Raw genomic sequence first — 56,388 nt, forward strand, 5'->3', positions numbered from 1 at the left:
AATCGCCGGTGCCGATGCTGAGGTAGGTGTCGAAGGTCGGGCTCCGCATCACGACCCGATACGCCGCCGCTTCGGTGGTCTGAACCGCATAGCAGTCAAAGAAGCTGTCATCTTCTAGCCTGGGGTCCGACGCGCTCAACTCTCCATGCCTTGTTTGGCCGATGACGAGGCTGGACCCCGCCGCCGCACCGGCGCGTCGGGTGGCCTGCGGAGAGAACCTGGTTGCAGGCACGGGCGCCGGGGTCGGCGACGCACGTTCGCTCAAAGCGATGACGGCTCCGCCTGCGGCCACCGGCCCGGTACCTTGGCTCGGACCGCCCGTGGTTCCGTCTGGGCGGACATGCGGCACGAACCCTGTCGCCTCCGGCTCCCAAGCCCCCGGCTCCCAGGCCGCTGTCTCGCCAGGGCCGAGGAGGCCAGACACCGTCAGCGCCAAACCCGCTAGTCCGCGTCGATCAACCATACGTTTTCCCCGCTCGCGTTGACGAGAGAAAGGCAAATGGCGCCGGCGGTCAAGGCGACGAATCCTGATGGCTCGCCGCTTCGGCGCTCCGTGATCGGCGCGGGTTAACGTGTTCACCCCTCGTCCGCCAACACAGGTCCATTTCGTCACGTCGTTCGATGACCAATGTCCGCTTCCGACCGAGGCCGTGGAAAAACGCGTTTTGAGATCGAGGGTCAGCGCGACGACGTGTTCGGCATCGAACGAGACAGAGGGCTGACCGCAGGAATGAGGCGCTGATTGAGCGGCGCGATCAGGCCCGGATGGCCTGCATCAGGGGGATGACCCCGAAGATCTTGATCATCCGCTTGATGTTGTAGGCCAGGACGTGAAGGCTCATCTCGGTTCGGACCTTTTCGAGGGTCCTGGTCAGGAAGTGAGTGGCTCCCATCCAGGCCTTGAGGGTGCCGAAGGGATGCTCGACGGTCTGTCGTCGGATTTTCATGGCGTCTGGCATGTGGTCGAGCCGCGCCTGCATCTTTTCAAGCACGGCCTCATGCTCCCAGCGCTTGATCCGTCGCAGCCTGGTCGGGGTGCATTGGGGTCTGAGCGCGCAGGTGTGGCAGGCGCTCAGGTGGCGATAGAAGTCGAAGTCCTCGGCGTGATCGGCGCGGCGGTTGGCCTTGGTCAGCCCGGCCCCGGCGGGGCAGGTGTAGTGGTCGCGCTCGGCGTCGTAGAGGAAGTCTTGCCGGGTGAAGAAACCGCGCTTTGTCCCGCTCGACGTCAGGGGGCGGGCACATGAGGCGCGATGCCTGTCCCTTCGCAAGACAGGACCTGATCGCCGCTGAAGTAGCCCCGGTCGGCCAGGGCGGTCAGCGCGTCCAGGCCGGTGGCCTGCCGGGCCTTGAGGGCCATGGGCGCCAGCTGGGTGCGATCATGACCCTGATTGGTCACCTCGTGGGCCACGATCAGGTGATGCTCGGCGTCCACCGCCGTCTGGACATTGTAGCCCACTACGCCGGTCCCTCGCCCGCTGGTGGCCATGGAGCGGGCGTCGGGATCGGTCAATGAGACCTGCTGGTCCGGCGCGTCCTGAACGGTCTGCTCCATCTCCCGCAGAGCCTGCATCTGCCGGCGCAGCCCGGCGATCTTGTCCTTGATGCGGGCGGTCCTGGCCTCGGCCACATCGCTCTCCTCGCGGTCGGCGCGGTCCAGTGCGGCCAGGTAGCGCACGATATTGGCGTCGACCTGCTCGATGCGCCTGGCCACCTTGGCCACGGTGAAGTTCTTGTCGCGGGTGTTGACCGCTTTAAACTTGCTGCCGTCGATGGCGATGACGGCGCGGGTGAACAGGTTCAGCTGACGGCATAACCCCACGAACTGCGCGCACACCGCCCGGATGGCCGGGCCGTTGTCGCGGCGGAAGTTGGCGATCGTCTTGAAGTCAGGCGCCAAGCGTCCCGTCAGCCACATCAGCTCGATATTGCGCTGGGCTTCGCGCTCGAGGCGGCGGCTGGACTGAACGCGATTGAGATAGCCGTAGAGATAGATCTTCAGCAGGCTCGAGGGGTGATACGCGGGTCGGCCGGTCGCCGCCGGCTTCACGCCGTCAAAGCCGAGCGCGCCCAGATCAAGCTCGTCGATGAACACCTCGACCACCCGAACCGGGTTGTCCTCGGTCACGTAGTCGTCCAGCGACTCCGGCAACAACAGCGACTGCCGCCGGTCTTCACCCTCGACGAAACGCCCCATGACCGGCCCTCCATTGACCAGCCGATTCTACCCAGAGAACGGCGTTTTTACACAGCCTGGACCCGAAACGGACTCTCGCGATAAGGGGTCGCCACCGTTTTGATGCGCCAGGCCGCGCCTCCAAGGCGGTCAGGTTTGTTGGGGGGCGAACGGCCTCTCGGACTTGGACGCTTTCGGGGCTGAGCGGTTCATCACACTTCGCACTGCGCCGGTTGCGAGGACCACGGCAGCGGTTAGACCGATGTCCGGGGCCAGCCGCCAAATGCCCAGGAGCGACAAGCCGGTGAAGTGTTGCAGAGCAAACACCGACAGCACGCCGGCAGCGATCCATGGCGCAGCGGCCAAGGCCATAGACGCCGTGCCGACGGATAGAGCGCGGTCGCGTTTGACCCAGCGTCTTGTCGTAAAGAATAGCGCCATCAGCGACCACGCGACGACCAACAGGAGCGCCATTCGCGCCCAGGGTTCGAGCGGTGTCGCGGGAGGCTGAGACGGCTGCCCTCGAACGTGTGCGATGAGCGCCTGACCAAGGTCGTCCACCGGGTCATCAACATTATGGCCGCCGAGATTAGTCAGAATGACGAAGGCGCGGTCGCGTGATGGCAACATAACCATGGTGGCGCGATAGCTACCGGTCGAGCCGCTATGCCACCAGATGCGCTCGCCCTGATCCATCGCCGTGCGCCAGCCTTGATGATACGCAACCGGGTCGTTGTCATTGAGGTTCAGGGAGGGCCACCCCTCGTCCTTGCCTGAACGGGTCTGCGCCAGAATGGCCGTCATGAACTTGCCGACGTCGGGGGCACTGGCCCGGATGAACCCCGCTGGTGCGAGATGACCAGGAACGGGCTCCTCGGCCCACGGCGTCACCAGCCCAAAGAACAGGCGGTGCCCGCATCGATCGGGCACTATGGCTGCGGTGGAAGACATGGCGAGTGGGTCGAAGACCTCACGGGCGACAACAGCCTCGAAAGCCGCTCCGGATCGCGACTCAATTTCTTGGCCCAAGACGACATAGTTGAGGTTGGAATAGGCGTAAGCGCCCGGACTTCCGACGGGCTGGAGGTTGCTGAAACCCGCGGTGTCCGGCGAGGGGATCGAGAACCCCTGTCTGCGGCTGAAACCGCTTGTCTGGTTCAGCAGTTGTCGCGCCGTAGTCGCAGCGGAGCCGCCGGACGACGGTTCCAACGTTCGCAAGGGTGCATCCAGGGTCAGACGGCCCTGCGAAGCAAGGCGGGTCGCCACGGCGGCGGTCACTGATTTGCTGAGGGATCCGATTAGGAAGGGCCGGTCGCTCGTGATCGGCGTGCCTCCAGGGCATACGCCGAAGGTGGCGACCTCGATGGGCCCAGAGCTGCTGACCAGTGCGACTACGCCGCCCGGGATGTGAGCGCTTTTGAAGGCGGCAGTCACCAGTGGACCAATGGGCTCGGCGCTGGCGGAAGTCGCAAACAAGCAAATAGAAGAGGCCAGCAGACCTCGGACGATCATTCGCACAAAAATCCCCCGCACATCGACCCCCGTGTTGGGAGGGACGATGACGTGGCGACAAAAAGCACACAAGATCGGAGGGGCGACAGCACGTTTTCATAAGCCGACTGTGGCCGGAACCGGCTAATCTCAAGATCTGATCGTGCCGGTGGCGTGATGTCCGCTCACCACCGATACTGTTGAAAAAGTCCGAGAGCCTGCCGTGATCGGCCTTTTTGGCCCGATCTGGCACCGCTGCGAAAAACTAAGCGATTGATTTCGTTGGCGCGAAATTTCGTGACCAGCACGCGGTTTGCGCGGTTTCCGCGGTCGCCCGACTTTTTCAACAGTATCCACCCCGAACCGACATCGGTCAGGTCTGCTCTCCGGAGGACGCGGAAAACGTCGGATTGCGGATCAGGCAGCTTGGCTTCGACCGATCCTTACACCCGGGTCACCCGGGCGAGGATCGTCAGGAGCCGTCATTTACCGGCAGCACTGCAAGCCGCTATGGTCCGGCCGACGAAATTGTTTGACTTCGTTTTTTTTCTGACTGCGCTGGCAACCCGTCGGCCTTGGGAGACTACACTAATGAAGACCAATCTTTTCGTGGCGGCTTCGGCCGTCGCTCTCATGTTCGGCACCAGCGCCATGGCGCAGGCCACGATGACCGTAACCAACGACGGCGAAGTGGCCATTGTTGGCCTGGCCATCTCAGGCGAGTCTTCCGATGATTTCGGTGACAACCTGCTCGACGAAGAAATCGCTCCGGGCGACGGCGTCGAAGTGACCTTTGAGGTCGGCGACGACTGCGTTCAGGACGTCCAGGCCACCTACGAGGATGGCGACACCGAAGAAGTCATGGGCGTTGACCTCTGCGAAGGCGGCGACTTCGACATCGAGGACGAAGACTAAAGCGAAGACGGCGACGAGGAACAGGAGCCAAATTCCTGCTCACGCCTGATGGTTCGGCGGCTCCTGGGAGGGAGCCGCCGTTTTCGTCGGTGGCTCAACTTCGGTCGACTGTGGTCGCCATAGGTCGATGCGACCAAAACTATCTATTGCGATTGCTCGCAGATGACCGCTTGCCACCCTCAACAGACCCTTGGAGTGTCCGGTTTGCGACGGTAACGGCAATGTTTGGTTTTGGCGCATTCGCGTCTCACAAGGCGTATTGTGGATAGCGGGGGGCCTCTGTCGTGGGAGGTGGCCATGGGCCAGCCCGATCTCTTTCGCATGCCTCGAAAACCCTGGAACGCTGGCCGCATGACTGGAGCGAAAGCTCCTCTCAAGCCGAAGCATATCTGGGCGATCCGCCAACACTTGAAGTCGCTCGGGTCAGTCCGGGATTTGGCGATGTTCAACACGGCGCTGGACGCAAAACTCAGGGGCTGCGACCTCGTCAAGCTGCGGCTCGCCGATGTCGCCCACGGCGGCGTTGTTCGTCAGCGCTCGACCATCGTTCAGCAGAAGACCGGGCGACCCGTTCCGTTCGAAATCACAGAGTCGGCGAGAGAAGCGCTGACGCAATGGCTCGACCTCCGTGGCCGACGGCCGGATGATTGGTTGTTCCCGAGCCGCAGCAATGCCGGCAGGCACATCGGAACGCGTCAGTACGCACGCATCGTCGACGGCTGGGTTCGCATGATCGACCTCAACCCGAGTGCCTACGGCACACACAGTCTGAGACGAACCAAGGTGGCGTTGATCTACAAGAAGACAGGAAACCTCCGCGCCTGCCAGCTGCTCCTGGGTCACGGCAAGCTGGAAAGCACGGTCAGATACCTCGGTATCGAGGTCGACGACGCGCTCGAGATTTCCGAGCAGATCGATCTTTAGGCCACGGTGGGTCCGTCAGAAAGCGGACCCACCAAAGGTCTCCTTCGGGTGGGGAGCGGACCTTACCTCCTAGCCCGCAGTCGTTTGCGCCTCTGGCCGATTTAGGAGGCTGAGAGCCGCCGCAACGATCTGTGCGGGGAGGAAGGGCTTCGCGAGCAAAACGCTTTCGGGGACGCCCTTGGCGCGCCAGTCATCCATACTGTCCCCGGTGATATAAATGACCTGTATCTCCGGATGTAGTTCGCGCGCCCGGGCGGCCACTGCCCATCCTTCGGGATCAGCGCCTAACCTTATGTCGGTCACGAGTAGCTGATGTACCGCCTCCGACTCCAAGACAGACACCGCTTCAATTCCCGTATGGGTCACAGTAACTTGGAAGCCAATGTCAGCGAGCGCCGTCTCGATGGATAAGGCAATCAGAACCTCGTCCTCAGCGACAAGGGCGGAGACAAATTGCTCACTCAATGGACGACCCCCACCCGACCTCGAACTTTGTCCGGTAGCGCACCTAAATCGCTAAAGGCGTTATGGTTCCGGTTTCCTTGCACGCCAAACGACCCCGACCGTCGCTAAGGGTCGAGCCGACTTCGGAGGGGCGGCGAGTGGTACCTAGCGCACCCCCCAACGGCTTCGCTTGACGTAAGGTCAGCATTTTATACAATCGGGACTCTAGCCGCTCGGAGCTCGGGTCATGACCTACTTCTGCTTCATCGAGTCCGTCATCCTGTCGGTTCCTCACATGGAACCGCTCATGGCTGACGATCTGGACGCCGCCAAGACAGAGGCTGAGAGCCTGCTCGCCCAGCACACCAGCGGCTACGCCGCCCATGTCTTCGAGGACGAGGAGCGCGTGGCGACGATCAGGTCAGAAGGCAGGTCTAGGTCGGTTTATACTGCACGTCAGGTTTCGGCGACCTAGTCACCGTGCGCACCATCCCGGTACGGGCCTTCGAAACGTCCGCTTTGGGTCGGACCACGACATTGGCATCGGGCCCGAAACCGGACCTTGAACCCCAAGGGCCGACAGCAGACCTTCCGAACCGCCGTTAGGGGTGGAAACGCGACATTGTGCCAGGCTTCGTCAGAGCTTTGAACACGCTCCCGCTGAATAATCTTCCAGACCGTTCGGAACAAAAACAGGCCAGAATAGTTTGTGAATAGAGATTTCGAATAAACCGTTGATTTTTCTGTCTTGTTAATATTCGAAATCTCAGGGTCTTTGTTGGTGGTAGCTCGAGGTCCGTTCGCTAATTCGGACGAAATTTCCGGGAATTGTCCCGACCAGATCGATCATTCAAGCCTTTCCTACGTGCGTGCTCTCCGCTGCGTGAGAGCCGTTGCGCTCTGACACCGCGGCGGCACTTCGAGGTAGCTATGTTGAGATCGAGCCTGATAGCGGCTGCGCTGCTGGCCGTCAGCCAGAACGCTGCTGCCCAGGAGCCGCCCGGCGCGGGTACCCAGCTGCAGCAGATCCCGCCCGTCGCACTCCCCGGCCGAATGGCTCCGGATATTCGCATCGAGCGTCCGGAAGTCGCGTCGGATGCGGCGGCCGATGGGGTTCAAATCCGGGTCAATGCGCTGCGGATCACGGGTGCGACCCTGTTCTCCGAATCGGAGCTTGTCGCGACCACCGGCTTCGTGCCGGAAAGTGAATTGACCCTCTCCGAGCTGCGCAATGCCGCGGCGGCGATCACACGCTTCTACAACAGCCGTGGCTACCTTTTGGCCCAGGCCTATCTGCCGGCGCAGGACGTCCTTGAGGGGAGCGTGACCATCGCCGTGATCGAAGGCCGTTTTGGCGCGATCGAACTGCGTAACCAGACCCGACTGTCTGACGGCGTGGCCCGCCGGATCCTCGACGGTCTCGACCCGGCCGATCCGGTCGCCATCGCTCCGCTCGAGCGGAGGCTGCTGCTGCTTTCCGATATCCCGGGCGTCATTGTTCATTCGACCCTGTCTCCGAGTGCCGAGGTCGGCGCCTCGGACCTGAGCGTCGACCTCACGCCGGGGCCGCTGATCTCGGGCAGCCTCGAGGCCGACAACGCCGGCAACCGCTACACCGGCGCCTACCGGTTCGGCGGCTCCATCAACCTCAACAATCCGACCGGTCTGGGCGATCTGCTCAGCCTGCGTCTTCTAACCTCCACCGAGGGGCTCGCCTACGGCCGGGTCGCCTACCAGGCGCCGATCGGCCCCGTCACGCTCGGGGTCGCCTATACGCACCTGCAGTATGATCTGGGGCGCGAGTTCTCGGTCCTGGACGCCGGCGGCTCGGCCGACATCGTCAGCGTCTACGCCAGCTACCCGGTGATCCGCTCGCGCAACGCCAACCTCCATGTCTTCGCCAGTGCGGACGCCAAATTCCTCACCGATGAAATCGGCCTGGTCTCCCAGGTGTCCGACAAGGATATCCGTTCGCTGACCGCGGGCCTGCGTGGCGACTCCCACGATTCATTCGGCGGTGGCGGCTGGAACACCGGGTCTGTCTCGTTGACAAGCGGCGACCTCGACATCGAAAGCCCGCTTGAGCGCGCCGCCGATGCGATGAGCGCGCGCTCGCAGGGCGGGTTCGGCAAACTCCAGTACGCCGTCTCCCGACTGCAGTCCGTCAGCGGCCCGCTGTCGGTCTATGGCGCGCTGCGCGGACAGGTCGCCACCGCCAACCTCGACAGCTCCGAGAAAATGGAGCTTGGCGGCGCCTATGCAGTCCGCGCCTATCCCGAAGGCGAGGCTTATGGCGACGAGGGTTATGTCGCGACACTTGAGGCGCGCCTCGCGCTGGACCAGTGGACGGCGTCGCTGCCGGGACGGTTCCAGTTGATCGGCTTTGTCGATGCGGGCGAGATCGACTTCGCCCACGACCCCTGGTTCGCCGGCGCCAATCGCGCCCGACGTAGTGGCGCCGGCGTTGGACTGGTCTGGTCCGCCGCGGACGACCTCATTGTCAGGGTGACCTACGCCCACCGGCTTGGCGACCAGATCGCGACCTTGGGACCCGACGACGGCGGACGCGTCTGGTTCCAGATCGTCAAGCTGTTCTGATGCCCGCCCCGACCCACTCTTCCTCCACGCCCCTCCCGGCAAGGACGTTCTGATGACCAGACTCCATCAACCGAGCGCGAGCGACACGTGCGAGGCGGCGGCGCGCGGCCGGCCCGCTCGCAGGCGCGGCCTGTCAGCCTCAACATCCCTCGTCGGCTTCGCCGCCGCTGGACTGGCGGCGGCGCTTTCCTTCGGGTCGGCGGCCGAGGCTCAGACCCTTCCCACCGGCGGGACGGTCACGGGTGGTGGCGCGACCATTACAGCCGGGCCTGGCAACGTCACCATCAACCAGGCGACCCAGAACACGTCGATCAACTGGCAGATCTTCTCGATCGGTCGCGGCGGCAGCGTCGTCTTCGTGCAGCCCAATAGCCGGTCCGTCGCGCTCAACCGGGTCCTCGGACCTGACGCCTCGGCGATCTTCGGCAGCCTGACGTCCAACGGCCAGGTGTTCCTGATCAATCCCAACGGCGTCCTGTTCGGTCAGGGATCGCAGGTCAACGTCGGCGGGCTCGTGGCCTCCACCCTGAATATGACCGACGCGGACTTCATGGCCGGTGACTACAGGTTCTCGGGCTCCAGCGGCGGCTCCGTGGTGAACCAGGGCAGGGTCATCGCGGACGGGGGCTATGTCGCCCTGCTGGGGGCCAACGTCAGCAACGAGGGCCTGATCCAGGCCAACCTCGGCACCATCGCCCTTGTCTCGGGCGAAGCAGTAACCCTCGACGTGGCCGGCGACGGCCTGCTGAATGTGGTCGTCGACAGGGGCGCGGCCAACGCCCTGGTCCAGAACGGCGGCATGTTGCAGGCCGACGGCGGACGGGTACTGATGACCGCCCAGGGCGCGGGCGAGCTGCTCAGGACCGCGGTCAACAACACCGGCGTGATCCAGGCCCGCTCGATCGGCAATCGCCGAGGCACGATCGTCCTGCTGGGCGACATGCCGAGCGGCACGGTCAGTGTGCGCGGCGTCCTCGACGCCAGCGCGCCCGACGGGGGCGACGGCGGGTTCATCGACACTTCCGCCGGGACCGTGAACATCGCGTCCGGAGCTCGCATCACCACCGAAGCGCCACGGGGCATCACCGGCACCTGGCTGATCGATCCGGCGGACTTCACCATCGGCGCCGGCGGCAATATCTCCGGAGCGACCCTGTCCGCCCAGTTGGTGACCACCAATGTCGTGATCAGCACCATGACCGGGCCGGGCGCCAATCTCCCGGGCAATGGCGACATTCACGTCAATGACGCCATCAGCTGGACCGCGTCGTCCAGCCCGACGACCCTGACGCTCAACGCCAACCGCGACATCAACATCAACGCCGCGATCACCGCCACCAACGGCAATCTCGTGGCCTGTTGCGGTCGCGACATAAACGTCAATGCGCCGATCACCACGACGAACGGCAGCGTCCTGCTCAACGCCGGCCAGAATGTGAACGTCTTCCACGCCATCACCACGACGGACGGCAACATCGCCCTGTGCGCCGGGCACGACATTCGCATCGACGCGGCCGTCACCCTGACGCGGGGCAGCACCATTCCGGCCCAGAGCCTGGGCCTGCCCGTCGGCCTGACCCTCATCTCGGGCGCGGACGGCACGGGCCCCGGCGTCGCCGGCGGCACTATCATTTTCAGCCCGCTTGCGCCGCGCGTCACCGTCACCAACGCCCCGGCAACGATCAACTACAATCCCGTCTCCTATGCCCAGCCGGCCGACTACTCGAACCGTTTCACCCTGACCGAGGGCGCGACGCTGACCCAGCGCATGCTGTTGTTTCCCGATGGCAGCCGGGTCTTTGACGGGACGACGGAAACGACGCTCTCGGGTCTCAGGACCACGACGCTTTCGGGCCTGCCCGCCGGCGTGACCTTGGTCCGTGGCCCAGGCGCCCGCGCCACCTTCGATTCCGCGATCGTCGGCTCCGACGTTGGGATCACCTACAGTGGCTACACGCTCGCGGGCGCCAACGCCGACCAGTACGCCCTGGCCGGGTTCTGTTGCGGGGCCCCGACCTTCCGAACGCGCGGGACGATCACCCCTGCACCTACGCCCCCGCCTCCTCCTCCGCCGCCACCGCCACCGCCACCACCTCCTCCGCCGCCGCCACCGCCGCCACCGCCGCCGCCACCGCCGCCACCGCCGCCGCCACCGCCGCCACCGCCGCCGCCGCCACCGCCGCCGCCACCGCCGCCACCGCCGCCACCGCCGCCGCCGCCACCTCCGGTCACCCCGCCCGTGGTCAGCCGACCCCTGCTGCCATTTCCGACGGTGACCTATCCGACCGTGACGCCGACGCCGGATCTGGCGCTGGTGGTGGTCGATCGCGGCGTGCGGATGCCGGTCTATGAAGCGACCCCCGTGTCTCCGCCGGTCGTGGCCGAGACTCCGCTTCGGGTCGCCCCGGTCCCGGTCCCCGCGCCGCCGGTCCCGGTCTATCCCCGCAAACAGGATCGCCATTGATCATGGGGCTTCCGACGCGCGCGCCTGGGACGGCCATCGCCGTCACGACGCCCCACTGGCGGGAATCCGCTCCCCGGTTTCCGTGGACCAGGCGCGGCTTCGCGGCGGCGGGGCTGGCGCTCGGGCTCGGTTTCTCCCCGGCCTGCCTCGCCGCCGAGCGCGCCTATGCCACGGACGAGCCTGCCGCCGCTTCGTCCGCCGCCAGCCAGGTCAAGACCTGGGTCCTGGAGACGGCTGACAATCAGGGCCTGCCCTTCATGATCGTCGACAAGGTCAATGCGCAGGTCTTCGCGTTCGACCGCGAAGGGGTTCTGCTCGGGACCGCCCCGGTCCTGCTTGGCCTGTCGCCCGGCGACGTCTCGCCCCCCGGAATCGGCGACAGCCCTCTGTCCGGCATCGCCCCCGAGGATCGCATCACGCCGGCCGGCCGCTTCATCGCGTCGATGGGCGAGAATCTAGGCGGCAAGGGTATTCTATGGATCGATTATGACACCGCGCTTTCGCTGCATCCGGTGATCACGGCCCGGGCGTCCGACCGGCGTTTTCAACGCCTGGCCAGCGCCACCGCGCTCGACAACCGGATCTCGTACGGCTGCATCAACGTGCCGGTGACATTCTTTGAAAACGTCGTGGAGCCCGCTTTCGACGGCACCGTCGGGGTCGTCTACATCCTGCCGGAGACGCGATCGATCGAACACGTGTTCTTCACGGCGGCGACGGCGGCGGCGGACGCGAAATAGCGCCGTCGAGGCATCCCCGCGGCTTGGCGAAACGTGATCCTGTCGCTTGAAGTGGAGACAAGTTGCCGTTGGACTGCCAGTACCCCCAAGCCGCTTGGACGCGACGCCGGCGGAGCCAGAGGAAAACCAGCAGATGGCTCCATGTGACCGTGAGCGGCAAGAAACGTTGAACATCGAGCAGATCTGACGACGGCGGAATGCTTCAAGGCAGAGCTTGACCAGAAAGGAGACCTTCCCAACCGCCGCTTTGGGTCGACATGCGTCTTTGACATCAGGCCGAAAAACGGACGTTCGCCAACGCAGTCAACGTGACGGAGAAGACCGCGAAGCCCCCTCCAGCAGCCAGTGCGATTTAGCCGTCGTCACGACTTCGGGGTATTGGCCTTCCGCGCCGGTTTTGCCGCGACCTCAGCTTTCTTCGGCTGACGCCCGCCTACTCCCAAGCCCATCGACTTGGCCAACGCCGAGCGTTGCGCCGCATATTCGGGGCTCACCATGGGGAAGTCCTTCGGCAAGGAAAAATGCTCCCGATAGCTTTCCGGGGTGAAGCCTTGGAGCGAGAGATGTCGCTTCATCGACTTGAACTTCCGTCCGTCGATCAGGCTGACGACGCCATCCGGTTGGATGAGTTTCCGGATCGCGGCAGGCGTCAGTCGCGCCGGAGCGTCCGCTTCCTCTGGCTCTGGATCACCACCCAGGCAGTTGAGCGATCCATGCACCATGGTGACCAACCCGGGGAGTTCATCAGGGGTCACCCGGTTGTTGGCCACGAAGTTAGCTACGATGCCCGTGGTCATGGCCAGAAGCGCGGATTGATCGGTGTCGGCCATGCGTGCCTCCGGTTGGAAAGAATAGTCTTGATACGCCTGAATTCGTCCTGGCGACAAACGCTCAACCACCGCTCAGAACGGCGGGCCCATTGGGTGTCTGAGATGGTCGAGGGCCGACTGCGGCACCACGCCGATACGCCACCTTCAAGCCCTACCGCCGCCGTCGTTCGCAGGTATAGCGCAGGTCGGATTTATGGACGCGCCCACCGGAAGGCGCCGCAGCTCAGGAGAGTTGGAAACACCCCCTTCGGCCAGACTGGGAAGGGGGTGGGTCGGCCGACTTTCGAAGCCGCCGGCAGCCCTTCAAACCCATGCCAGCACTGGATTTGACCGGTCGGCTTGACTAGATTTCGTAATGCGGGGGTCAGGTGTTCGAGTCACCTAAGCGGCACCATTCTCTCGCTGTATCGCCGTTCGCCCAGTAGGGTTCGGCGCGAACAGCGGGGGGCTTGATCATGCGGTTTCACATCATCCTGACGGCGGCGCTCACGCTCGCCGTTCCGGTCTCGGCGCAGGAACACCCGCCCCATGCCCGGACCTGGACCTATGGCGGGCCGACCGGTCCCGAGCGCTGGTCCGAACTGGAGCCGGCCAACGCCGCATGCGCCGCGGGACAACAGGAAAGCCCCATTGATCTGAACGGGGCGATCACAGCCGATCTGGGCGTGCTGGACATCGACTGGTCGCCCATGCCCGCCGCCGCTCGCGATACCGGTCACGCGATCCAGCTGGACGCCCCCGAAGGGTCGACCATGGCGGTGGGCGGACAGACCTATCGCCTGTTACAATTCCATGTGCACCAGCCGGCGGAGCACCTGCTGGACGGTCGGCGCTTCCCGCTGGAGATCCATTTCGTGCACGCCGGACCGGACGGCGTTCTCGGTGTGCTGGGCGTCTTCGCCGGGGTCGGCGCGACCAGCGCCCCGCTTCAGGCCGTCATCGACAGCCTGGGCGCCCCGACGGCCGGACCCGCGCTGGACCCGAACGGCTTGCTGCCCACCGGCCGCGACTTCTTCCGATATGAAGGCTCCCTCACCACCCCGCCGTGCAGCGAGACGGTGGATTGGGTCGTTCTGAGCGACTCCATCACCGCGTCGCAAGACCAGATCGATGCTTTCGAGCGACTGCATCCTGGCAATACCCGCCCGGTCCAGCCGCTGTACCGCCGCTTCCTGCTGCGTTCCGGACACTGAACGGCGCGACCGCCAGCCGTCCTCACTTGCTCATATAAGCATATCTTTATATGTCTCCGGCCAACCCCGCCCGCACAGGGCTGCTCGGAGCGATCCCCTTTGTCCCGTTCTTCCTTCCTCTTCACCTCGGAAAGCGTTTCCGAGGGCCACCCCGACAAGGTCGCCGACCGTATCTCGGACACGGTTGTGGACCTGTTCCTGTCCAAGGACCCCTATGCCCGCGTGGCGTGCGAGACCCTGACGACGACGAACCTGGTGGTGCTGGCCGGCGAGATCCGGGGCCAGGGAATCATGGACACCGACGGGAACTGGGCCCCCGGCGTCGAGGCCGAGATCGAGGCCGCCGTCCGCGCCGCCGTCAAGGACATCGGCTATGAGCAGGACGGCTTCCACTGGGACAGGTTCGAGTTCATCAACCGCCTGCACGGCCAGTCGGCCGACATCGCCGTCGGCGTCGACGCCGCCGGCAACAAGGACGAGGGCGCGGGCGACCAGGGCATCATGTTCGGCTACGCCTCGAACGAGACGCCCGAGCTGATGCCGGCCACCCTGCAGTACAGCCACAACATCCTGAAGCGCCTGGCCGAGGTCCGCCATGGCGGCGACACCCGCCTGGAGCCCGACGCCAAGTCGCAGGTCACCATCCAGTACGTGGACGGCAAGCCCGTCCGCGCCACCTCCATCGTCCTGTCGACCCAGCACGCCGCCGGCCTGTCGTCGGAACAGGTGGCCGAAATCGTAAAGCCCTACATCCTCGAAGTGCTGCCGGAAGGCTTCACCGACGAGAACACCGTCTGGCACATCAATCCGACCGGCATCTTCGAGATCGGCGGACCGGACGGCGACGCCGGCGTGACCGGCCGCAAGATCATCGTCGACACCTACGGCGGCGCGGCGCCCCACGGCGGCGGCGCCTTCTCCGGCAAGGACCCGACCAAGGTCGACCGTTCGGCCGCCTACGCCTGCCGCTACCTGGCGAAGAACGTCGTGGCCGCGGGCCTCGCCGACCGCTGCACCATCCAGATCTCCTACGCCATCGGCGTGGCAAAGCCCCAGTCGATCCACGTGGACCTGCACGGCACCGGCAAGGGTTCGGTCACCGAGGCCGTGCTGGAGGACAAGATCCTGGGTCTGATCGGCGGCGCCACACCGCGCGCGATCCGCGAGCACCTGGGCCTGAACAAGCCGATCTACGCCCGCACCTCCGCCTACGGCCACTTCGGCCGCACGCCGGACGCGGACGGTGGCTTCAGCTGGGAAAAGACCGACCTGGTCGACCAGTTGACGGCCCTGGCCTGAGTTCAAACCCCGCTTGACGTTTTCCGGTTGAAGGGTCTCAATGGCCTTTCAACCGGAGGATTTCCTGTGAAGCCTTTTCTCGTTGCCGCCGGCTTCGCCCTGATGGCCGCGCCCCTGTCGCCGGCCATGGCACAGGACGGCCAGACCTCGGCGGCCGCGAACCAGATCGCAGCGACCCAGAGTCTAAACGACTGGCGGTCCGGTTTTGATCGGCGTCGGATGGGCGTCGGAACCTATCTGGACCTCGTTCAGACGAACTATCTGGAAAGCCGCAATCCGCGTCGCGTCCGACGGGCCGAGACGGCGGCGGCCCTGGTCAATGCGGGCGACTGCCGCGGCGCCAAGGCCGTCGCCGCGGGCGACAACGATCGTCGCCTCCTGGCCCGACTGGACGATGTGTGCGGTCGGGGCGACATCCTGGCCGCCGTGGACTGATGCGGGGCGAGACGATGGTTCCCGGTCTGGCCGCTGTCCTGCTCGCCGCCTCGACTCTTTCCTCGGGGTCGGCCGACATCCTCCAGTCCGCGCCGATGGTGGCGCGTGGAGCGCTCGATGCGCAGCAGGCCTATGCCGAACGCCTGCAGCGGATGGCGCTGGACGGACCGACCGAGCGCGAAGCCGCCGGCGACCCCGATCAGAACCCCCGCCGGGCCCGCCGGGCCCAGGCCGCCGCCGCCATGATTAACGCCGGCGACTGCGCGGGCGCGCTGGCTCTGGCCGAACGTGACCGGGACCGCCGGCTCGCCGCGCGGATCTCCCTGGTTTGCGGCGAAGTCACGGTCTCGACGCCCGCCGACGCGCCAGAGGCTCACAACTGACGACCACGACGTTCTCGCCGAACATTCGGAGGCTCGACGTGAAACTGCTGATGCTCACGGTTCTCGCCGCATTCCCGACAGCGGCCCTGGCGCAGGTCCCGGCGATCGCCCCGCCATATCATCCAGCGACCGACAACCCGCAGGTCAGCCAAGCCTTCGCCCGAACCGCCGCCTTGAATAGCGCGGCGATGGCGGGTGAGGCGTTCAACAGTGACTTCAACATCGCCTATCTGGACCGCCAGATGGCGTATTGGCGCGAAACCCATAACCCGCGCCGCATTCGAAGGGCCGAAGCAGCGGCGGAGCTGATCAACAACGGCGACTTCGACGGCGCCAAGGCACTGGCCGTACCGGACCGGGATGAGCGTTTGACCGCCCGGATCAAACAGGTCTGCACCCTGATCAACGTCTCCGACCCCGTCGCTGCCGCTTCGGGCAGCTAGGCCGCCCCAACAACAATGACTGTTTCTGACCCGCGCTGTCTGAACCGTTGACGCGGCCCCGCCCTTGCAAGCATGTCGCATCAGGCTCGGCGATGTGCGCCCGGTCGGGGGAACGACTATGAAAACCATCATGATCGGCGCCATGAGCGCCCTCGCTCTGCTGTGCGGCGCCGCTCCGGCCTCGGCCGCTCCGGTCCAGGACGGCGACTACTACACCTTCACCCTGGTCAACGGCACGCCCTGGACCATCCTGACCTTCCAGACCGGCGAGCCGAACGGCACCTACAGCCAGGACTGGATGCCGCAGCGCGTCCTGGAAGCCGGCGACGACGTGGCTATGCGCTTCTACGATTCCGAAGACGCCTGCGAATACTACGTCAAGATCGTCTTCGAGGACGGCGACGCCTGGCAGCAGAAGCTGGACTTCTGCGAGCTGGAGTACGTCGTGGTCAACCAGGACGGGACCATCGAAGGCATCGAATAGGCCTCAGCGCCTTTCAACGGTCGTCGTCGCGGGCTACAGGCGCGCGATGACGTCCGATCCTTCCGCCCGCTCGCCTGACGCCCCGCTCCGTTCCTTCGGACGGATCAAGTCGCGGGCGATCAAGCCGCGCCAGGCGGCTCTGTTCGATACATTGATGCCCGCGGTGAAGCTCCCGGATCCGGCGGCGGGACCGATCGACGTTTCCGCACTGATGCCGGGCGCCGAAGAGGTGTGGCTTGAGATCGGGTTTGGCGGTGGCGAGCACCTCGCCGTCCAGGCCGCGCGCAACCCGTCCGCCCTGATGATCGGCTGCGAGCCCTTCCTCAACGGTGTCGCCTCGGCGCTGCGGCATATCGAGGAAGGGGACCTCAAGAACGTTCGCCTGCACGCCGATGACGCGCGAGCCGTGGTCCAGGCCTTGCCGGACAGATCGCTGGACCGGATCATGATCCTGTTCCCCGATCCCTGGCACAAGGCGCGCCACAACAAGCGCCGTCTGATCCAGCCGGCCTTCGCCGCCGAACTCGCGCGCAAGCTCAAGCCCGGCGGTCGCCTGCGCTTCGTCACGGACTGGAAGGACTACGCCGGCTGGGCGCTTGAGCGGTTCCTGGCCACGCCAGGCCTGGTCTGGCTGGCCGGCGAAACGGCGGACTGGAAGGTCGCGCCGGAAGATCACGTCGTGACCCGCTACGAGGAAAAACGCCTCGGCGACACCGACCCTCTGTTCCTGGAATTCGAGCGGGTCTGACCCGCCCGGCCGCGCACCGACCGCGCTCAAGCAGCGAGGCGGAGCCTGTCCACCGGCCGATCAATGATCGGACCGGGGGGCGCGGCGAGCGGTAGCGCCCTAAATCATGCCTGCCTGAAGCCCAACACATCCTGCATGTCGTAGAGTCCCGGCCCGCGCGTCCGCACCCAGGCGGCGGCGGCGACCGCGCCCTTGGCGAACAGGGACCGGTCGATGGCCGAGTGGCTCAGGGTCAGGACCTCGTCATCCGAGGCGAACAGCACCGTGTGTTCCCCGACGAGGCCGCCGGCGCGGATCGAGGAGAAGCCGATGGTCCCGGTCTTCCGTTCCTCGGAGATGCCGTCGTAGGGCGCGCTGCGCAACTCCGACAGGTCATGACCGCGACCGCGCGCGGCAGCCTCGCCCAGCATCAGGGCGGTGCCGGACGGGGCATCGATCTTCTTCCTGTGATGGGCCTCGGTGATCTCGATGTCCCAGTCGCGGGCGTCCAGCCGCAAGGCCGCATGCTCGACCAGGCCGATCAGGATGTTGACGCCGAGCGAGAAGTTGCCGCTGCGCACGATGGCGAACTTTTCAGCCGCAGCCTGCAGGGCCGCGTCCTGCTCGGGAGTGAAGCCGGTCGAGCCGATGACGAGGGCTGGACCGCCGCGCTCGGCGCAGGTCTGGGCCAGGGCGACCGAGGCCTCGGCGGTCGAGAAGTCGATGACCACGTCGCAAAGACTCAGGTCCGGCGTCTCGCCCCAGTCGAAACGGACCGAAACCATGACGTCCTCGCGCGCGTCCAGGGCCTGGGACACGGCCCGACCCATCCGGCCGCGCGCGCCGGAAATCCCGACGTGAAACAGTTCGCTCAAGACGAGGCCCCTCCGGCGCAATTCACTGGGCGTTCTCGCGCGCCGACCTGGCGTCTTCTTCCGAGCCGAGGATGTCGGCCCAGAACCGCTTGGCCTTGCCGGCGAAGGTCGAGTTTCGCGGATTCTGGCTGTCGCCGAACGAAGCGGCCAGTTCCTGCATCAGTTCTTTCTGACGCGCGGTCAGGTCGGTCGGCGTCTCGACGAACAGCTCGACCACCAGGTCGCCGCGCTGGCGGCCGTTCAGATGGGGCATGCCCTTGCCGCGGATGCGGACCGTCTTGCCGGTCTGGGCACCGGCGGGGACGCTGACCGGGGCCTTGCACTGGCCGTCGCAGGCCTCGGACACCAGGCAGGGGGCATCGATCTCGCCGCCCAGGGCCGCGACCGTCATCGACACCGGCACGGTGCACAGCAGATCCAGGTTGTCGCGCTCGAACAGATCGTGCGGCGCTACCGACAGGAAGACATAGAGGTCGCCGCGCGGGCCGCCGCGCGTCCCGGCATCACCCTCGCCCGACAGGCGGATGCGCGAGCCGTCATCCACGCCGGCCGGAACCTTCAGCGACAGTTTGCGTGTCTTCCGCACCTGGCCGTGGCCGTGGCAGGTCCCGCAGGTGTCGGCCGCCGACAGGCGCTGGCCCTGGCCGCCGCAGGAGGGGCAGGTGCGTTCGACCTGGAAAAAGCCGTTGGCCTGACGCACGCGTCCCGCACCCTGGCAGGTCGAGCAGGTCGTCGGCTTGGCGCCGTTCCTGGCGCCCGAACCCTCGCAGGTCTCGCACGCCGCGGTCGTCGGCACGGAGATTTCCACCTCGGCGCCCTGATAGGCCTGCTCCAGGGTGATCTCGAGGTCGTAGCGCAGGTCCGACCCGCGACGCGGGCCGTTCGACTGGCGCCGCCCGCCACCGCCGAAGACGTCGCCGAACGCGTCGCCGAAGACCTGGGAAAAGATGTCGTTGACGTCGTGGAAGCCCTGCTGGCCCCCGCCGCCTCCGCCGTTCACGCCCGCATGGCCGAACCGGTCATAGGCGGCGCGCTTCTGGTCGTCCGACAGGACCGTATAGGCCTCGGAGACTTCCTTGAACCTGGCCATGGACTCTTCGGAACCGCCGTTGCGGTCCGGGTGGTGCTCCATCGCCAGCTTGCGATAGGCAGACTTCAGGCCGGCGGCGTCGATGGTCCGCTCGACCGACAGCACCTCATAATAATCACGCGCCATGCGCAGACGTCCTCAAACCAACCCCTGACAATCCGATCACGTCTCTTTTCAGAGCGTGCAAGCGGAATGGCGGCCCACGCAAGACATGGGCGCCGGGTGCGGTGATGCAAGTTTCATGAAAGCCACGGTCCTCCCCTGGATCGCAGGGGAGGACCACGACGCTTAGGCGCTTTTCTTCTCTTCGTCGTCGCCCGAGACTTCCTCGAACTCCGCGTCGACAACGCCGTCGTCGGCGGGCGCGTCGTCACCGGACTGACCGGCGCTCTGGGCGTACATCGCCTCGCCCAGCTTCATCGAAGCCTGAACGAGCGTGTTCGTCTTGGTCCGGATATCTTCCGAATCGGCGCCGTCGCGAGCCGTCTTCAGTTCCGCCAGACCGGTCTCGATCGCCGCCTTTTCGTCGGCGCCGACCTTGTCGCCGTGTTCGGTCATGGCCTTCTCGGTCGAGTTGATCAGGCTGTCGGCGGCGTTCTGGGCCTCGACCAGGTCCTTGCGGATCTTGTCGGTGGCGGCGTTGGCCTCGGCTTCCTTGACCATCTTGTCGATGTCAGCGTCCGACAGGCCGCCGTTCGCCTGGATCCGGATCGACTGTTCCTTGTTGGTCGCCTTGTCCTTGGCCGAGACGTTGACGATGCCGTTGGCGTCGATGTCGAAGGCGACCTCAATCTGCGGCATGCCGCGCGGCGAGGGCGGAATGCCCATGAGGTCAAACTGACCCAGCATCTTGTTGTCCTGGGCCATCGGACGCTCGCCCTGGAAGACCCGGATGGTCACGGCCGACTGGTTGTCGTCGGCGGTGGAGAACACCTGCGACTTCTTGGTCGGGATGGTCGTGTTGCGCTCGATCAGCGGGGTGAAGACGCCGCCCAGGGTCTCGATGCCCAGGGTCAGCGGGGTCACGTCCAGCAGCAGCACATCCTTGACGTCGCCTTGCAGAACGCCGGCCTGAACGGCGGCGCCCAGGGCCACGACCTCGTCAGGGTTCACACCCTTGTGCGGCTCCTTGCCGAAGAAGGCCTTCACGGCCTCCTGCACCTTGGGCATGCGGGTCATGCCGCCGACCAGAACCACTTCGTCGATGTCCGAGGCCTTGAGGCCCGCGTCCTTCAGTGCCTTGGCGCAGGGCTCGATCGTGCGCTGGATCAGGTCGTCGACCAGGGCTTCCAGCTTGGCGCGCGACAGCTTGATGTTCAGGTGCAGCGGGCCCGAGGCGTTCATGGTGATGAACGGCAGGTTGACCTCGTACTGGGTCACCGAGCTGAGTTCCTTCTTGGCCTTCTCGGCTTCCTCGCGAAGGCGCTGCAGGGCCAGCTTGTCCTGGCGCAGGTCGACGCCCTGTTCCTTCTTGAACTCGTCGGCCAGGTAGTCGGCCAGACGGACGTCGAAGTCCTCGCCGCCCAGGAAGGTGTCGCCGTTGGTCGACTTCACCTCGAAGACGCCGTCGCCGATCTCCAGGATCGAGACGTCGAAGGTGCCGCCGCCGAGGTCATAGACGGCGATCTTCTGGCCGTCGTTCTTGTCCAGGCCATAGGCCAGGGCCGCTGCGGTCGGTTCGTTGATGATGCGCAGGACTTCGAGACCGGCGATCTTGCCGGCGTCCTTGGTCGCCTGACGCTGCGAGTCGTTGAAGTAGGCAGGAACCGTGATGACTGCCTGGGTGACCTTCTCGCCCAGATAGGCCTCGGCGGCCTCCTTCATCTTGATCAGGGTGAAGGCCGAGATCTGCTGCGGCGAGTAGTCCTTGCCGTTGGCGCGCACCCAGGCGTCGCCGGTCGGACCCTTGACGATCTCATAGGGCACCATGGCCTTGTCCTTGGCCACGACGGGGTCGTCGAAACTGCGGCCGATCAGGCGCTTGATGGCGAAGAAGGTGTTGGCGGGGTTGGTCACCGCCTGACGACGGGCGGGCTGGCCGACCAGGGTCTCGCCGCCGTCCTGGATCGCGACCACTGACGGGGTGGTGCGGTTGCCTTCGGCGTTTTCGATCACCTTGGGGTTCTTGCCGTCCATGACGGCCACGCACGAATTGGTGGTGCCGAGGTCGATACCGATAATCTTGGCCATGAGCCTGTCTTTTCTCCGTCTGGCGGGCGATGCGGCGGCCTTATCAGAAAGCGCCGCGCGTGACCGCCCCCGTTTTGTTTGCGCCGCCTCTCGGGGGCGAGAGCGCGGCAGGTTGTGTGTTTTTCCGTGAAACCCCACGGATTGCGGGGTCTCTCGGGCTGGTCGGGATATGGGAAAGTCGTCATGCCCCGCAAGGGCTTGTTTCAGGACGAGGCCCGAATCAGGCGGAGTCAGGGGTCATCAGGTGCGTTCAGGCTCCCGTTCGGGCACTGTTGGGCCTGATTGCGGGTCACGGGCCCGCCAGTTTCAGGTCCCGATGATGCGCTCCCCGCCTCGCAAGCCTCGCCGGTTCACACCAGCCCTGATCCTGGGCCTGACACTGCTTGGACTGTCGGGCGCCCAGGCGACGGCGGAATCGGCGTCGAAGCGGGTCGCGACGGTCCATGCGGTCGCTCCGGCGCGTCCATCGCAGGACGCCTACAATCGCGATGTCCGCATCCATAACCAGACCGGCTGGTCGATGACCTATCTCTACGCCTCGTCGGGCGGGGACTGGGGCGACGACCTGCTGGGTTCCGGCACCCTGTCGCCGGGCGAGAGCGTGGTGGTGACCATCGACGACGGCTCCGGCGCCTGCCGCTACTCGCTGCGCGCAGAGTTCGACAACGGCCAGAGCCTGCAACGCAGCGGTATCAACGCCTGCCAGGTCGCGGACTATTACTTCACGCGCTAGACGAGGGCGATGGAGCCCTTCCCCGACCTCCCCGGATTTCACTACTGGCCCGGCCGATTGCACGAGGCCGCGCAGGCCTCCCTGCTGGCCGAAATCGACACCGCCATGGCCATCGCGCCCCCCTATCGACCGGTGACCCCGGGCGGAAAGCCGTTCTCGGTCAGGATGAGCAATCTTGGCGCGCTCGGCTGGGTCTCGGACCGTGCCGGCTACCGCTACCAGCCGACCCATCCCGCGACCGGCGCGCCCTGGCCGCCGATTCCGCCCGTCCTTCTGAACCTGTGGGCCGACCTGACCGGCTGGCCCGGGCCGCCCGACGCCTGCCTGATCAACCTCTACCGCGAGGACGCCCGCATGGGGCTGCATCAGGACAGGGACGAGGCCGACCTCGACGCCCCGGTCCTGTCGGTGTCGCTGGGGGACACCGCCGTCTTCCGCATTGGCCCCGCGGGCAAGGGGCCGACCCGGTCGTTGAAACTGGCCTCCGGCGACGTCTGCGCCCTGACCGGCCCCGCTCGACTGGCGCGCCACGGGATCGATCGGCTGCTGGCGGGCTCGTCGCGGCTGATGCCCGGCGGCGGGCGGATCAACCTGACCCTTCGCCGGGCGGCGTAAGGTCACAGGGCGGTGACTCGACGGAACCGCGCGGTCTCGTCACAGTCGGCGACCAAAATCCCGGAGGAAGCGCCCATGACCGTCCTGATCCGCCCCGAAGGCCAGACCGCCGACGATTTCCGGTTCTCGCGCCGATCCCTCGGCGGGCTGACGGCGGGGGCCATGTTCACCGGCTATGCGGTCGCCGCCCTGGCCCAGGAAGCCCAGCCGATCACGACCGACTCCGAGGGCCTGGCGACCGGGATGGTCTCCTATCCCTCCGCAGACGGCTTCGACCTGCCGGCCTATGTCGCCCGCCCCGAAGGCGACAGCCCCTTCCCCGTTGTGATCGTGGTGTCGGAGATCTTCGGCCTGCACGCCTATATCCAGGACGTCTGCCGCCGCCTGGCCAAGGCCGGTTACGTCGCCATCGCCCCGGCCTTCTTCGTCCGCGTCGAGGACCCGGCCCCGCTCGCCGATATGCAGCGCATCCAGGCCATCGTCGGCGCCGCCGGCTACGAACAGGTCATGGGCGACATCAACGCCACCCTCGAATGGGCCTCGGGCCAGCTATGGGCGAATGTCGACAAGGTCGGGATCACCGGCTTCTGCTGGGGCGGCAAGGTCGTCTGGCAGGCCGCGGCCCGCTTCGCCGCCATCGACGCCGGCGTCGCCTGGTACGGCCGTCTGGCCCCCTCGCCAACGGCCACGCCGGAACAGGTCGCCGCGGGCCAGCCCTTCCCGGTCGATCTGGCCGACAACCTGAAGGGCGTCGTCATCGGCAACTACGGCGGCCAGGACCAGGGCATCCCCAACGACACCGTCGCCGCCATGCAGGCGGCGCTGGAGGCCGCGGGCGCGACCGAGAGCGGCATCAAACTCTATCCCGACGCCCCGCACGGCTTCCACGCCGACTACCGGGCCTCCTATCGCGCGACCGAGGCCGCCGACGGTTGGGCCCGACTGCTGGCCTTGTTCGAGGCGAAGCTGAAGTAGAACTCCTCCCCCATCGGGGGAGGGGGACCGCGGAGCGGTGGAGGGGGCCGGCCGCAGACGCCGCGTCTGAACCGAGCCCCCTCCGTCTCTACGCTTCGCTTCGAGCCACCTCCCCCATCGGGGGAGGACCGGGATTACGCCTTGCCGTCGAACGTCCCGCCGTTCGCGTCCGGCGCCGAGCCATAGGGGTTGCCGCCTTGCGGACCTGAGCCCTTGGCCGCGACGACGACCATGGCCGGACGCACGGTGCGGCCGAACAGTTCGTAGCCGGCCTGCATGGTCACGAGGATGCTGCCGCCCGGAACCTCGGCCGAGGGCTGTTCCATCATGGCCTGGTGCAGGTGCGGGTCGAAAGCCTCGCCCGGCCCCGGCGCGACGCGCTTCAGCCCGTTGGTCTCGAAGGCCTGCAGCAGGGACTTCTGCGTCAGCTCCAGACCGGTCACCAGACCGGCCTCGCCGGCGTCGGCGTCCTTGGGCGCAGCCATCAGGGCGCGCTCCAGATTGTCGGCCACGCCCAGCAGGTCCTTGGCGAAGCGCTGGATCGCGAAGGCCCGGGCGTCATTCATCTGGGTCTCGGTGCGGCGTTTGACGTTGTCCGCCTCAGCCGCCGCCCGCATGGCGCGGTCCTTCCACTGGTCGCGCTCGGCGATCATGGCGTCCAGCGGGCGCAGATCGTCCGCCGGGCCAGAGTCCAGACCTGCCTCGGCGTTGGCCAGGGCTTCGTCCAGCTCGGCATCGTAGTTCGGGTCTTGGGTATCGGTCACGTGTCTTGTCCGTCCAGGATGCGCCCCAGAACCCGCGCGGTGTAGTCCACCAACGGGATGATGCGGGCATAGTTCAGTCTTGCGGGTCCGATCACGCCGATGGCGCCCAGAACCCGTTGTCGGCCCGTCATATAGGGCGCCGCGACGACGGCGGAACCCGAAAGCGAAAACAGTCGCGTTTCCGCCCCGATAAAAATCCGCACCCCCTGCGCGGCATCGACTCCGTCGAGCAGGCCGATCAGCTGTTCCTTCTGCTCCAGATCGTCGAACAGGATCCGGACCTTTTCCAGATCCTCGGCGGCGCCGGCGTCCTGCAACAGGTTGGCGCGCCCCCGCACGATCAACGACCGCTCCCGATCCGCCCCGCCCGACCAGGCCGCCAGCCCGTCCTCGACCAGACGGGCGGCGGCGGCGTCCAGCTCGCTGCGCGCGGCGGCCAGTTCCGCCCCCATCTCCAGCCGGGCCTCGGACAGGAGCCGGCCCTTCATGCGGGCCGAAAGGAAGTTCGACGCCTCTTGCAGGATCGACGGCGTCACGCCAGCGGCCAGCGGCATGAGTCGGTTCTCGACCGTCCCGTCGTCGGCGACCAGCACCGCCAGGGCCTGACCCGAGCCCAGGGCCACAAACTCCACGTGCTTGACGCCCGCGTCCCGCACCGGACTGGCGACGATGCCGGCCCCGCCCGCCAGACCCGACAGCAGGGCGGTGGCCTCGTTCAGCGCCTCCTCGAAGCCCTTGCCGCGACCGAGCAGACGGGCGTCGATCTCGCGTCGCTCCTCGGTCCCGACGTCGCCGATCTCCAGCAGTCCGTCCACGAACAGACGCAGACCGGCATGGGTCGGAATCCGCCCCGCCGAGGTGTGCGGCGCGGCCAGCAACCCCGCCAGCGTGAGATCCTGCATCGTGTTGCGGATCGAGGCGGGCGACAGATGCACCCCGCCTTTCGACACAGTTCGCGACCCCACCGGCTCCCCGGTCTCGAGATAGGTCTCGACCACACTCCTGAAGATATCCCGCGCCCGCTGGTCCAGCGCGGCCAAGCCGGCGTAGTGGGGCGTCATCAGGGGGCTGAGCGGCGGCCTCATGGGCGGCGACCCGATCGCACGGGGAGGTTGGGGGGATACAGGCTCACCCTTTCAGGATAAGCACCGCCGCTCGATACGCCAACGCAATACCGACCTTCAGGATACCCGTCATGCGCCCCTCCGAACGCACCCCAGACCAGCTCCGCGCCGTGACGCTGGAGACCGGCGTCAACCGCTACGCCGAGGGCTCCTGCCTGGTCTCGTTCGGCCATACCAAGGTCCTGGTCACCGCCTCGATCGAGGAAAAAGTGCCCGGCTGGATGCGCAACACCGGTCAGGGCTGGGTCACCGCCGAATACGGCATGCTGCCTCGCGCCACCCACACGCGCGGCAAGCGTGAGGCCGCCGCCGGCAAGCAGTCGGGCCGCACCCAGGAAATCCAGCGCCTGATCGGCCGCTCCCTGCGCGCCGTCGTCGACCTCAAGGCGCTGGGCGAGCGTCAGGTGCTGATCGACTGCGACGTCATCCAAGCCGACGGCGGCACCCGCACCGCCTCGATCACCGGCGCCTGGGTCGCGATGGCCTCGGCGCTCGGCTACCTGCGCGCCGAGGGCGTGCTGAAGGCCGATCCGATCCTCGATCAGGTGGCGGCCATTTCCTGCGGCATCTTCGCTGATACGCCCGTGGCCGACCTCGACTACGAGGAGGACTCCAACGCCGAGGCCGACGGCAATTTCGTCCTGACCGGCTCGGGAACCATTGTCGAGATCCAGGCGACCGGCGAGAAGCGCGGCTTCTCCCGCCCCGAATTCGACCGTCTTTTCGAACTGGCCGAGGCGGGCTGCAACGACCTGTTCAAGCTGCAGAAGGCCGCCGTGGACCAGGCCCTCGCCCGCCAGCGCTGAGTTTCCACTCCGGGTGTGAATTTATTCTTGTCCGCGCCTTGCGGATGCGCGGTCGCATCCCAGATTTGAGGGGTGGGGTCTTTGACAATCCAGCGCCGTTTCGTCCGCCCTGTCTGACAGCCCTGTCAGACAGCCCTCCGGGGAGTGACAGGGCTCGAAACAGCAACCTTTTGATGTTGCTCGGAAAGCCCAAAAGTCTCGTCCGTTTCATCCGTTTCGTCAGGGTGTTTTTCGCGGACGAAAACGGGCTTTCCAGCGACGGAGAACAGCGTCATCGTCGCGCCTTCAAGATCGCCCGGAGACGCCGCCATGGTTCGTGTGCCCGCCGCCCTCGCCCTTGCGTTCAGCCTGTCGCTCGCCGCCTGCGGCTCCCCCGAGACCGCACCCGTCGCCGAACAGGCCGCGACCGCCGAGCCCGCCGTCGAACAGACGCCGGTCATGCCCGACGACGCGCCGCCACAGGAAGAGGCCGGTGTTCCCGAGGGTGAGCTCCTGGGCGCCGCCGACCGCACCTGCACCGACTCCATCGGCGCGGCCGCCGCCGTCCGGCTGGCGGAGCGCTGCACCATGGTCAGCCCGGCCAGCCACCCGCCGTGCAATCCCGCCAACGCCTGCGCCCTGATCCAGGACGAGATCGACCGCTCCTGCGGCCAGTACGGTCCGGGCGAGGCCCGGCCTGCCGAGTGCTCGGCCTGATCCCATAGAAAAAGGCCCCGCTGTTCCCAGCGGGGCCTCGTTCATTTCAGGGCTGACGCCGACGTTTAGTCGCGACGCGGACGGCTGCGACCGCGATCGCCTCCGCCGCCTTCACGCTTCTTGCCGCCGCCGCCGGTGTCTTCGGTCAGGGCAGGCTCACCGCGTTCGGCGCGTTCGGCGTTGATCTTGTCCGTCAGGTCTTCACCCGTCGACTGATCGACCACCTTCATCGACAGCTTGGTCTTGCCGCGATCGTCGAAGCCCAGGAACTTGACCTTGACCTCCTGGCCTTCCGACAGGACGTCGGCCGGGTTGGCGACGCGTTCCAGAGAGATCTGGGACACGTGGACCAGGCCGTCCTTGGCACCGAAGAAGTTCACGAAGGCGCCGAAATCGACGACCTTCACGACCTTGCCGGAGTAGATCATGCCGGGCTCGGGCTCGGACACGATCGACGAGATCCAATTCTTGGCGGCGTCGATCTTCTCTTGATCCGAGGCCGCGATCTTCACCGTGCCGTCGTCCTCGATGTTGATCTTGGCGCCGGTCTTTTCGACGATCTCGCGGATGATCTTGCCGCCGGTGCCGATGATGTCGCGGATCTTGTCGACCGGGACCTTGATGGATTCGATCTTCGGCGCGTATTCGCCGAGCTCGGTGCGGGCGCCGTCAATGGCCTTGTCCATCTCGTCGAGGATGTGAAGACGACCGGCCGAGGCCTGGGCGATCGCCTTCTTCATGATCTCTTCGGTGATGCCGGCGACCTTGATGTCCATCTGCAGCGAGGTGATGCCGTCACGGGTGCCGGCGACCTTGAAGTCCATGTCGCCCAGGTGATCTTCGTCACCCAGGATGTCGGACAGGATGGCGAACTCGCCCGACGGCTCCAGGATCAGGCCCATGGCGATGCCCGAGACAGGCTTCTTCAGGGGCACGCCCGCGTCCATCAGCGCCAGCGAGGCGCCGCAGACCGAAGCCATGGAGGACGAGCCGTTGGACTCGGTGATCTCCGACACGATGCGGATCGTGTAGGGGAACTCTTCCGAGGTCGGCAGCATCGGACGGATCGCCCGCCAGGCCAGCTTGCCGTGACCGATTTCCCGACGGCCCGCGCCGCCCATACGACCGGTCTCGCCGACCGAGTAGGGAGGGAAGTTGTAGTGCAGGAGGAACTTCTCCTTGTAGGTGCCGGCCAGCGAGTCGACGTATTGCTCGTCCTCACCGGTGCCCAGGGTGGCGACCACGATGGCCTGGGTCTCACCCCGGGTGAACAGGGCCGAACCGTGAGTGCGCGGGAAGACGCCGACTTCCGAGACGATGTCGCGGACCTTGTCGAGCGCACGACCGTCGACGCGGTGGGCGTTGTCGATGATGTCGCGACGCAGGACGTGGGCTTCGCACTCCTTGAAGGCGACGCCGAACTTGGCGGAATCGACGCCGTCCGGGTTCTCGTCAGTCTTCACCAGGGCGGCCGAGGCCTTCTTCTTGGCGGCGCCGACGGCTTCATGGCGAGCATGTTTGCCCGGGTGGGTGTAGGCGGCCTTGATGTCCTCGCCGACCAGCGACTGGATCCGGGTGACGACGTCCGAGTGGTCCTCGGCGGTGAAGTCGAACGGATCCTTGGCGGCATGTTCGGCCATCTCGATGATCGCGTCGATCACCGGCTGCATGCCGCGGTGAGCGAACATCAGAGCGTCCAGCATGATCTGCTCGGACAGTTCCTTGGCTTCGGACTCGACCATCATCAGGGCGTCTTTGGTGCCTGCGACGACGAGGTCGAGCTGGGAGTCAGGCAGTTGGTCGAGAGTCGGGTTCAGCACGAACTCGCCGTCGATATAACCGACGCGCGCGGCGCCGATCGGGCCCATGAAGGGCACGCCCGACAGGGTCAGGGCGGCGGAGGTGGCGACCATGCCGACGATGTCGGGATCGTTCTCGAGGTCGTGCTGCAACACGGTGATGACGACCTGGGTCTCGTTCTTGAAGCCCTTGACGAACAGCGGGCGGATCGGACGGTCGATCAGGCGGGAGACCAGGGTCTCCTTCTCGGTCGGACGGCCTTCACGCTTGAAGTAGCCGCCCGGGATCTTGCCGGCGGCGAACGTCTTTTCCTGGTAGTTGACGGTCAGGGGGAAGAAATCGAGGCCCGGCTTGGGCGCGCGACCGTAGACGACGGTGGCCAGAACTATGGTCTCGCCATAGGTGGCCAGAACGGCGCCGTCGGCCTGACGGGCGATGCGGCCTGTTTCCAGCGTCAGCGGGCGGCCGGCCCAGTCGATCGTCTTGCGTTTGATATCGAACATGTTTCGTCTTTCGTAGCCCGGGCGGCGTATTCCGCGCGGGATCCCATCAGTGGGCTTGGATGCGTCGGGCGTTCAGTCCTTCGATCCATGGACCGCCGCGCCATCGCGATCGATCCGGGAGTTAAAGAGGACCGCTCTGGCCCTCGCGTCTGCACCAGTAAAAACCGTGGTGCCCGGCTGGTCTCTGGATGCGGAAAGAGGCGCGGACGTGGCCCGCGCCTCGAAACTGTTCCGCAGAACTGCGCTTAGCGGCGCAGGTTCAGCTTGGTGATCAGGGCGGTGTAACGCTCCTTATCGACCTTGGTCAGGTGGTCCAGAAGGCGACGACGCTGCGAGACCATCTTGAGCAGGCCGCGGCGCGAGTGGTTGTCCTTCTTGTGCGTCTTGAAGTGCTCGGTGAGGTTGGCGATGCGTTCCGAAAGGATCGCGACCTGGACCTCGGCCGAACCGGTATCGCCTGCAGTGCGGGCGTTCTCGGCGATGACTTCGTTCTTACGCTCTGGCGTAATCGACATCGTGTTTCTCCAGAATTAGAGATTGAATACGCGGTCGGGTTCTAGCCGGCCGGCCCGCATCTGACCGAGAGCGACGAGGGTCTGGCCCTGAAAGGCTGAAACGGTTCTGGAGCCGTCCCGAAGGCGGCTCTTGAGCGTCTCGACCTGTCGGGGGAGCAGAACGATCGGTCGTCCCTGACGAAGCGAGAAGGCGTCCTGTTCCGTAACGGCCAGCTCCGGGATGTCGTCCAGGGCGGTCGCAACGGGCAGCAGGCCTTCCAAGGCGGCGTCCCTATGCACCAGATCGGTCAGGAAATCCAGCGTGACGGCGTTCTCGACAGAAAACGGCCCCACCCGCTCGCGCCGCAGGGCCGAGACATGCCCCTCGGCGCCCAGCATCACCGCCAGATCGCGGGCCAGCGAGCGGACGTAGACGCCCTTGCCGGTGCGAATGGTCAGTTCGACATGGTCAGCGTCGGGCGCATCAGTGACCTCGGCCTCGTAGATGGTGACCCGGCGGCTCTCCAGCTCGAAGTCCGCGCCCTCGCGGGCCAGGTCATAGGCCCGCTGGCCATCAACCTTGATGGCGCTGAACCGGGGCGGGGTCTGGTCGATCTCGCCGACGAAGGTCGGCAAAACCGCGCGGACCGCCTCGGCTGTCGGGCGCACATCGGAACGGGCGATGATCTCGCCCTCGCGGTCCACACTGTCGGTCGAGACGCCCCAATTGATGGTGAAGCGATAGACCTTCTCCGCCTCCATCATGAAGGGCACTGTCTTGGTCGCCTCGCCCAGGGCGATCGGCAGGATACCGCTGGCAAGGGGGTCCAGCGTCCCGGCATGCCCGGCCTTCTGGGCGTCGAACAGGCGGCGGACCTTCGACACGGCGTCGGTCGAGCCCAGCTCGAACGGTTTGTCCAGGCACACCCAGCCGTTGACGACGAGGCCCTTTTTGCGGCGCCCCATCAGGCTTGGACTGCCGCGCTTTGCACTGCTTGATGCCGGACCATCAATCCTCGTCCTCGTCTTCAACGGGCGGCACGAAGGAGTCGGCGCGGACGCGGGGGTCGTCCAGCAGCCGGTTCAGGCGTTCAGCGGCGGCGAAGCTCTCGTCGTGGCGGAAGCGCAGGTCCGGCGTGAAGCGCATGTCGATATGGCGGCCCAGGGCGCCGCGCAGGAATTTAGCGTTTTCGTTCAATGCCTTGATGATCTCGTCGATGTGGCCGGCGGTGTCCGAGGTCTCGATCCCGGCGCCCAGCGGCTCGACGAAACAGGTGGCGTGCTTCAGGTCCGGCGATAGACGCACCTCGGTGACCGTCACGGAGACTCCGATCAGGGCGGGGTCGCGGATCTCGTTTTCGCGCATCACCTCGACGAGGGCGTGGCGGATCATCTCCGAGGCGCGCAGCTGGCGCTGGCTCACGGTTCCGGCCTTGGCGGCGGGTTTGGAGGGTTTTCGGTTGCTCATGGCGTTCGTCCTGTTCTCCGCCGGGGATCGGACCCGGCCGGGAAGCGACGCCGCGTCGGAGCCTTCTGACAGCGGCGAAACAAAAAGAGGCGCGGTCTAGTCCGGTCTGGCGCCGGTGTCCAATTCGGCGCGATCCACGGCGGCGATGACCTCTCCTGCAGTCACTGAGCGCAATGGACGGACGGGCAGTCCCGCCGCATTCAACACCCGCGCCATCCAGTTGTTGCACAGATAGCCGATCGAGAAATACTCCCGGCTGGCGAAGAAATGCGCGCCGTCGCCGTCCCGCGCCGTGGACAGGCGGGGGCGGCCCTCGACGAGCGTCAGCGAATCCTGGACCCGCCCGCGCAATCCGGCGAAGGCTTCGGGCGACAGGGTAAGGGTGCGGCGGCTGTCCGGCGGAAACCTCCGCGCTGGGTCGCCCATCTCCGGGTCCAGCATGACCACCGAGACGTTGCCCGGCCGGAAGAAGGCGCGCAGGCCGTCGGGGATCCGGTCTTCCATCGGCGATGTGTCGACGAAGAATTTCGCGTCGCCCCAGCCGATCAGTATCCAGTCGCCCGGTCCGATCGAGCGGGTCGCCTCGGCCAGGGGCCCTCCGCCCGCCTCCAGCGCCGCGCGGGGCACGGCGAGATCGGTGTGGAATCCATTGTTGAGGACGTGGACGGTGACGCCGGCTTCGCGCGGCGGCGGCTGCAGCACCGGGTCGCCCGGGCGGGTCCACGTCCACAGGGCCGCCACCAGTCCCAGAAATCCCGCCAGCAGTATCGCCCCCGCGATCCGCATCAGTCGGTCTCGGCGACCGTGAGGCGCGGCGGCAGGCTCCATTCGCCGCGATAATTGTAGGACAGCGTCACGCAGTGCCGAAACGTCCCGTCGGGCCAGCGTCCGGCGCCGTGCATGACTATCGGCCGCCCGGCCATGACCCTGCCCACCACGAGAAATGTGGCTTCGGCGCCGGGACATAGGGCCCGCGCAAGCCCCCGGCCGTCGCCTTCCTGGGCGATGGAATAGACGCTGCCTTCGTCGCTGCCCTCGGGGAGGACGCGTCGCGCCTGATCCGGGCCGCCGCGCGAGATGGTCGCGGAACCGCGCGCCGTGGTGGAGATGATCCGCCGGACGCTGACCGCGCCGAACCAGCCGCGCTCCACCTCCAGCGTCACGCCGCGCGTTAGGGCGGTCGTGACCCGGTCGGACGGGTCGAAAGCGAGGTAGCGAGTGTCTGCCGCCGCCGGTGTGGCCATGCCAGCCAGAGCGGCGGTGATCAGGATCAGGACGGCGAACATACGGTGAAGCATGGCGTCACTTCATACCGCGACTTGCGGCGGAAGGGAGGCCGACGCTGTCGACCTCCCAATCACACCAACCTCGCGCTCAAGCAGCGAGCGACCGCGTCGCGAGCGGTAGCGCCATGCTAGAGAGTGCGCTGGATCTCTTCGACGGTGAAGCACTCGATGTAGTCGCCGACCTTGATGTCGTGGAAGCCCTGGAAATGCATGCCGCACTCCTGGCCCGACGGCACCTCGTTGACCTCATCCTTGAAGCGCTTGAGCGTGGCGAGCGTGCCCAGTTCCAGCACGACGATGTCGTCCCGGATGATCCGGACCTTGGCGCCCTTGCGGACAACGCCCTCGGACACCCGGCAACCGGCGATCTTGCCGGTCTTGGAGATGTCGAACACCTGCAGCACGGCTGCGTTGCCCAGGAAGGTTTCGCGTTGCAGCGGGGCCAGCATGCCCGAGAGCACGCCCTTCATGTCGTCCAGCAGGTCGTAGATGATCGCATAGTAGCGGATCTCCACGCCTTCACGCTCGGCAAGATCCTTGGCCTGTTTCGAGGCGCGGACGTTGAAGCCGAGGATCGGCGCGCCGGCCGACTTGGCCAGTTGCACGTCCGACTCGGTGATGCCGCCGGCGCCGGAATAGATAACCCGGGCGCGGACTTCGTCGTTACCCATCTTCTCGAGCGAGCCCTGAATGGCCTCGCCCGAACCCTGGACGTCGGACTTGATGAGGACCGGCAGTTCCGAGATCTTCTTGGAGCCCAGCTTGGCCATCATGTCGACCAGGCTGACCTGGTTGATGCCGCCGGTGGCCTTCTCGCGCTTGATGCGGGCGCGGTACTCGGTCAGCTCGCGGGCGCGGGCTTCGTTCTCAACTACGGCCAGCGGTTCGCCGGGGCTCGGGGCCTCGTCCAGACCCAGGATCTCGACCGGCACGGACGGACCGGCCTCGGTCAGCTGCTCGCCGCGTTCGTTCAGCAGGGCGCGGACGCGGCCGAAGCTGGAACCGGCGACAACCAGGTCGCCCTTCCTCAGCGTGCCGCGCTTCACGAGGATGGTGGCCACCGGGCCACGACCCTTGTCCAGCTTGGCCTCGATGACCACGCCTTCGGCCGAGCGTTCCGGATCGGCCTTCAGGTCCATGACCTCGGCCTGCAGCAGGATGGCCTCGAGCAGGCCGTCCAGATTGGTGCGCGCCTTGGCCGAGATCTCGACGATCTGGGTGTCTCCGCCCAGAGCTTCGCCGATGATCTCGTACTGCAGCAGCTCGTTGATGACCTTCTGCGGATCGGCGTCCGGCTTGTCGATCTTGTTGACGGCCACGATGATCGGAGCGCCCGCCGCCTTGGCGTGCTGGATGCTCTCGATCGTCTGCGGCATGACGCCGTCGTCGGCCGCCACCACCAGGATGACGATGTCGGTGACGTTGGCGCCGCGCGTACGCATGGCGCTGAACGCCGCGTGGCCCGGGGTGTCCAGGAAGGTCACGGCGTCGCCGTTCGGCGTCTTCACCTGGTAGGCGCCGATGTGCTGGGTGATGCCGCCGGCCTCGCCCGCCGCCACGTCGGTGGCGCGCAGCGCGTCCAGAAGCGAGGTCTTGCCGTGGTCAACGTGGCCCATGATGGCCACGACCGGCGCGCGGGGCGTCGTCGCCTCGTCGTCGATGTCGTCGGACAGGAAGCCGGCCTCGACGTCCGACTCGGACACGCGACGCACGGTCATGCCGAATTCGTCGGCCACAAGTTCGGCGGTGTCGGTATCGATGACGTCGTTGATCTTCATCATCAGGCCCTGCTTCATCAGGAACTTGATGATGTCGACGCCGCGCACAGCCATCCGGTTGGACAGCTCCTGTACTGTGATGACGTCAGGGATGATGACTTCGCGCGGGCGGTTCGGCGCGTCGGTGGACCCGCCCTTGCGCTTCTCTTTCTCACGTTCACGGGCGCGGCGGACCGACGCCAGCGATCGCATCCGCTCGGCCGTATCGCCGTCGCCGGCCACGGACTGGATGGTCAGACGGCCTTCACGGCGCTTGGGCTCGCCACGCGTGCGGCTGACGGCCTTGCCGGCGTCGGAGAAACGCTTGTCGCGATCGTCCTCGGGCTTCAGCGGCTTGGCGAAGCCGCCGCCGGGGGCGCGGGCGGGGCGCAGAACGTTGGCCTCGGCCGGAGGGGCGTTCGGGGCGGGACGACCACCGGGGCCGGTGCGCGCGCCGCCGGGACGGGCCGCGCCGGCCGCAGGACGCGGGTTCAGCGCCGAATAGCGGACGGGCTCGGCCGGACGCGCGGGGGCGCCGGTCGGACGGGCGTTGGCCGGACGGTCGGAGTAGGATTTCTCACCACCACCCATGGCTTCTTCGCGCGCCGAGCGAGCGCCGAAGGCGGGACGGTCGATCGGCGCTCGGGCCGGGTTCGGGGCCTTGGGTACGCGCTGGCCGAAATTGACCACAGGACGCGCCGGCGGGGCCGGGCGAGCGGGAGCAGCCGGAGCCGGTTCGGGCGCGGCGGCGACCGGAGCGACCGGAACGACGGGCTCCGGGGCCGGCGGCGGCGGCGCGGCGACAGGCTTGGGAGCCAGCGGCGCACGAGCGGCGGGCTTGCCGGTCGGGGCCGGTGCGGCGGCGGTCAGCTTGGAGGCTTCGGCGCGTGCAGCCTCAGCGGCGGCGCGGGCGGCGGCGGCTTCGGCCTGGGCGGCGCTGGCGGCGGCGGCCGTAGCGGCGGCCTGCTCACGAGCGGCGGCGTCGCGACGCGCCTGTTCGGCGGCCTGCGCAGCGGCGCGTTCGGCCTGGGCCTGGGTCGCCGTCTCGATGGCGCGACGACGGGCTTCCTGTTCCTCGTTGGACAGGCGGCCGCCAGCGGGCTGTTGCATCTGCGGACGCGGCGCGGAGGTCTGCGGAGCCGGAGCGTCGGAACGTGGACGCGCGACGTCGAAGCCCTGCGGGCGCTGATGTCCGCCGACCGGAGCTCCCGGACGACGTTTGATTTCGACCGCCACCGTCTTGGTGCGGCCATGGCTGAAGCTCTGGCGCACGGTGCCGGTCGGGACCGATCCCACGGCACGCGGCTTCAGGCTCAGCGGCGCCCGTGGTCCCGTCGTCGACGGGGTTCCGGTGGGGGCCTGCGGAGTCTGGCCGTCGTTGGTCTTGTCGTTCTCGTCGCTCATCCGGTCGCTTTACTCGAGGGCGGAGAATTCCGCCGCGTCTTAGTCAAAAGTCGTCTCGTCACGCCAAAGCCTGGAAACGCAAAAAGCCGTGCGGCGTCTGCCTCTCGAAAGAGGCCTGACCCCGCCCGTCAATCCGCCCGTTCAGGCTCGTCCTTCGGGGCCTCGTTCGACCCGTTCCCGCTTGAGGAACCCGGATGGTCCGTGTCCCAGGCCGCAGGCCGAAGCGATCGAAATCCCGCCAGTCGTTCGACCTCGATGGTCCAGCGATCGGCTCTGCCGCCATGCAGCAGGACGGCGTGTATCGCATTTTCCAGCCCGAGGGCCAAACTCAAATCGTCCGCACTGAAAGCGCCGCAGACCTTGGTCGTCTGATGTCGTGCCAGGGCGACGAGCTTTCCGCGCCCGTCGGACGATCCGTCGGCGGCCTCGATCAGCCACGCGGCCTTGCCCGAGCGGATCGCCGCCGCGGATTTCTCGAAGCCGGAGATAAGCACGCCTTCGCGCCGGGCAAGACCCAGCTGGTCCAGACAGCGCCGGATCAGCAGGGTTTCAACCGTATCGGCGAGATCGGCCGACGGCTTCAGTTGGGCCTTGGCCGAGCGTGAGAACAAGTTTTTCTTCACAGCGGCGTCGATCGAGGCCCGCGAGGCCTCCACCCACATGCCGCGACCGGGAAGTTTCCGTCCAAGGTCGGGGGCGACGGCGCCGTCCGGGCCGGCGACGAAACGGATCAGTCGAGATTCATCCATGGCCTGGTGGGTCACCAGGTCCCGGCGCTCTCTATCGATCGTCGCGTCGCGAAGGCTCATGAACGGCGCACCTCATCACGCGTCTGGGGTCGGCGCGAGGTCGTCTTCGACCTCGGCGTATTCGGCGGTGACCTCGGCTTCGGCGTCGTCCTCCGGGGCGGCCTCGAACACGGCTTCGGGGTCGAAGTCGCCTTCGGCGTACTCGCCGCCTTCCTCGTATTCAGGCTCCGGCGGCTGCGGCAGTTCCGAGGCGTCGATCCAGCCGGCGGCCACGCGGGCCTGGAGGATCAGCAGTTCGGCGTCTTCCTGGGCCAGGTTGAAGCTCTCCAGAACACCGGCGACCTTGGTTCGCTCGCCGTTCTTCATCTCGTAGCCGCCGCGGATTTCGTCGGTGGCCAGATCGGCCAGGTCCTCGACCGTCTTGACGCCGCCTTCGCCCAGGGCGACGGCGATCGGCAGGGTCACACCCGGAACGGCCATGACCTCGTCCAGCACGCCCAGGGCGACGCGTTTGGCGTCCAGAATGGCGGATTGCTTCTCGAGATAGTCGCGGGCGCGGGCCTGCAGTTCCTCGGCGGTATCCTCGTCGAAGCCTTCGATCTCGGCGACTTCGTAGTTCTCGACGAAGGCCAGGTCCTCGACCGTGGCGAAGCCTTCGGTGACCAGCAGCTGGGCGATGACCTCGTCGACATCCAGGGCTTCCTGGAACAGCAGGGTGCGTTCCGAGAACTCGCGCTGGCGACGCTCTGAGTCCTGCGACTCGGTGATGATGTCGATCTGCCAGCCGGTCAGCTGGGAGGCCAGGCGCACGTTCTGGCCGCGACGGCCGATGGCCAGCGACAGCTGCTCGTCGGGCACAACCACCTCGACGCGGTCGGCTTCTTCGTCGAGCACGACCTTGGAGACTTCGGCGGGCGCGAGCGCGTTAACGATGAAGGTCGGCTCGTCCGGGTTCCACTGGATGATGTCGATCTTCTCGCCCTGCAGCTCGGCCACGACCGCCTGGACCCGCGAGCCGCGCATGCCGACGCAGGCGCCGACGGGGTCGATGGAGCTGTCGTTCGACAGCACGGCCATCTTGGCACGCGAGCCGGCGTCGCGGGCGGCGGCGCGGATCTCGATCACGCCGTCGTAGACCTCGGGCACTTCCTGAGCGAACAGCTTGGCCATGAAGCCCGGGTGGGCGCGCGACAGCATGATCTGCGGACCCTTGGCCTCCGGGCGGACGTCGTAGATGTAGGTCCGGATCCGGTCGCCGATATTGAACACCTCGCGCGGGATCGACTGGTCGCGGCGCATGATGCCTTCGCCCCGGCCCAGATCGACGATGGTGTTGCCGTATTCGACGCGTTTGACGGTGCCGTTGACGATCTCGCCGACACGATCCTTGAACTCTTCGTACTGGTTGGCCCGCTCGGCTTCGCGGACCTTTCCGGTAATGACCTGACGGGCCATCTGGGTCTGGACGCGGCCGAACTCGAACGGCGGCAGGTCCTCGACGTATTCCTTGCCGACCACGGCCTCGGCGTCGCGCTTGGACGCATCGGTCAGTCGGACCATGGCGCTATCGTTGAACTCCTCCAGCTCGTCTTCAGGCATCCAGTCGTCCTCGACGATGGTGACGTGACGGGTCAGAGCCAGTTCGCCCGTCTTCGGGTCGATCTTGGCGCGGATGTCGTGATGGGCGCCGTAGCGCGACTTGGCGCCCTTCTGGATGGCTTCTTCCAGGGCCTCGATCACGATTTCGCGGTCGATGTTCTTTTCCTGCGCGACCGCATTGGCGATCTGGAGCAGTTCCAGGCGATTGGCGGAAATACCGGTCACGGCCATCAGGCGTCGTCCTCAGAAGTCTTGGCGTTGTTTTGGTCTTCAGGCGCGCCTTCCGGCAGGCCGTCGTCTTCGGGCTCGCCCCGCGCGGCGCGGATCGCAGCCCCGCGCTTCAAGAGGGCGTCGTTCATGACCAGCTTGGCGTCCACCAGCCAGTCGAAGGGGATCAGGGCGGTCTCTTCCTCGCCGTCCAGATCGATGGCGATGTTGTCGCCGTCGGTTCCGGCCACGATGCCCTTGAAGCGTTTGCGCCCTTCGATCATCCGGTCGGATTCAAGCCGCGCTTCGAAACCCTCGTACAGGTCGAAGTCCTTGAGACGCGTCAGGGGCCGGTCGATGCCGGGCGACGAGACTTCCAGCAGATATTCGCCGGCAATGGGGTCGGCGGCGTCCAGCACCTCGGACATGGCGCGGCTCAGGCGGGCGCATTCGCCGACGTCGATGTCGTTGTCGATGGGCCGCTCGGCCATGACCTGAAGGCGGCGACGCAGGGTCCCGCCCATCAGACGCACGCGCACGATGTCCAGGCCGATCGATTCCGCGACGGGATCGATCAGCTCCAGGATCTGGCGGTCTTCGACGGTCTTGGCGCGCAAGTAGAGAAATCCGGGCAAAAGAAAAAGCGGTCGGCCATCCAAGGCCGCCGCTTTGAACGACGCCGTTGGACGCCGGTCTAACGATGTGGGAGCCCCTATAGCTCCGTCCCGTCGAAAGGGAAAGGGCGGACGCGAACGTCCGCCTTCCGGTTCCTAGTGGGAATGGGCCCGATGGCGATGTCCGCCGCCCAACAGGGTCCTGAGAAAGAAGAACACGGCGATGATCACCGAGAAGGCCAGGAACAGAGCCAGGACGGTCATCCAGAAGGTCATGCTCATCAGATCCGGCAGGGCGAACGCGCCCCCATCCAGCATCGGCCTCAGCAAGCCCACGATGATATAGACCAGGGTAGCGCCCAGGGCGGTGCTGAACAGGCCGCGCCACGCCGGCATCATGAAGGCGGCGATCAGGGCGATGATCAGGCCTACCACCTGGTTGACGCTGTCAAACCCGCTTTGAGTGAGGGCGAACAGCCCCTGCAGCAGGTTGCCCAGCTGGGCGACGAACTCTTCCATCACGCCACGCTCCGGATTTGCTACGGCCCAGCTTGGCCGTCGGCAGGGTTAACGCCGGTCTGCGGGAATGGATGCGCCCTTATCGGCCGGTGGAGCCGAAACCACCGGAGCCGCGCGCCGTGTCGTCCAGGGTCTCGACCTCGACCACGGTCGCCTGGGCCACGGCCGCGATAACCATCTGGGCGATGCGCTCGCCGCGTTTGATGACGAACGGCTCCTGGCCCAGGTTGATCAGGATGACCCCGACCTCGCCGCGATAGTCGCTGTCGATCGTCCCCGGGGTGTTCGGCGCGCTGATCCCATGTTTCAACGCGAGGCCAGAGCGCGGCCGGATCTGCGCCTCCCAGCCCTGTTCCAGCGCGATCTTGAGCCCCGTGGGCACAAGTGCCCGCGCGCCTGGCTCCAGCGTCATCGGCGCGTCATCGGGCACCGCGGCCCTCAGATCCATGCCCGCAGACCCGGCGGTCTCATAGGCGGGCAGGGCCAGGCCCTCGGCATGGGGCAGGCGCAGGATCCGAAGGGTGCTCAAGGCAGACTCTCAGGCTTTGGGAGAAAAATGATTGGCGATGCGGTCAACCAGGCGCGTGGCCACTTCGGTCTTGGAAAGGCGCGGCCAGGCGTCGGCCCCGTCCTTGGTCACCAGGAGGACCGTATTGCCATCGGTGCCGAAGACATCGGCCGAGACGTCGTTGCCGACGATCCAGTCACAGCCCTTGCGCGACAGTTTCGACCGGGCGTTGGCCTCCAGGTCTGTGGTCTCGGCGGCGAAGCCGATCACCAGCCTTGGCCGGTTCACTCCGGGCGCGGCGATGCCCGCCAGAATATCCGGGTTCTCGATCAGGCTTAGCGTCGGCGGCCCGCCCGGCGCCTTCTTGATCTTGCCGCCGGCGACCGTGTCGACGCGCCAGTCCGCGACGGCGGCCGAGAGCACCGCGATGTCGGCTGGAAGCGCCGCCTCAGTCGCCGCCTTCATTTCCATCGCCGTTTCGACGTCGATCCGGGTTACGCCGACCGGAACCGCCAGACCCGTCGGCCCGGAAACCAGCGTCACCTCGGCGCCTCGCAAGGCCAGGGCGGCGGCGATGGCGTAGCCCTGTTTGCCGCTGGACCGATTGGTCAGGCCCCGTACCGGATCGATCGGCTCGAACGTCGGGCCCGCCGTCACCACCGCCCGCCGCCCCGCCAGAGCCCGTCGGTCGGGGCCGGCCAGAAGATCGGTGATCGCGGCCAGGATCGCCGCCGGCTCGGCCATCCGCCCCGGGCCGAATTCGCCGCAGGCCATCTCGCCGTCGTCCGGCCCGACGACCGCCACGCCGTGGAAACCGTCAAACCCCTTCAACCGCGTGACATTGGCCTGTACCGCCGGATGCAGCCACATCCGCACATTCATCGCCGGCGCAAGCAGTACCCGCTTGTCCGTCGCCAGAAGCGTGGTCGAGGCCAGGTCGTCGGCCATGCCGTTCGCCGCCTTGGCGATCAGCCCTGCCGTCGCCGGCGCCACGACCACCAAGTCGGCCCAGCGCGACAGCTCGATATGCCCCATTGTCGTCTCTTCGTCGGGCAGGAAGAGGCCCATCCGCACGGGATTTCCGGTCAAGGCCGCCAGCGACAAGGGGGTGACGAACTCCGATCCGCTCGCGGTCAGCACGGCCTGCACCTCGCAGCCGGCCTTCTTCAGCAGCCGCACCAACTCCAGCGCCTTGTAGGCCGCTATGCCGCCGCCGACGATCAGCAGGATTTTTCGGGTCGTCAGGGCCGCGCTGGACATGACGCCGGTCTAGCCGCCGCGGCGCACGCCGTCGAGACGGCGAAAAAGAACATTGCAGGAACAAACAACCTGTGGCTAAGTCTCGTCTGCGGGTTTCAAATGGAGGGTGTGATGAGGGTTTGGATGACAACAGGCGTCGCCTTCGCGGCGATGCTGACCTTGACGGCTTGCGGCAACGGGGATTCAGCGGTCGAAACGCGGGATCGAACGGCCCAGGGGGCCGACGTTGCCCTGACATCGGGCGCGGGGTCTTCGGCCGGAACGACGTCGTTGGACACGGACGGAGCCGAGGCGACGGTCCTGACCGCAAATCGCCGCGAGACGGTCGATGAGAAGATCCAGCGCCTCTACGAACGCAACGGCGCGGACTTTGGCTCGCGGTCGGCCGAGGACTTTCTGGACAAGATCACCGCCTTCACGTCGCGGCCGCCTGCCGGTACGGACACCGCCACGCGTCCGAACGGTGACATCCTGCTGTATCAGGCCTCGACCAACACCTTCGCCGTCGTGGCGCGGGACGGTACAGCACGCACCATGTTCAAGCCCGACGACGGCCCGACCTATTGGGCCGCCCAGAAAGCGGCGGCCCCGACCTTCGGCCAGCGGCGATCCCAGAACTGACGGCCGGGGCGTCGGGGCGCATCGGGCGATAGCGGCCTCAACGGAAGCCTAGGCTTCTTCGGGCTTGCCGGTCATCTCGCGGATCATGTCCAGAGCCAACTTCTGCTGACGGCTGGACAGTTGCGGGGCCAGCCGCGCGATCTCGATGGTGTATCGGGTCGAGGGGAAGTCGTGATCGAAGGCGGCCGCGCCAGCCTCCCCCTCCGCCATTCCCGGTTGAGCACTCAACCCCTGGAAGAAGTATCCGACGTCCACCTTGAAGAAGCGAGCGATGTCCCAGAGCTTGGACGCCGAGATGCGATTGGCGCCCTTCTCGTATTTCTGGATCTGCTGGAAGGTCAGTCCCAGCGCCCGACCCAGATCGCTTTGATTATAGCCCAGGCTGATGCGCTTCTCGCACACCCGTCTGCCCACATGGCGGTCCACCGGGTGGGGACCATCCTCGCCGACACCTCTAACCATTGCTCGTCATACGCCTTGATTGAAACCGGCGACCTCATGCGCTCGTCCGGCCAAGCTGTCATCTGATTTCTGGGAAATGGGGATTACACCACCGCCACGCCCGCGAATGCGGTTGTCGGTCACGGCGAGACAGCCCCCGGCCTCAACTCCTTGATCAATTCGACGGCTCTCTCGGGACGGTCTTCGGGCGGCTTTGAAGCAGGGCGCGCAAGGGCTGCGACCTTGCGGCCCAACCCGCCACCTCTGTTCAAGTTGCAGCGCTTCTCATCCATTGACCGCCCGGCGCGCCCTGACGAACAAGATCGCGGCCGGCGCCAGTCCGCCAAGCACCATCAGCCAGAAAAACAGGTCGCCGACCCGGCCGTAGGGGGTGATCCCCACCGGTTGCGGCAACAGGGCGTCGATGACCCCGCTCTCGCCGGGATCCAGTCGCCGTCCGTCGATGACCCGGCCCCAGGGATCGATCATGGCCGAAACCCCCGTCGGCGTCGCCCGCACCACCGGCAGACCTGTTTCGATGGCGCGATAGCTGGCGAGGTTGAGGTGCTGGATCGGTCCCGAAGTCGCGCCGAACCAGGCGTCGTTGGACACGTTGACGATCCATTCAGGCCGGTCGCCCGCGCCCGGCGTGAACCCCGGATACAGACTTTCATAGCAGATCAGAGGCTGGACCCTGGGCGCGTTCGGCAGGTCGATCGGCGTCGGGCGCGGTCCCGGGCTGAAGTCGGCGGGCATGTGCACCAGGCTGCGCACGCCGATCGCGCCCATCAAACCGCCCAGCGGCAGGAACTCGCCGAACGGGACCAGCCGGTATTTGTCATAGACGGCGGTGACTCTCAGCCCGGCCGCGCCTTCATCGGCCATGGCGAACAGGCTGTTGTAGTACCGCGCCCGGCCATCGGGCCCTACCTCGCCCCGGGGCAATCCCATTAGCAGGGTCTGGCCCGGCTGGACCGCCCGCGCGATGGTCGACCCGTCAGGAGAATTGGGTGCGAAGACGTCGTTGAAACTGGCCGGCAAGGCCCCTTCGGGCCAGACGATCACATCGGGCTGGGCCGCGCCCGCGCGAGCAGTCAGATTGACGTAACGATCGACGATGGAGCGGTAGGTCTCGGGCGACCATTTGGACTCCTGCTGCACGTCGGCCTGGACGATGCGGATCAGGGTGTCGGTGTCGCGCACCTGGGCTCCGGCCAGCCGAACCGTACCGCCGATCACCAGGGCGGACAGGATGACGATGCCGGTCAGGGCGACGCCCGCCCGCGCCTTGCGGGATCCCGGCGCGAACAGGGGAGCAAGAGCACAGGTCGCCGCAACGGTCACGAACCCCAGCCCGTAGACCCCGACCACCGCCGCAAACTGGGAGCCCGCCGAACCGGCGGCCCAGCTGGCCCCCGCCGGGTTCCAAGGGAAGCCCGTCAACACATGGCCGCGCAGCCATTCCAGCAGGGCGAAACAGGCAGCGAAAAACAGGACGCGGAGCAAGCCATCCGGCGCGAACCGGCGATACAGGGCCGTCGCCGTCCCCCAGAACAAGCCGATACCGGCAGGCAACAGGCTGGCGGCGAACGGCGCCATCCAGGCCTGGGCCGGGTCGACAAGGAAGGCCTCGGCGACCCACCAACAGCCGACGCCGAAATAGCCGAACCCGGCCAGCCAACCCATCCAGAAGGCGCCGCGCACCGACCCCGACCGTTCGGCCAGCAGCATCAGAAGCGGATAGCCCAGCAGGCCGGGCAAGATACCGAACGGAGGATGCGCCAGGGCCGCCCCGATGCCGGCGATCAGCGCCAGGCCGATACGGGCCAAACGCCCGTCCAGGGCCCGGTTCAGGGCGGCGCTGGATTTCTGGAGAAGCTCAGTCGTCATGCGGGAGCGTGTATGGGTCGGATACGCCAAGGCTGGCAAGGATCACGCGCTCCTCGCCCTCCATGGCCTCGGCCTCCACGTCGACCTCATGGTCGCGCCCCAGCAGGTGCAGCACGCCGTGCACCACCAGATGGGTCAGATGATTGCGCAGGGTCTTGGACTGTTCCTCGGCCTCAGCCGCGCAGACGCCGTAAGCCAGGACGATGTCGCCCAGCGGCGTCGGACCGGCGACGCCGGGCATTTCGGCGGCCGGGAAGGACAGGACGTTGGTCGGCCTGTCCTTTCCCCGGAACCGGTCGTTCAGGTCGCGCACCGTTTCGTCGTCGGTCAGGAGGATGACGATGCCGCCCTCTCTATCGCCCAGAGCCGCCACCGCCGCCCGTTCGACCACCGCCTGGACACTGTCGATGGCGTCGGTCCAGTCCTTGGCCTCGACCTCGACCTCGACCTCGATCATCGCGCCGGGTCTTCCAGGTCGGGCGTCGGCCGACCCGTCGCCGCGTCGGCGTCATAGGCGCGCACGATCCGCTCGACCATGGCATGACGCACCACGTCCTGGGCCTCGAATTCAAGCACCCCCACCCCCTTCACGTCCCGCAGGATGCGCAGCGCATGGGCGAGGCCCGAGTCGCGCGGGTTGAGGAGGTCGATCTGCGAGGGGTCGCCGGTGACCACCATCCGCGCCCCCTCCCCCAGACGGGTCAGGACCATCTTCATCTGAAGACGACTGGTGTTCTGCGCCTCGTCGACGATGACGAAGGCATGGCTGAGGGTGCGGCCTCGCATGAAGGCGATCGGGGCGGCCTCGATTTCGCCCTTGTCGCGCCGACGCTGAACGTCCTCGGCGCCGAGAATGTCGTTCAGCGCCTCCCAGATCGGAGCCAGATAGGGATCGACCTTTTCGTTCAGGTCGCCAGGCAGGAAGCCCAGCTTTTCGCCCGCCTCGACCGCTGGCCGGGTGATGACCAGCCGGTCCACCTGTCCCCGACGCAGAAGCGACGCCCCGTAGGCGGCCGCGAGGAAGGTTTTGCCTGTCCCCGCCGGACCGACGCCGAAACTCAGTTCGTGGTTGGCCAGGGTGTCCAGATAGCGCGCCTGGGCGTCCGTCTTGGGGACGATAGCGCCGCGTTTGCCGATAGGCAGGGCCATGGGATCGACGCGGCGCCCGCCGCCGGTCACCCCGGTGCGGGCCGAGCCGATGCCGGCGCGCACGTCGGCCTCGTTGACCTCGGCACCCTTCGCTGCGCGCAGGGCCAGACCCTCGATCACCTGTTTGGCGCTGGCCCGGTCGCGAGCCCCGCCGTTGATCGAGATTCCGCCGCCGGGCGCCTCGATCAACACCTTGAAGGCATCCTCGATCAGGGCGACGTGGCGGCTGTTCGGCCCGATGACCGCCCGCAGCGACTCGTCGTCCAACGCAAGAAACTCGGATTCACGCGCCAATAAGCACACCTTTCAGACTGTTCTGGCTACCCTGCTCGATCTTCACCGGAACGATCCGGCCGAGCAGATGATCCGCGCCGGAGACATGCACGGATTGCAGATATGGGGATCGCCCGACGGCCTGCCCAGGATGGCGGCCCTTGCGGTCGAACAGGACATTCAGCGTTCGCCCCGTCTGCGCTTTGTTGAAGGCCCCCTGCTGTTCGATCAGGAGGTCCTGCAGCGCCTTGAGCCGGCCCTTCATCACCTCGGAGGGCACCTGGCCCGGCATGGTCGAGGCCGGAGTGCCCGGCCGGGCCGAATACATGAAGGAGAAACAGGCCGCGTAATTCACCTGTCGCACGAGATCGAGCGTGTCCTCAAACTCCCGGTCGGTCTCGCCGGGGAAGCCGACGATCATATCGCCGGCCAGGGCCAGGTCCGGCCGGACCTCGCGGATACGCCCGATCAGGTCAACGTATTTCTGACGCCCGTGCTTCCGGTTCATCAACCGCAGGATCCGGTCCGACCCCGCCTGCACCGGCAGATGCAAATAGGGCATCAGGGCCTCGACCTCGGCGTGCGCCGCGATCAGGTCGTCGGACATGTCGTTGGGGTGGCTGGTCGTATAGCGGATGCGGTCGAGGCCGGGGATGTCCGCCAGCACCCGCGCCAGCTTCGCCAGGGTCCAGACCTTTCCGTCCGCGCCCTCCCCGTCATAGGCGTTGACGTTCTGGCCCAGCAGGGTGACCTCACGCACGCCCTGGTCCGCCAGACCGCGCGCCTCAGCCAGAACGTCGGTGACCGGCCGCGACCATTCAGCGCCGCGCGTATAGGGGACGACGCAGAAGCTGCAGAACTTGTCGCACCCTTCCTGCACCGTCAGGAAGGCGGTGTAGCCCTTGACCCCGCGCATCGACGGGCCGCCCGCGTTCAGGGCGTCGAACTTTTCGTTGGGCGCGAAGTCCGCGCCGATCCGCTCCCCGCGCGACCGCGCAGTGCGCGTCAGCAGTTCCGGAAGCTGGTGATAGGCCTGGGGTCCGACGACGATGTCGACCGCCGGCTGGCGCAGCATGATCTCCTCGCCTTCCGCCTGGGCGACGCAGCCGGCGACGGCGATGGTCATCCGCGCCTCGCCGCGTGCGATCTTGCGCTCACGCAGTTCCCGCATCTTGCCGAGCTCGGAATAGATCTTCTCGGCCGCCTTCTCGCGGATGTGGCAGGTATTCAGGATGACGAAATCGGCGGCTTCGACCTCGTCGGTCGTGGCGTAGCCCAGCGGGCGCAGGACATCGGCCATTCGTTCCGAGTCATAGACGTTCATCTGGCAGCCGTAGGTCTTGATGAACAGCCGCCTGGGCCCCGGGATCGGGGCGGCGGACGTCTCAACCTCCGGAGCAGTCAGAGTCTCGGACATGAGGCGCTTATGAGTGCCGAGCCAAAGGCCTGCAAGATCACCAAGCCGGCAAGGCTCAGGACAGCTGGCCGGGATCGACGCGAGCGGCGTTGCGCGTGTAGATCAGGCCCTCGCGCTTGGACGGCTCGGTGCCTTCAATGGCCTTGCCGTAGAGCTCCAGCTTGTGCCCGACCAGTTCAAAGCCGAGGCGTTCGGCGATCTCGGTCTTCAGCCGTTCAATCTCGGCGTCGAAGAACTCGATGACCTCGCCGGTCCTGGTGTCGATCAGGTGATCGTGGTGATCGTCGCCCGCCTCTTCATAGCGGCTGCGGCCGTCGCCGAAGTCATGCTTTTCGACCACGCCCGCCTCTTCGAACAGGCGCACGGTGCGATAGACGGTGGCGATCGAGATGTGCGGATCGATGGCGGAGGCGCGGCGGTACAACTCCTCCACGTCGGGGTGATCCTCGGCGCTGCCGAGAACGCGGGCGATCACCCGGCGCTGTTCGGTCATGCGCATGCCGCGCTCGGCGCAAAGTTTTTCAATCCGGTCCATAGGCTGTGAAGATAGAGGGGCTAACCCCCCGTGGGAAGCCGTTCAGACCAAGTTGAGAACCAGAAGCAGGGCGTCCACGGCCGGGCCGTCCGTACGCAGATAATAGCGTGGTCGTCGTCCCGCCGCCTCGAAGCCAAGCGCGCCGTAGAGGGCGCGGGCTGGAGCGTTGTCCTCGGCCACTTCCAGGAACATTCGCGTCGCGCCGATCGCGGCCGCGCGAGCCGTCGCGGCGCGGAGCAGACAGGCGCCCAGGCCCTTCCGGCGGGCGGCGGGCCGGACGGCCAGGGTCAGAATTTCCGCCTCGTCGGCGACGGTGCGGATCAGGACGAAACCGTCCGCGTCGCCTTCCAGAAAGACGCCGGCCTGACCCAGAAGGTCGGCGAAGGCCGTCGCAGACCACGGCGCGTCGAACGCTGCCGCGTGCAGGCCAGCAAGCCCTAGGGCCAGATCGCCCGGATCGGCCACGGTCATCATGCGCCCGAAACGACGGGGCGCGCCTGACCGGGCAGGCGGGTCGGCGGGGTCGCGTCGGGCGCGCGCAGATAGAGGGGTCGCGGCGGATGGATCGCGGGGTCGAGCGCGGCGGTCAGGGCGGCGAGCGCGGCGGGGTCGGGAGCGGTCACTGTCGAAACCTCGCCTCCGACCAGGGTCGCACCCGACCCTGTGATGCGCCAGGACCGGTCGGCGAGGCGCGCGATGGCGTCTTCCAGCGACACGGCCTCCGGCTCCGACGCCGGGTGACCGGTCTCGAACAGCTGCAGATAGACCTGTCCCCGGCGCGCATCGATCACAGCCGCCGTCGTTCCCTGTCCGCCATCGGCGGACAGGGCCAGGGCCGCGAGGGTCGATACGCCGACAACCGGCAGACCGAGCGCTGCGCCCAGTCCTTGGGCGAAGGCCAGTCCGACCCGCAGGCCGGTGAAGGAGCCCGGGCCGACGGTGACGCCGATCCGGTCCAGCGCCTCGAACCCGCCGCCGGCCTCCGCGACCGCGTCGCGGACGAAACCGCCCAGCCGTTCGGAGTGACCGCGGGCCATGACATCGGACCGCAGGCCCAGGGCGCGGCCCTCCTCGAACACTGCAGCGGTGCAGGCGTCCAGCGCCGTGTCGATGACCAGCACCCTCATCGGGCGGACCCGGTCAGGACGCGGGCGCCAGGGCCTCGGTGATCCGCGCCAGGGCCTGTCTCAGGTTTCGATCGCGGATCAGTGGGAAGGCGGCCGCCACGGCTCGCCCTTCGGGCGTCGCGGTCATGAAACGCAGACGTGACAGGTCTTCGCTCTCCGAAGCCTCCCCCGACGAGCGATCCGGAAACAGCGCGCCCGGCGCGACCCCCAGGGCGATTGCAATGTCGTTCAGACGCGACGCCGAGACCCGATTGGCGCCCGCCTCGTATTTCTGGACCTGTTGCGGGCTGACGCCGAGCCGTTGAGACAGGGCCGTCTGCGACAGACCCATGGCCGCACGCCGCTCCGCAATGCGGTGTCCGACCAGGGCGTCGAGGGCGGCGGGGGAACGAGGCATGCAGGCGGCTCCGGCTTTGCTGCTGACCGGATCGTTTCATGTCGCCGCGCAAAACGCAACCTTTTCGTTTCATTCCTCCAACCTCGCGCGGACAGCCGCCACCCGGGTGACCGAGTTGCGATCCAGACTGGTCTCGGCCCCCAGTCCGGCCGGACCGCCCTTTACATACAGGCGGTCGCCGTCGGCGCTCTGGTACATCCGGACCAGTCGCGTCCCGTCCGCCAGATCGATGACGCAGCCCTGGTCCCGGCGCGGCCAGCGGCCCGGATCGAACTCCAGCACCACCCCGGACGCGGCCCAGGGCGCGAGGTCGTCATTGGAAAGCTGCATCCGCTCGGTCGCGTCCGCATGCGGCCCGGGCGGCGGACGGAAGGCGCGGCCGAGGCTTTCGACGCCGGTCGCTGGCGGTGCAGGCGCCGGACCTTCCCGCGCGAGGATCAGGGCAAGATCCTCGGGTGTCGCGTCCAGGGCGCCGGTCAGGCGGCGCTGGACATCGGGGCGAAACAGGCCCGGCCGTTTGCCGCTTTCGTAGAGACCCCAGCCCTGGCTGGTCATGCCGATGCGGGCGCCGGCTTCCGCCTGGCTCAGGCCGACGGCGCGGCGCAGGGTCGCCAGTCCCTCGCCGAGGGCGGCGGCGTCCGGGTCGGATGCGAAGCGGGCCATACCGGATTGTGCCTCAGACGCCAGTGTCAGGCGAGACGGAAACGTTTCACGTCGCTCCAGCAGCAAATGACCGTGTCGCGAGCGATAGCGGTCAAAAACGGGCGATCAACAGCGCCCCTAGATGACCTGTTCGACGCTGGTCACTTCGGGGACGTAGTGTTTCATCATCTGCTCGACCCCGGCCTTCAGCGTCATGGCCGAGGAGGGGCAGCCGGCGCAGGCGCCGCGCATTCGCAGGCGCAGGATCCCGCTCTCCTCGTCGAAGGCATCAAACAGGATGTCGCCGCCGTCCTGGGCCACGGCCGGGCGGATGCGGCTGTCGAGCAGAGCCTTGATCTCGGCCACGATCTCGGTGTCGTCGGCGCCGTCATCGACGCTCGTCTCGCCGTCGCGCAACAGGGGGGCGCCGGAGACGAAATGATCCATGATCGCAGACAGGATCTCCGGCTTCATCTCCGACCAGTCGCGGCCGTGTTCGACCTTGGTCACCGAGACATAGTCGGCCCCGAAGAAGACGCCGGAGACGTCCTCCAGGGTGAACAGGGCCTCGGCGAGCGGCGAGGCCGTCGCCTGGTCGATCGACAGGAACTCGCTCGAACCGCCAGGGGCCACATCGCGGCCGGGCAGGAACTTCAGGGCGTTCGGGTTCGGGGTCGGTTCGGTCTGGATGAACATGGACTGGAGATGCGCTCGGCTGGGGCGGTTCGCAAGTGCGGTGCTGTCTCCGCTCTCGGGAGGAAAGCCGGGGTCCAGACTCAGAAATCGGAGTCCGGATAGTCCGTAGAGTCCGATCGGCCCGGCCTCGAAAACACCGTCCGAAGCGTCCGATGCGTTCGCCCATTGATCTTCCGCACGAGGAAGGAGTGGGGGCCGCGACTCTAAAAAGAGAGTCGACGGAGTCGACAGAGTCGACATCGGGCGGCTGGCTGGCTGGCGATGTCAAAGACCGGCAGCAGTGTCTCACGGTTTTCGACGGCGGCTGGAATAGAGCTCTATTTCAGGACCGGCCTTTGTTTTCAAAGGTGCAATCCGGGCGTCCGTTGATGGGTATGGCGCCTTCTCCCTCCCCCGAGGGGGAGGGAGAAGGTCTTGTGCCTGAGCATGATCGTTTGCCGGACTCGCGAAGCGGTTCCTCCTCAGCCGATCAGGCTCTACGCCAGATCCTCGATCTCGGCGTCGGTCAACTCTCCCGGCACGATGGTCACCGGCAGTTTGCGCCCGCCGAAGCCGGCGCCCTGTTTGAGCACCGCCGACACCAGAGGACCCGGACCCCGGCTGCCCGTCCCGGCGGCCAGGACCAGGATCTTGATCTCAGGATCGTCGCCGCAGACCTTGCGGATGGCCGCCTGGGGCTCGCCCTCCTCGATCAGGAAGACCGGTTGGGCCCCCGAGCGTTCCTGCGCCTCTTCGCCCAGCCGGTTCAGAAGCGCTTCGGCCTCGGCCCGCTGCTGGCGCTGGATTTCGTCGCGCACCCCGGCCCAGTGCTCGTCCGACCCCCCCGGAATGATCCGCAGCAGGGCCACCCTGCCGCCGGTCGACCGCGCCCGGCGCGAGGCATAGCGCAGGGCCGCCTCGAACTCGGGGCTGTCGTCGACGACAACGAGGAACTTCCGGGCCATCAAAGCGCGCCCACGACCTGGCGGATCTGGCCATTGGCGATGGTCAGTTTGGCGAAGGTCCAGCCCGTGCCCGAGGCCTCGATCTCGTCCACGGCGGCGCGAACGCCCTCGACCACGACCTGACGCGGTCCGATCCAGGCGTCCACGGCCGCTTCGGCGGTCGCCTCGGTGTCGCCCACCGCCGGTTCGGAGGCCAGCGCCACCGCGCGGGTCAGGGCGACCTGTTCGGCCATCAGGTCCTCGATAAGGCGACGCACGGCCAGGCGATCGAAATGATCGCCCGACGGCACGGCGCCGGCGGCAGCGCGCAGGCGGTCGAAGTCGAAGGCCGCGCCCACCTGGTGATAAAGGCGCGCCATCCGGGGCTCGGACCAGCCGGCGTCCTTCGCCAGATCACCGACGTCGGCCGTGGCGACCAGGGGACGCAGCATGGAGATGGTCTGGGCAAGGTCCTCGCCCACTCCCATGCCGGCGAACGACTTCAGCCGATCGGCCAGACGCCCCTGTTCGAAGCGCGACAGGACATCACCGCCCGCGCCCCGCAGAGCATCGGCCGCCGGGCGATAGGCCTCGATCAGTCCCTGGACCGTCGCCCCCGCCTTGCCTGCGCGGCGCGCCAGCCAGAAGGTCTGGCGCCGCAGGACGGTGGAGATTTCCAGATAGAGGGCTGTCTGGGTCTCGGCCGGAACCTTGAGGTCCAGCGCACTGACCGCGTCCCAGGCCTCGTCGAGGCGGAAGACCCGCCGCGCGGCCTCGAAGGCGATGACCAGGGCCGTCGTGTCGCACCCGGCCGCCGCCCGCAGGCGATCGGGGAAGGTGGGGCCCGTCATGTTGACGATCTCGTTGCAGAGAACCGTCGCCACGATCTCGCGCCGCAGCCGGTGGCCGCGCATCTGCTCCTCAAACCGGGCCAGCGGTTCGGGGAAGTAGCGGACCAGGGTCTCCTCGAAGAACGGATCCTCCGGCGCCTTCGAGGCCACGATCTCATCGGCGAGTTCCAGCTTGGAATAGGCCATCAGCACGGCCAGCTCCGGCCGGGTCAGGGCCAGGCCCGCCGTCTTCATCTCGCCGATGCGGACGTCACCCGGAAGGCCCTCGACCTTGCGGTCCAGTTTGCCGCGCGCGGTCAGCGCCTGCATGAAGCGCTGCTGGGTGTCGAGCGCGCCGGCCCCCTCAGCCTGCTGCAGGGTCAGGGCCAGGGTCTGGTCGTAGTTGTGGGCCAGAACCTTCAGCCCGACCTCTTCGGTCATCGAGGCCAGAAGGGGCACCCGCTCCGCCAGCGGCAGGACGCCATTGGTGACCGCCGAGCCGATCAGGATCTTGATGTTGACCTCGTGATCGGAGGTGTCGACCCCGGCGGAGTTGTCGATGGCGTCGGTATTGATGCGTCCGCCACCGGCCGCGAAGGCGATCCGCCCCGCCTGGGTGAAGCCGAGGTTGGCCCCCTCTCCCACCACCCTGACCCTCAGTTCGTCGGCATTGATCCGCAGGGCGTCCGTGCCCTTGTCCCCGACCTGGGCGTCCGTCTCGAGCGCGGACTTCACATAGGTGCCGATGCCGCCGAGATAGAGCAACTCCGCCGGCGCCTTCAGGATCGCGCGGATCAGGCTGACGGGGTCCAGGGCCGTATCGGTAATGTCGAGGGCGGCGCGGATCTCCGGGGTCAGTTCGATCGACTTGGCCGAGCGCGAGAAGACTCCGCCGCCTGCAGAGATCAGCGTCTTGTCATAGTCCTGCCAGGACGAACGCGGCAGGGCGAACAGGCGGTCGCGCTCGACCCACGACGAAGCCGGATCCGGGGTCGGGTCGATGAAGATGTCGCGGTGGTCGAAGGCGGCGACCAGTTTTGACGCCTTCGACAGCAACAGGCCGTTGCCGAACACGTCGCCTGACATGTCGCCGACGCCGACCACGGTGAAGGGCTCGGTCTGGATGTCCTTGCCGATTTCGCGGAAGTGGCGCTTGACCGCCTCCCAGGCGCCGCGCGCCGTAATGCCCATGGCCTTGTGGTCGTAGCCGACCGACCCGCCCGAGGCGAAGGCGTCGTCCAGCCAGAAGCCGTAGTCGGCCGAGACCCCGTTGGCGATGTCGGAGAAGGTCGCCGTCCCCTTGTCGGCGGCCACGACCAGATAGGGATCATCCCCCTCGAAGGCGACGACGTTGGACGGATGGGTGACCAGGCCGTCGGCGGCGATGTTGTCGGTGATGTCCAGCAGGCCCGACAGGAAGGTCTTGTAGGCGCGGATGGCCTCGGCCTGCTGGGCGTCGCGATCGCCGCCGGCGCGCACGATGGCCGACAGGTATTTCGGGAAGAAACCGCCCTTGGAGCCGACCGGCACGATGACGGCGTTCTTGACCTGCTGGGCCTTCACCAGACCCAGGACCTCGGTGCGGAAATCGTCGCGGCGGTCAGACCAGCGCAGGCCCCCGCGCGCGACCGGGCCGAAGCGCAGGTGGACGCCCTCGATGTGCGGCGCCCAGACGAAGATCTCGCGGTAGGGTTTGGGCAGGGGCAGGTCGTCGAGTTCGCGCGAGGCGATCTTGATCGAGATGTGCGGCTTGAAGCCGCCGTCGCCCCCCTCTTGATTGGGCGTCGCCTGATAATAGTTGGTGCGCTTGATTGCCCCGACCAGGGCCATCATCCGGCGCAGCGCCCGGTCATGGTCCAGCGACTTCACGTCCATCAGCAGAGCGTTGATCGTGTCCGTCAGTTCGGCGCACGCAGACGCACGATCATCGGCCGGACCCCCTTGGGCCGGGTCGAATTTACAGGCGAAGAAGGACAGAAGGGCGCGGGCGATGGCGGGATAGTCGCGCAGCGCCTCTTCCTGCACCGCCTGGGAGGGATCGAGACCCGTCTGCTGGCGATAATGGGCCAGGGTGCGGATCAGGGCCGCCTCGCGCCAGCCGACGCCGAGTTCGAGCACCAGACGGTTGAAACCGTCGCTCTCGGTCTGGCCGGACCAGACGGCCGAGAAGGCCGCTTCGAACGGGCCCTTGATGTCGCCGAACTCGAGCGACGCGCCGCGCGGATCCTCCAGCAGGAATTCGTGGACGTGGATCTCCTGGGCCGAGCCGGTCTGGCCGGCGGGCCGGATGGCGTGGCCGAACTCCTCCAGCGTCTTCAGGCCCATGTCGGCCAGGATCGGCAGGACGTCGGACAAGGGCACCGCCGCGCCGCGACGATAGAGTTTGAAGCGGAATTGCAGCGGGCTGTCGTCGGCATGGCGGAAGGCGCGCACGGCGACAGGTTCGCCGACGGTCGTGTCGCCCGTTTCGTTCAGGCGATCGATTTCCTGCAGGTCATTGACCGCCTCTGCGGCGTCGTAGCGCTCCCGGTAGCCCGGTCCGAAGGCTTCGGCCCAGCGAGCGCTCATGGCGCCGATCTCGCTGTCGTCGATCTCGGCGGCGCGGAGTGCGCCTTCGAAGCGATCGACCCAGCTGCGGCCGGTCTCGATGATCTCGGCGTCCAGAGCCCGCGCGTCCGGGGTCGGGTGATCGCCCGGGGTCACGCCGATGATGTAGTGGATGCGCACCAGGGGCGCGTCCGACAGCTGCGGATACCAGGCCGACAGACGTCCGCCCCAGGCCCGGGCGAGGATGCGGCCGATCCGCTCGCGCACCCCGGCGTCGTAACGCTCACGCGGCACGAAGGCCAGGACCGAGACGAACCGGTCGAACGGGTCCTTGCGGGTGAAGATCTTGATCCGGGGCCGGTCGAACAGGTGCAGGATGCCCAGAGCCGTGGTCAGCAGCTCATCCTCTGTGATCTGGAAGAGTTCGTCCCGGGGATAGTTCTCCAGGATGTTCTTCAACCGCTTCTCGTTGTGACTGCCGGGCACCTTTCCGGCGCGGTCCAGGACCTTGGCGACCTTCCTGCGGATCAGCGGCACCTGTGACGGCGGTCGGTCATAGGCCTCGGCGGTGAACAGGCCGACGAAGCGGGTCTCGCCCGAGGGACGGCCGTCGTCGCCGTACCGTTTGACCCCGACGTAATCCATATAGGCGCGGCGATGGACGCGGCTGCGCAGATTGGCCTTGGCCACGGTGACCGGGTCCGACAGGTCGATCTGCCGCTTCATCTGGGCGGTCAGGACGGCGGGCTCCGAGGTGCGCCTCAGAACCGTCCGCTCGGGATCGCGCAGGACGCCGACGCCGGCAGCGGACTGGTCCAGCGGGGCCTCGGCCGCATAGCCCCCGTCCGAGGTGCGCGGATAGTCGTAGTCGCGGGCGCCCAGGAAGACGAAGGCGTCGTCGTTGAGCGAGCGCAGGAACTCCAGGTTCTCGGCCACGATCTCCGGGTCGATGCCGCCGGGGCAGGCTTCCAGATGGGCGATCGAGCGCGCCATCAGTTCGTTCATGGCCGGGTAGTCGGCGACGGCCGTGTGCACGTCGGCCAGGGTCTGTTCGACGCCGGCCTTGAGCGCCTCGCGGCGTTCGGGCGGCAGGGGATCGATGACAAGGACGATCAGGGATTCACGGGCGTCGGCGGCGGCCTTGCGCGTGCCGTCGGCCTGTCGGGCCAGATTCAGGACCGGGTGGAACAGGGCGCGGACCGAAACGCCGGTGTCGGCCAGTTCGCCCATGACGCTGTCGACCAGGAAGGGCCTGTCGTCCTGGACGATGCGAAGGACGTCATAGGGGGTCGCGCGGCCCCCGGCGGCGGACAACGGCTGG

At 66.9% G+C, this 56,388-nt stretch carries 53 protein-coding genes and 1 pseudogene (1 of these 54 only partly in view); 19 read left to right on the forward strand and 35 right to left on the reverse strand.

The genetic code is table 11. The annotated features are described in order from the left end of the window. Positions 1-755: 755 nt before the first annotated feature. Both ACP7AB_RS03475 and ACP7AB_RS03480 read right to left on the reverse strand, forming a co-directional pair. A pseudogene (locus tag ACP7AB_RS03475) lies at positions 756-2,194 on the reverse strand (IS1182 family transposase). Between the two features lie 129 nt (positions 2,195-2,323). Further along, positions 2,324-3,685 (reverse strand): serine hydrolase domain-containing protein, encoded by a 1,362-nt coding sequence (locus ACP7AB_RS03480; RefSeq protein ID WP_425990495.1) that lies wholly within the window; start codon positions 3,683-3,685, stop codon positions 2,324-2,326. Positions 3,686-4,255: 570 nt separating this feature from the next. On the opposite strand from ACP7AB_RS03480, the gene ACP7AB_RS03485 reads away from it, so the two are divergent. Together ACP7AB_RS03485 and ACP7AB_RS03490 are read left to right on the forward strand one after the other, a co-directional pair. After that, entirely contained in the window at positions 4,256-4,579 is a 324-nt protein-coding gene (locus ACP7AB_RS03485) for a hypothetical protein (protein WP_425990481.1), read from the forward strand. A gap of 297 nt (positions 4,580-4,876) precedes the next feature. Continuing rightward, positions 4,877-5,503, forward strand: coding sequence for a tyrosine-type recombinase/integrase (locus ACP7AB_RS03490; protein WP_425990479.1), 627 nt, complete (start codon positions 4,877-4,879; stop codon positions 5,501-5,503). Positions 5,504-5,572: 69 nt separating this feature from the next. Here the strand turns inward: ACP7AB_RS03490 and ACP7AB_RS03495 are convergent, their stop codons facing one another. Next, a complete protein-coding gene (locus tag ACP7AB_RS03495; protein ID WP_425990477.1) occupies positions 5,573-5,968 on the reverse strand; it encodes a response regulator in 396 nt (131 codons plus the stop codon). A gap of 226 nt (positions 5,969-6,194) precedes the next feature. Here ACP7AB_RS03495 and ACP7AB_RS03500 point away from each other — a divergent pair, with 226 nt between their 5' ends. The 4 genes from ACP7AB_RS03500 to ACP7AB_RS03515 all read left to right on the forward strand — a co-directional run bounded on the left by ACP7AB_RS03500 (position 6,195) and on the right by ACP7AB_RS03515 (position 11,749). Then, a complete protein-coding gene (locus tag ACP7AB_RS03500; protein ID WP_425990475.1) occupies positions 6,195-6,422 on the forward strand; it encodes a hypothetical protein in 228 nt (75 codons plus the stop codon). 455 nt (positions 6,423-6,877) lie between these two features. Next, positions 6,878-8,545, forward strand: a complete 1,668-nt coding sequence (locus tag ACP7AB_RS03505; RefSeq protein WP_425990473.1) for a ShlB/FhaC/HecB family hemolysin secretion/activation protein — start codon at positions 6,878-6,880, stop codon at positions 8,543-8,545. Between the two features lie 52 nt (positions 8,546-8,597). After that, complete coding sequence (locus ACP7AB_RS03510; protein WP_425990471.1) at positions 8,598-11,009, forward strand: filamentous hemagglutinin N-terminal domain-containing protein; 2,412 nt, start codon at positions 8,598-8,600, stop codon at positions 11,007-11,009. A 2-nt stretch (positions 11,010-11,011) separates the two neighbouring features. Continuing rightward, the gene (locus ACP7AB_RS03515) at positions 11,012-11,749 is read left to right on the forward strand and encodes a L,D-transpeptidase (protein ID WP_425990469.1); all 738 of its coding nucleotides are present in this window, start codon (positions 11,012-11,014) and stop codon (positions 11,747-11,749) included. 362 nt (positions 11,750-12,111) lie between these two features. Here ACP7AB_RS03515 and ACP7AB_RS03520 read toward each other — a convergent pair whose 3' ends face one another. Beyond that, the gene (locus ACP7AB_RS03520) at positions 12,112-12,579 is read right to left on the reverse strand and encodes a MucR family transcriptional regulator (RefSeq protein ID WP_425990466.1); all 468 of its coding nucleotides are present in this window, start codon (positions 12,577-12,579) and stop codon (positions 12,112-12,114) included. A gap of 455 nt (positions 12,580-13,034) precedes the next feature. On the opposite strand from ACP7AB_RS03520, the gene ACP7AB_RS03525 reads away from it, so the two are divergent. From ACP7AB_RS03525 to trmB, 7 genes are all read left to right on the forward strand, one after another. Then, on the forward strand, positions 13,035-13,772 hold the full coding sequence (locus tag ACP7AB_RS03525; RefSeq protein WP_425990465.1) for a carbonic anhydrase: 738 nt from the start codon (positions 13,035-13,037) through the stop codon (positions 13,770-13,772). A gap of 99 nt (positions 13,773-13,871) precedes the next feature. Continuing rightward, entirely contained in the window at positions 13,872-15,071 is a 1,200-nt protein-coding gene (metK, locus tag ACP7AB_RS03530) for a methionine adenosyltransferase (RefSeq protein WP_425990463.1), read from the forward strand. Positions 15,072-15,137: 66 nt separating this feature from the next. Next, the gene (locus ACP7AB_RS03535; RefSeq protein WP_425990461.1) at positions 15,138-15,506 is read left to right on the forward strand and encodes a hypothetical protein; all 369 of its coding nucleotides are present in this window, start codon (positions 15,138-15,140) and stop codon (positions 15,504-15,506) included. 14 nt (positions 15,507-15,520) lie between these two features. Further along, positions 15,521-15,889 (forward strand): hypothetical protein, encoded by a 369-nt coding sequence (locus ACP7AB_RS03540; protein WP_425990459.1) that lies wholly within the window; start codon positions 15,521-15,523, stop codon positions 15,887-15,889. A gap of 38 nt (positions 15,890-15,927) precedes the next feature. Then, complete coding sequence (locus ACP7AB_RS03545; protein ID WP_425990457.1) at positions 15,928-16,332, forward strand: hypothetical protein; 405 nt, start codon at positions 15,928-15,930, stop codon at positions 16,330-16,332. 118 nt (positions 16,333-16,450) lie between these two features. Then, positions 16,451-16,816: a hypothetical protein gene (locus tag ACP7AB_RS03550; RefSeq protein WP_425990455.1), complete on the forward strand. Its 366-nt coding sequence runs from the start codon at positions 16,451-16,453 to the stop codon at positions 16,814-16,816. A 46-nt stretch (positions 16,817-16,862) separates the two neighbouring features. Beyond that, positions 16,863-17,564, forward strand: coding sequence for a tRNA (guanosine(46)-N7)-methyltransferase TrmB (gene trmB, locus ACP7AB_RS03555; RefSeq protein WP_425990453.1), 702 nt, complete (start codon positions 16,863-16,865; stop codon positions 17,562-17,564). A 104-nt stretch (positions 17,565-17,668) separates the two neighbouring features. On the opposite strand, the gene dapB is transcribed toward trmB, so the two are convergent. The 3 genes from dapB to dnaK form a co-directional block, all read right to left on the reverse strand. After that, positions 17,669-18,418, reverse strand: coding sequence for a 4-hydroxy-tetrahydrodipicolinate reductase (gene dapB, locus ACP7AB_RS03560; protein WP_425990451.1), 750 nt, complete (start codon positions 18,416-18,418; stop codon positions 17,669-17,671). Between the two features lie 22 nt (positions 18,419-18,440). Beyond that, positions 18,441-19,634, reverse strand: a complete 1,194-nt coding sequence (gene dnaJ / locus ACP7AB_RS03565) for a molecular chaperone DnaJ (protein WP_425990449.1) — start codon at positions 19,632-19,634, stop codon at positions 18,441-18,443. A 162-nt stretch (positions 19,635-19,796) separates the two neighbouring features. Beyond that, entirely contained in the window at positions 19,797-21,698 is a 1,902-nt protein-coding gene (dnaK, locus tag ACP7AB_RS03570; RefSeq protein ID WP_425990447.1) for a molecular chaperone DnaK, read from the reverse strand. A 319-nt stretch (positions 21,699-22,017) separates the two neighbouring features. Here dnaK and ACP7AB_RS03575 point away from each other — a divergent pair, with 319 nt between their 5' ends. The 3 genes from ACP7AB_RS03575 (at position 22,018) to ACP7AB_RS03585 (ending at position 24,021) form a co-directional block, all read left to right on the forward strand. Then, on the forward strand, positions 22,018-22,431 hold the full coding sequence (locus ACP7AB_RS03575) for a hypothetical protein (protein ID WP_425990445.1): 414 nt from the start codon (positions 22,018-22,020) through the stop codon (positions 22,429-22,431). A gap of 9 nt (positions 22,432-22,440) precedes the next feature. Beyond that, positions 22,441-23,046: an alpha-ketoglutarate-dependent dioxygenase AlkB family protein gene (locus ACP7AB_RS03580; protein ID WP_425990443.1), complete on the forward strand. Its 606-nt coding sequence runs from the start codon at positions 22,441-22,443 to the stop codon at positions 23,044-23,046. Positions 23,047-23,121: 75 nt separating this feature from the next. Continuing rightward, positions 23,122-24,021 (forward strand): dienelactone hydrolase family protein, encoded by a 900-nt coding sequence (locus tag ACP7AB_RS03585; RefSeq protein WP_426046100.1) that lies wholly within the window; start codon positions 23,122-23,124, stop codon positions 24,019-24,021. A gap of 134 nt (positions 24,022-24,155) precedes the next feature. Here ACP7AB_RS03585 and grpE read toward each other — a convergent pair whose 3' ends face one another. Both grpE and hrcA read right to left on the reverse strand, forming a co-directional pair. After that, complete coding sequence (gene grpE / locus ACP7AB_RS03590; protein WP_425990439.1) at positions 24,156-24,785, reverse strand: nucleotide exchange factor GrpE; 630 nt, start codon at positions 24,783-24,785, stop codon at positions 24,156-24,158. Next, positions 24,782-25,846, reverse strand: coding sequence for a heat-inducible transcriptional repressor HrcA (gene hrcA / locus ACP7AB_RS03595; RefSeq protein ID WP_303696265.1), 1,065 nt, complete (start codon positions 25,844-25,846; stop codon positions 24,782-24,784). The genes grpE and hrcA overlap by 4 nt, the downstream gene beginning before the upstream one ends. A gap of 134 nt (positions 25,847-25,980) precedes the next feature. On the opposite strand from hrcA, the gene rph reads away from it, so the two are divergent. Beyond that, positions 25,981-26,715, forward strand: a complete 735-nt coding sequence (gene rph, locus ACP7AB_RS03600) for a ribonuclease PH (protein ID WP_303696152.1) — start codon at positions 25,981-25,983, stop codon at positions 26,713-26,715. Between the two features lie 309 nt (positions 26,716-27,024). Beyond that, positions 27,025-27,411 carry a hypothetical protein gene (locus ACP7AB_RS03605; RefSeq protein WP_425990436.1) on the forward strand — a complete coding sequence of 129 codons (387 nt, stop codon included), beginning with the start codon at positions 27,025-27,027 and terminating at the stop codon, positions 27,409-27,411. Between the two features lie 65 nt (positions 27,412-27,476). Here the strand turns inward: ACP7AB_RS03605 and pnp are convergent, their stop codons facing one another. The 13 genes from pnp to coaBC all read right to left on the reverse strand — a co-directional run bounded on the left by pnp (position 27,477) and on the right by coaBC (position 41,579). Further along, complete coding sequence (gene pnp, locus ACP7AB_RS03610) at positions 27,477-29,714, reverse strand: polyribonucleotide nucleotidyltransferase (RefSeq protein WP_425990434.1); 2,238 nt, start codon at positions 29,712-29,714, stop codon at positions 27,477-27,479. A 245-nt stretch (positions 29,715-29,959) separates the two neighbouring features. Further along, positions 29,960-30,229 carry a 30S ribosomal protein S15 gene (gene rpsO / locus ACP7AB_RS03615; protein WP_077353982.1) on the reverse strand — a complete coding sequence of 90 codons (270 nt, stop codon included), beginning with the start codon at positions 30,227-30,229 and terminating at the stop codon, positions 29,960-29,962. 15 nt (positions 30,230-30,244) lie between these two features. After that, positions 30,245-31,174, reverse strand: a complete 930-nt coding sequence (gene truB / locus ACP7AB_RS03620) for a tRNA pseudouridine(55) synthase TruB (RefSeq protein ID WP_425990432.1) — start codon at positions 31,172-31,174, stop codon at positions 30,245-30,247. A gap of 43 nt (positions 31,175-31,217) precedes the next feature. Continuing rightward, positions 31,218-31,676, reverse strand: a complete 459-nt coding sequence (gene rbfA, locus ACP7AB_RS03625) for a 30S ribosome-binding factor RbfA (protein WP_425990430.1) — start codon at positions 31,674-31,676, stop codon at positions 31,218-31,220. Between the two features lie 96 nt (positions 31,677-31,772). Further along, entirely contained in the window at positions 31,773-32,462 is a 690-nt protein-coding gene (locus ACP7AB_RS03630; RefSeq protein WP_425990428.1) for a DUF2459 domain-containing protein, read from the reverse strand. Continuing rightward, positions 32,462-32,974, reverse strand: coding sequence for a hypothetical protein (locus ACP7AB_RS03635; protein WP_425990426.1), 513 nt, complete (start codon positions 32,972-32,974; stop codon positions 32,462-32,464). The genes ACP7AB_RS03630 and ACP7AB_RS03635 overlap by 1 nt, the downstream gene beginning before the upstream one ends. A 116-nt stretch (positions 32,975-33,090) precedes the next feature. Then, a complete protein-coding gene (gene infB / locus ACP7AB_RS03640) occupies positions 33,091-36,123 on the reverse strand; it encodes a translation initiation factor IF-2 (protein WP_425990424.1) in 3,033 nt (1,010 codons plus the stop codon). A 128-nt stretch (positions 36,124-36,251) separates the two neighbouring features. After that, the gene (locus tag ACP7AB_RS03645; protein ID WP_425990422.1) at positions 36,252-36,932 is read right to left on the reverse strand and encodes an RNA-binding protein; all 681 of its coding nucleotides are present in this window, start codon (positions 36,930-36,932) and stop codon (positions 36,252-36,254) included. Between the two features lie 15 nt (positions 36,933-36,947). Beyond that, positions 36,948-38,702, reverse strand: a complete 1,755-nt coding sequence (nusA, locus tag ACP7AB_RS03650; RefSeq protein ID WP_425990421.1) for a transcription termination factor NusA — start codon at positions 38,700-38,702, stop codon at positions 36,948-36,950. Further along, a complete protein-coding gene (gene rimP / locus ACP7AB_RS03655) occupies positions 38,702-39,295 on the reverse strand; it encodes a ribosome maturation factor RimP (RefSeq protein ID WP_425990419.1) in 594 nt (197 codons plus the stop codon). Before rimP ends, nusA begins: the two co-directional genes overlap by 1 nt. 153 nt (positions 39,296-39,448) lie before the next feature. After that, positions 39,449-39,811: a hypothetical protein gene (locus tag ACP7AB_RS03660; protein WP_425990417.1), complete on the reverse strand. Its 363-nt coding sequence runs from the start codon at positions 39,809-39,811 to the stop codon at positions 39,449-39,451. 79 nt (positions 39,812-39,890) lie between these two features. Beyond that, positions 39,891-40,340, reverse strand: a complete 450-nt coding sequence (gene dut / locus ACP7AB_RS03665; RefSeq protein ID WP_425990415.1) for a dUTP diphosphatase — start codon at positions 40,338-40,340, stop codon at positions 39,891-39,893. Between the two features lie 9 nt (positions 40,341-40,349). Further along, the gene (gene coaBC, locus ACP7AB_RS03670; protein ID WP_425990413.1) at positions 40,350-41,579 is read right to left on the reverse strand and encodes a bifunctional phosphopantothenoylcysteine decarboxylase/phosphopantothenate--cysteine ligase CoaBC; all 1,230 of its coding nucleotides are present in this window, start codon (positions 41,577-41,579) and stop codon (positions 40,350-40,352) included. A gap of 123 nt (positions 41,580-41,702) precedes the next feature. Here coaBC and ACP7AB_RS03675 point away from each other — a divergent pair, with 123 nt between their 5' ends. Beyond that, positions 41,703-42,200 carry an S-type pyocin family protein gene (locus ACP7AB_RS03675; protein WP_425990411.1) on the forward strand — a complete coding sequence of 166 codons (498 nt, stop codon included), beginning with the start codon at positions 41,703-41,705 and terminating at the stop codon, positions 42,198-42,200. A 48-nt stretch (positions 42,201-42,248) separates the two neighbouring features. On the opposite strand, the gene ACP7AB_RS03680 is transcribed toward ACP7AB_RS03675, so the two are convergent. From ACP7AB_RS03680 to ACP7AB_RS03740, 13 genes are all read right to left on the reverse strand, one after another. Further along, complete coding sequence (locus ACP7AB_RS03680; protein ID WP_425990409.1) at positions 42,249-42,662, reverse strand: helix-turn-helix domain-containing protein; 414 nt, start codon at positions 42,660-42,662, stop codon at positions 42,249-42,251. A 264-nt stretch (positions 42,663-42,926) separates the two neighbouring features. Continuing rightward, positions 42,927-44,531 (reverse strand): apolipoprotein N-acyltransferase, encoded by a 1,605-nt coding sequence (lnt, locus tag ACP7AB_RS03685; RefSeq protein ID WP_425990407.1) that lies wholly within the window; start codon positions 44,529-44,531, stop codon positions 42,927-42,929. Beyond that, entirely contained in the window at positions 44,521-44,988 is a 468-nt protein-coding gene (gene ybeY / locus ACP7AB_RS03690; RefSeq protein WP_425990405.1) for an rRNA maturation RNase YbeY, read from the reverse strand. The genes lnt and ybeY overlap by 11 nt, the downstream gene beginning before the upstream one ends. After that, entirely contained in the window at positions 44,985-45,974 is a 990-nt protein-coding gene (locus ACP7AB_RS03695; RefSeq protein WP_425990403.1) for a PhoH family protein, read from the reverse strand. Before ACP7AB_RS03695 ends, ybeY begins: the two co-directional genes overlap by 4 nt. Beyond that, positions 45,964-47,370 carry a tRNA (N6-isopentenyl adenosine(37)-C2)-methylthiotransferase MiaB gene (miaB, locus tag ACP7AB_RS03700; protein ID WP_425990401.1) on the reverse strand — a complete coding sequence of 469 codons (1,407 nt, stop codon included), beginning with the start codon at positions 47,368-47,370 and terminating at the stop codon, positions 45,964-45,966. Before miaB ends, ACP7AB_RS03695 begins: the two co-directional genes overlap by 11 nt. 55 nt (positions 47,371-47,425) lie before the next feature. After that, positions 47,426-47,905, reverse strand: a complete 480-nt coding sequence (locus tag ACP7AB_RS03705) for a Fur family transcriptional regulator (RefSeq protein ID WP_425990399.1) — start codon at positions 47,903-47,905, stop codon at positions 47,426-47,428. Between the two features lie 42 nt (positions 47,906-47,947). Next, on the reverse strand, positions 47,948-48,376 hold the full coding sequence (locus ACP7AB_RS03710; protein ID WP_425990397.1) for a GNAT family N-acetyltransferase: 429 nt from the start codon (positions 48,374-48,376) through the stop codon (positions 47,948-47,950). Next, positions 48,376-49,032, reverse strand: coding sequence for a tRNA (adenosine(37)-N6)-threonylcarbamoyltransferase complex dimerization subunit type 1 TsaB (tsaB, locus tag ACP7AB_RS03715; protein ID WP_425990395.1), 657 nt, complete (start codon positions 49,030-49,032; stop codon positions 48,376-48,378). The genes ACP7AB_RS03710 and tsaB overlap by 1 nt, the downstream gene beginning before the upstream one ends. Positions 49,033-49,045: 13 nt before the next feature. Continuing rightward, positions 49,046-49,429 carry a helix-turn-helix domain-containing protein gene (locus ACP7AB_RS03720; protein WP_425990393.1) on the reverse strand — a complete coding sequence of 128 codons (384 nt, stop codon included), beginning with the start codon at positions 49,427-49,429 and terminating at the stop codon, positions 49,046-49,048. Between the two features lie 69 nt (positions 49,430-49,498). Then, entirely contained in the window at positions 49,499-50,092 is a 594-nt protein-coding gene (locus tag ACP7AB_RS03725; RefSeq protein ID WP_425990391.1) for a helix-turn-helix domain-containing protein, read from the reverse strand. Positions 50,093-50,209: 117 nt separating this feature from the next. Continuing rightward, positions 50,210-50,767: a NifU family protein gene (locus ACP7AB_RS03730; RefSeq protein WP_425990389.1), complete on the reverse strand. Its 558-nt coding sequence runs from the start codon at positions 50,765-50,767 to the stop codon at positions 50,210-50,212. Positions 50,768-51,243: 476 nt separating this feature from the next. Beyond that, positions 51,244-51,711 (reverse strand): universal stress protein, encoded by a 468-nt coding sequence (locus ACP7AB_RS03735; RefSeq protein ID WP_303694811.1) that lies wholly within the window; start codon positions 51,709-51,711, stop codon positions 51,244-51,246. Continuing rightward, a protein-coding gene (locus ACP7AB_RS03740) for an NAD-glutamate dehydrogenase (protein ID WP_425990387.1) crosses the window boundary here: on the reverse strand, positions 51,711-56,388 show its 3' portion. Its footprint extends 245 nt past the window's final position; only the last 4,678 of its 4,923 coding nucleotides appear in the window; its start codon lies beyond the right edge, outside the window — the gene reads right to left on this strand; its stop codon occupies positions 51,711-51,713. Before ACP7AB_RS03740 ends, ACP7AB_RS03735 begins: the two co-directional genes overlap by 1 nt.

The organism is Brevundimonas sp. TWP3-1-2b1, from assembly GCF_049896165.1.
GTDB lineage: Bacteria > Pseudomonadota > Alphaproteobacteria > Caulobacterales > Caulobacteraceae > Brevundimonas > Brevundimonas subvibrioides_B.

Excerpts from the sequence above, each read along its gene's own strand:
- ACP7AB_RS03480 (WP_425990495.1), bottom strand. The coding sequence starts at position 3,685 with ATGATCGTCCGAGGTCTGCTGGCCTCTTCTATTTGCTTGTTTGCGACT.
- ACP7AB_RS03485 (WP_425990481.1), top strand. The coding sequence starts at position 4,256 with ATGAAGACCAATCTTTTCGTGGCGGCTTCGGCCGTCGCTCTCATGTTC.
- ACP7AB_RS03490 (WP_425990479.1), top strand. The coding sequence starts at position 4,877 with ATGGGCCAGCCCGATCTCTTTCGCATGCCTCGAAAACCCTGGAACGCT.
- ACP7AB_RS03500 (WP_425990475.1), top strand. The coding sequence starts at position 6,195 with ATGACCTACTTCTGCTTCATCGAGTCCGTCATCCTGTCGGTTCCTCAC.
- ACP7AB_RS03505 (WP_425990473.1), top strand. The coding sequence starts at position 6,878 with ATGTTGAGATCGAGCCTGATAGCGGCTGCGCTGCTGGCCGTCAGCCAG.
- ACP7AB_RS03510 (WP_425990471.1), top strand. The coding sequence starts at position 8,598 with ATGACCAGACTCCATCAACCGAGCGCGAGCGACACGTGCGAGGCGGCG.
- ACP7AB_RS03515 (WP_425990469.1), top strand. The coding sequence starts at position 11,012 with ATGGGGCTTCCGACGCGCGCGCCTGGGACGGCCATCGCCGTCACGACG.
- ACP7AB_RS03520 (WP_425990466.1), bottom strand. The coding sequence starts at position 12,579 with ATGGCCGACACCGATCAATCCGCGCTTCTGGCCATGACCACGGGCATC.
- ACP7AB_RS03525 (WP_425990465.1), top strand. The coding sequence starts at position 13,035 with ATGCGGTTTCACATCATCCTGACGGCGGCGCTCACGCTCGCCGTTCCG.
- ACP7AB_RS03540 (WP_425990459.1), top strand. The coding sequence starts at position 15,521 with ATGGTTCCCGGTCTGGCCGCTGTCCTGCTCGCCGCCTCGACTCTTTCC.
- ACP7AB_RS03550 (WP_425990455.1), top strand. The coding sequence starts at position 16,451 with ATGAAAACCATCATGATCGGCGCCATGAGCGCCCTCGCTCTGCTGTGC.
- trmB (WP_425990453.1), top strand. The coding sequence starts at position 16,863 with ATGACGTCCGATCCTTCCGCCCGCTCGCCTGACGCCCCGCTCCGTTCC.
- dnaJ (WP_425990449.1), bottom strand. The coding sequence starts at position 19,634 with ATGGCGCGTGATTATTATGAGGTGCTGTCGGTCGAGCGGACCATCGAC.
- dnaK (WP_425990447.1), bottom strand. The coding sequence starts at position 21,698 with ATGGCCAAGATTATCGGTATCGACCTCGGCACCACCAATTCGTGCGTG.
- ACP7AB_RS03575 (WP_425990445.1), top strand. The coding sequence starts at position 22,018 with ATGCGCTCCCCGCCTCGCAAGCCTCGCCGGTTCACACCAGCCCTGATC.
- ACP7AB_RS03580 (WP_425990443.1), top strand. The coding sequence starts at position 22,441 with ATGGAGCCCTTCCCCGACCTCCCCGGATTTCACTACTGGCCCGGCCGA.
- ACP7AB_RS03585 (WP_426046100.1), top strand. The coding sequence starts at position 23,122 with ATGACCGTCCTGATCCGCCCCGAAGGCCAGACCGCCGACGATTTCCGG.
- hrcA (WP_303696265.1), bottom strand. The coding sequence starts at position 25,846 with ATGACGCCCCACTACGCCGGCTTGGCCGCGCTGGACCAGCGGGCGCGG.
- rph (WP_303696152.1), top strand. The coding sequence starts at position 25,981 with ATGCGCCCCTCCGAACGCACCCCAGACCAGCTCCGCGCCGTGACGCTG.
- ACP7AB_RS03605 (WP_425990436.1), top strand. The coding sequence starts at position 27,025 with ATGGTTCGTGTGCCCGCCGCCCTCGCCCTTGCGTTCAGCCTGTCGCTC.
- pnp (WP_425990434.1), bottom strand. The coding sequence starts at position 29,714 with ATGTTCGATATCAAACGCAAGACGATCGACTGGGCCGGCCGCCCGCTG.
- rpsO (WP_077353982.1), bottom strand. The coding sequence starts at position 30,229 with ATGTCGATTACGCCAGAGCGTAAGAACGAAGTCATCGCCGAGAACGCC.
- truB (WP_425990432.1), bottom strand. The coding sequence starts at position 31,174 with ATGGGGCGCCGCAAAAAGGGCCTCGTCGTCAACGGCTGGGTGTGCCTG.
- rbfA (WP_425990430.1), bottom strand. The coding sequence starts at position 31,676 with ATGAGCAACCGAAAACCCTCCAAACCCGCCGCCAAGGCCGGAACCGTG.
- ACP7AB_RS03630 (WP_425990428.1), bottom strand. The coding sequence starts at position 32,462 with ATGCGGATCGCGGGGGCGATACTGCTGGCGGGATTTCTGGGACTGGTG.
- ACP7AB_RS03635 (WP_425990426.1), bottom strand. The coding sequence starts at position 32,974 with ATGCTTCACCGTATGTTCGCCGTCCTGATCCTGATCACCGCCGCTCTG.
- infB (WP_425990424.1), bottom strand. The coding sequence starts at position 36,123 with ATGAGCGACGAGAACGACAAGACCAACGACGGCCAGACTCCGCAGGCC.
- ACP7AB_RS03645 (WP_425990422.1), bottom strand. The coding sequence starts at position 36,932 with ATGAGCCTTCGCGACGCGACGATCGATAGAGAGCGCCGGGACCTGGTG.
- nusA (WP_425990421.1), bottom strand. The coding sequence starts at position 38,702 with ATGGCCGTGACCGGTATTTCCGCCAATCGCCTGGAACTGCTCCAGATC.
- ACP7AB_RS03660 (WP_425990417.1), bottom strand. The coding sequence starts at position 39,811 with ATGGAAGAGTTCGTCGCCCAGCTGGGCAACCTGCTGCAGGGGCTGTTC.
- coaBC (WP_425990413.1), bottom strand. The coding sequence starts at position 41,579 with ATGTCCAGCGCGGCCCTGACGACCCGAAAAATCCTGCTGATCGTCGGC.
- ACP7AB_RS03675 (WP_425990411.1), top strand. The coding sequence starts at position 41,703 with ATGACAACAGGCGTCGCCTTCGCGGCGATGCTGACCTTGACGGCTTGC.
- ACP7AB_RS03680 (WP_425990409.1), bottom strand. The coding sequence starts at position 42,662 with ATGGTTAGAGGTGTCGGCGAGGATGGTCCCCACCCGGTGGACCGCCAT.
- lnt (WP_425990407.1), bottom strand. The coding sequence starts at position 44,531 with ATGACGACTGAGCTTCTCCAGAAATCCAGCGCCGCCCTGAACCGGGCC.
- ybeY (WP_425990405.1), bottom strand. The coding sequence starts at position 44,988 with ATGATCGAGGTCGAGGTCGAGGTCGAGGCCAAGGACTGGACCGACGCC.
- miaB (WP_425990401.1), bottom strand. The coding sequence starts at position 47,370 with ATGTCCGAGACTCTGACTGCTCCGGAGGTTGAGACGTCCGCCGCCCCG.
- ACP7AB_RS03705 (WP_425990399.1), bottom strand. The coding sequence starts at position 47,905 with ATGGACCGGATTGAAAAACTTTGCGCCGAGCGCGGCATGCGCATGACC.
- ACP7AB_RS03710 (WP_425990397.1), bottom strand. The coding sequence starts at position 48,376 with ATGACCGTGGCCGATCCGGGCGATCTGGCCCTAGGGCTTGCTGGCCTG.
- tsaB (WP_425990395.1), bottom strand. The coding sequence starts at position 49,032 with ATGAGGGTGCTGGTCATCGACACGGCGCTGGACGCCTGCACCGCTGCA.
- ACP7AB_RS03720 (WP_425990393.1), bottom strand. The coding sequence starts at position 49,429 with ATGCCTCGTTCCCCCGCCGCCCTCGACGCCCTGGTCGGACACCGCATT.
- ACP7AB_RS03725 (WP_425990391.1), bottom strand. The coding sequence starts at position 50,092 with ATGGCCCGCTTCGCATCCGACCCGGACGCCGCCGCCCTCGGCGAGGGA.
- ACP7AB_RS03730 (WP_425990389.1), bottom strand. The coding sequence starts at position 50,767 with ATGTTCATCCAGACCGAACCGACCCCGAACCCGAACGCCCTGAAGTTC.
- ACP7AB_RS03735 (WP_303694811.1), bottom strand. The coding sequence starts at position 51,711 with ATGGCCCGGAAGTTCCTCGTTGTCGTCGACGACAGCCCCGAGTTCGAG.